Annotated in this window: 38 protein-coding genes and 1 pseudogene (1 of these 39 running past the window's edge); 20 read left to right on the top strand and 19 right to left on the bottom strand. The window is 65.2% G+C overall.

Features of this window, described 5'->3' with window-relative positions:
- Window positions 1-349, bottom strand: the 5' portion of a protein-coding gene (locus OGL93_RS17975; protein WP_263264279.1) for a DoxX family protein. Its footprint begins 56 nt before the window's first position; 349 of the gene's 405 nt are visible here — the first part of the coding sequence; the start codon lies at window positions 347-349; its stop codon lies off the left edge, out of view.
- A 301-nt stretch (window positions 350-650) separates the two neighbouring features.
- On the opposite strand from OGL93_RS17975, the gene OGL93_RS17970 reads away from it, so the two are divergent.
- Window positions 651-1253 carry an antibiotic biosynthesis monooxygenase gene (locus OGL93_RS17970; protein ID WP_263264172.1) on the top strand — a complete coding sequence of 201 codons (603 nt, stop codon included), beginning with the start codon at window positions 651-653 and terminating at the stop codon, window positions 1251-1253.
- Here OGL93_RS17970 and OGL93_RS17965 read toward each other — a convergent pair.
- The gene (locus OGL93_RS17965; RefSeq protein WP_263264171.1) at window positions 1240-2664 is read right to left on the bottom strand and encodes a PLP-dependent aminotransferase family protein; all 1425 of its coding nucleotides are present in this window, start codon (window positions 2662-2664) and stop codon (window positions 1240-1242) included. The two genes, OGL93_RS17970 and OGL93_RS17965, sit on opposite strands and share 14 nt — an antisense overlap.
- Window positions 2665-2789: 125 nt before the next feature.
- Between OGL93_RS17965 and OGL93_RS17960 the strand changes: the two genes are divergently transcribed.
- Window positions 2790-3221 carry a carboxymuconolactone decarboxylase family protein gene (locus tag OGL93_RS17960; protein WP_263264169.1) on the top strand — a complete coding sequence of 144 codons (432 nt, stop codon included), beginning with the start codon at window positions 2790-2792 and terminating at the stop codon, window positions 3219-3221.
- Between the two features lie 82 nt (window positions 3222-3303).
- Here OGL93_RS17960 and OGL93_RS17955 read toward each other — a convergent pair whose 3' ends face one another.
- A complete protein-coding gene (locus OGL93_RS17955; RefSeq protein ID WP_263264168.1) occupies window positions 3304-3834 on the bottom strand; it encodes an RNA polymerase factor sigma-70 in 531 nt (176 codons plus the stop codon).
- A gap of 235 nt (window positions 3835-4069) precedes the next feature.
- On the opposite strand from OGL93_RS17955, the gene OGL93_RS17950 reads away from it, so the two are divergent.
- A complete protein-coding gene (locus OGL93_RS17950; RefSeq protein WP_263264167.1) occupies window positions 4070-16987 on the top strand; it encodes a non-ribosomal peptide synthase/polyketide synthase in 12918 nt (4305 codons plus the stop codon).
- 795 nt (window positions 16988-17782) lie between these two features.
- On the opposite strand, the gene OGL93_RS17945 is transcribed toward OGL93_RS17950, so the two are convergent.
- From OGL93_RS17945 to OGL93_RS17935, 3 genes are read right to left on the bottom strand one after another with little or no spacing between them, the layout of a single operon-like run.
- Entirely contained in the window at window positions 17783-18556 is a 774-nt protein-coding gene (locus tag OGL93_RS17945; protein WP_263264166.1) for an ABC transporter substrate-binding protein, read from the bottom strand.
- Between the two features lie 60 nt (window positions 18557-18616).
- On the bottom strand, window positions 18617-19471 hold the full coding sequence (locus OGL93_RS17940) for a PfkB family carbohydrate kinase (RefSeq protein WP_263264165.1): 855 nt from the start codon (window positions 19469-19471) through the stop codon (window positions 18617-18619).
- Window positions 19472-19473: 2 nt separating this feature from the next.
- Window positions 19474-20487, bottom strand: coding sequence for an SIS domain-containing protein (locus tag OGL93_RS17935; protein ID WP_263264164.1), 1014 nt, complete (start codon window positions 20485-20487; stop codon window positions 19474-19476).
- Between the two features lie 253 nt (window positions 20488-20740).
- Here OGL93_RS17935 and OGL93_RS17930 point away from each other — a divergent pair, with 253 nt between their 5' ends.
- Window positions 20741-21559: a GntR family transcriptional regulator gene (locus OGL93_RS17930; protein ID WP_263264163.1), complete on the top strand. Its 819-nt coding sequence runs from the start codon at window positions 20741-20743 to the stop codon at window positions 21557-21559.
- On the opposite strand, the gene OGL93_RS17925 is transcribed toward OGL93_RS17930, so the two are convergent.
- Window positions 21542-22423 (bottom strand): bestrophin family ion channel, encoded by an 882-nt coding sequence (locus tag OGL93_RS17925; protein WP_263264162.1) that lies wholly within the window; start codon window positions 22421-22423, stop codon window positions 21542-21544. The genes OGL93_RS17930 and OGL93_RS17925 overlap by 18 nt on opposite strands.
- A 277-nt stretch (window positions 22424-22700) precedes the next feature.
- On the opposite strand from OGL93_RS17925, the gene OGL93_RS17920 reads away from it, so the two are divergent.
- Complete coding sequence (locus OGL93_RS17920) at window positions 22701-23594, top strand: NAD-dependent epimerase/dehydratase family protein (protein WP_263264161.1); 894 nt, start codon at window positions 22701-22703, stop codon at window positions 23592-23594.
- 71 nt (window positions 23595-23665) lie between these two features.
- Here the strand turns inward: OGL93_RS17920 and OGL93_RS17915 are convergent, their stop codons facing one another.
- Window positions 23666-24259 carry a TetR/AcrR family transcriptional regulator gene (locus OGL93_RS17915; RefSeq protein WP_263264160.1) on the bottom strand — a complete coding sequence of 198 codons (594 nt, stop codon included), beginning with the start codon at window positions 24257-24259 and terminating at the stop codon, window positions 23666-23668.
- A gap of 102 nt (window positions 24260-24361) precedes the next feature.
- Here OGL93_RS17915 and OGL93_RS17910 point away from each other — a divergent pair, with 102 nt between their 5' ends.
- Both OGL93_RS17910 and glpT read left to right on the top strand, forming a co-directional pair.
- Entirely contained in the window at window positions 24362-25240 is an 879-nt protein-coding gene (locus OGL93_RS17910) for a DMT family transporter (RefSeq protein ID WP_263264159.1), read from the top strand.
- A 126-nt stretch (window positions 25241-25366) separates the two neighbouring features.
- The gene (gene glpT / locus OGL93_RS17905; RefSeq protein WP_263264158.1) at window positions 25367-26716 is read left to right on the top strand and encodes a glycerol-3-phosphate transporter; all 1350 of its coding nucleotides are present in this window, start codon (window positions 25367-25369) and stop codon (window positions 26714-26716) included.
- A gap of 103 nt (window positions 26717-26819) precedes the next feature.
- Here glpT and OGL93_RS17900 read toward each other — a convergent pair whose 3' ends face one another.
- Window positions 26820-28250, bottom strand: coding sequence for a hypothetical protein (locus tag OGL93_RS17900; protein ID WP_263264157.1), 1431 nt, complete (start codon window positions 28248-28250; stop codon window positions 26820-26822).
- Between the two features lie 616 nt (window positions 28251-28866).
- Between OGL93_RS17900 and OGL93_RS17895 the strand changes: the two genes are divergently transcribed.
- Entirely contained in the window at window positions 28867-29223 is a 357-nt protein-coding gene (locus OGL93_RS17895; RefSeq protein WP_263264156.1) for a YajD family HNH nuclease, read from the top strand.
- A 36-nt stretch (window positions 29224-29259) separates the two neighbouring features.
- Here the strand turns inward: OGL93_RS17895 and OGL93_RS17890 are convergent, their stop codons facing one another.
- Window positions 29260-29787, bottom strand: a complete 528-nt coding sequence (locus tag OGL93_RS17890; RefSeq protein WP_263264154.1) for a hypothetical protein — start codon at window positions 29785-29787, stop codon at window positions 29260-29262.
- A 142-nt stretch (window positions 29788-29929) separates the two neighbouring features.
- Between OGL93_RS17890 and OGL93_RS17885 the strand changes: the two genes are divergently transcribed.
- Window positions 29930-30241 (top strand): hypothetical protein, encoded by a 312-nt coding sequence (locus tag OGL93_RS17885; protein WP_263264153.1) that lies wholly within the window; start codon window positions 29930-29932, stop codon window positions 30239-30241.
- A gap of 681 nt (window positions 30242-30922) precedes the next feature.
- Here the strand turns inward: OGL93_RS17885 and proP are convergent.
- From proP to OGL93_RS17870, 3 genes are all read right to left on the bottom strand, one after another.
- Window positions 30923-32425 carry a glycine betaine/L-proline transporter ProP gene (gene proP, locus OGL93_RS17880; RefSeq protein WP_263264152.1) on the bottom strand — a complete coding sequence of 501 codons (1503 nt, stop codon included), beginning with the start codon at window positions 32423-32425 and terminating at the stop codon, window positions 30923-30925.
- Between the two features lie 163 nt (window positions 32426-32588).
- A complete protein-coding gene (locus OGL93_RS17875) occupies window positions 32589-33203 on the bottom strand; it encodes a VOC family protein (RefSeq protein WP_263264151.1) in 615 nt (204 codons plus the stop codon).
- Window positions 33204-33220: 17 nt separating this feature from the next.
- Window positions 33221-33973: an SDR family oxidoreductase gene (locus tag OGL93_RS17870; RefSeq protein WP_263264150.1), complete on the bottom strand. Its 753-nt coding sequence runs from the start codon at window positions 33971-33973 to the stop codon at window positions 33221-33223.
- 109 nt (window positions 33974-34082) lie between these two features.
- Here OGL93_RS17870 and OGL93_RS17865 point away from each other — a divergent pair, with 109 nt between their 5' ends.
- The 3 genes from OGL93_RS17865 to OGL93_RS17855 all read left to right on the top strand — a co-directional run bounded on the left by OGL93_RS17865 (window position 34083) and on the right by OGL93_RS17855 (window position 36431).
- Entirely contained in the window at window positions 34083-35000 is a 918-nt protein-coding gene (locus OGL93_RS17865) for a LysR family transcriptional regulator (protein ID WP_263264149.1), read from the top strand.
- 132 nt (window positions 35001-35132) lie between these two features.
- A complete protein-coding gene (locus OGL93_RS17860; RefSeq protein ID WP_263264148.1) occupies window positions 35133-35531 on the top strand; it encodes a nuclear transport factor 2 family protein in 399 nt (132 codons plus the stop codon).
- 273 nt (window positions 35532-35804) lie between these two features.
- Window positions 35805-36431 (top strand): glutathione S-transferase, encoded by a 627-nt coding sequence (locus tag OGL93_RS17855; protein WP_263264147.1) that lies wholly within the window; start codon window positions 35805-35807, stop codon window positions 36429-36431.
- A 9-nt stretch (window positions 36432-36440) separates the two neighbouring features.
- Here the strand turns inward: OGL93_RS17855 and OGL93_RS17850 are convergent, their stop codons facing one another.
- A complete protein-coding gene (locus OGL93_RS17850; protein ID WP_263264146.1) occupies window positions 36441-38036 on the bottom strand; it encodes a bifunctional diguanylate cyclase/phosphodiesterase in 1596 nt (531 codons plus the stop codon).
- Between the two features lie 194 nt (window positions 38037-38230).
- Window positions 38231-38695 carry a DUF411 domain-containing protein gene (locus OGL93_RS17845; protein WP_263264145.1) on the bottom strand — a complete coding sequence of 155 codons (465 nt, stop codon included), beginning with the start codon at window positions 38693-38695 and terminating at the stop codon, window positions 38231-38233.
- Window positions 38696-39073: 378 nt separating this feature from the next.
- Between OGL93_RS17845 and OGL93_RS17840 the strand changes: the two are divergent.
- The 3 genes and pseudogenes from OGL93_RS17840 to OGL93_RS17830 form a co-directional block, all read left to right on the top strand.
- Window positions 39074-39382 (top strand): annotated as a pseudogene (locus OGL93_RS17840) (glutathione binding-like protein); the annotation flags it as partial.
- A 100-nt stretch (window positions 39383-39482) separates the two neighbouring features.
- Entirely contained in the window at window positions 39483-40121 is a 639-nt protein-coding gene (locus tag OGL93_RS17835; protein ID WP_263264144.1) for a glutathione S-transferase family protein, read from the top strand.
- A gap of 133 nt (window positions 40122-40254) precedes the next feature.
- On the top strand, window positions 40255-40593 hold the full coding sequence (locus OGL93_RS17830) for a hypothetical protein (RefSeq protein ID WP_263264143.1): 339 nt from the start codon (window positions 40255-40257) through the stop codon (window positions 40591-40593).
- A gap of 334 nt (window positions 40594-40927) precedes the next feature.
- Here OGL93_RS17830 and OGL93_RS17825 read toward each other — a convergent pair whose 3' ends face one another.
- A complete protein-coding gene (locus OGL93_RS17825) occupies window positions 40928-41458 on the bottom strand; it encodes a cytochrome b (RefSeq protein ID WP_263264142.1) in 531 nt (176 codons plus the stop codon).
- 268 nt (window positions 41459-41726) lie between these two features.
- Between OGL93_RS17825 and OGL93_RS17820 the strand changes: the two genes are divergently transcribed.
- Window positions 41727-42782: a hypothetical protein gene (locus tag OGL93_RS17820; protein WP_263264141.1), complete on the top strand. Its 1056-nt coding sequence runs from the start codon at window positions 41727-41729 to the stop codon at window positions 42780-42782.
- A 133-nt stretch (window positions 42783-42915) separates the two neighbouring features.
- On the opposite strand, the gene OGL93_RS17815 is transcribed toward OGL93_RS17820, so the two are convergent.
- The 3 genes from OGL93_RS17815 to OGL93_RS17805 form a co-directional block, all read right to left on the bottom strand.
- The gene (locus OGL93_RS17815; protein WP_263264140.1) at window positions 42916-44379 is read right to left on the bottom strand and encodes a hypothetical protein; all 1464 of its coding nucleotides are present in this window, start codon (window positions 44377-44379) and stop codon (window positions 42916-42918) included.
- Window positions 44380-44572: 193 nt separating this feature from the next.
- Window positions 44573-44890 (bottom strand): hypothetical protein, encoded by a 318-nt coding sequence (locus OGL93_RS17810; RefSeq protein ID WP_263264139.1) that lies wholly within the window; start codon window positions 44888-44890, stop codon window positions 44573-44575.
- A 63-nt stretch (window positions 44891-44953) separates the two neighbouring features.
- A complete protein-coding gene (locus OGL93_RS17805; RefSeq protein WP_263264138.1) occupies window positions 44954-45574 on the bottom strand; it encodes a hypothetical protein in 621 nt (206 codons plus the stop codon).
- A gap of 382 nt (window positions 45575-45956) precedes the next feature.
- On the opposite strand from OGL93_RS17805, the gene OGL93_RS17800 reads away from it, so the two are divergent.
- The 4 genes from OGL93_RS17800 to OGL93_RS17785 form a co-directional block, all read left to right on the top strand.
- Window positions 45957-47339, top strand: coding sequence for an aspartate aminotransferase family protein (locus tag OGL93_RS17800; protein WP_263264137.1), 1383 nt, complete (start codon window positions 45957-45959; stop codon window positions 47337-47339).
- Window positions 47340-47363: 24 nt separating this feature from the next.
- The gene (locus OGL93_RS17795; protein WP_263264136.1) at window positions 47364-47585 is read left to right on the top strand and encodes an MbtH family protein; all 222 of its coding nucleotides are present in this window, start codon (window positions 47364-47366) and stop codon (window positions 47583-47585) included.
- Complete coding sequence (locus OGL93_RS17790) at window positions 47586-48314, top strand: alpha/beta fold hydrolase (RefSeq protein WP_263264135.1); 729 nt, start codon at window positions 47586-47588, stop codon at window positions 48312-48314.
- A gap of 141 nt (window positions 48315-48455) precedes the next feature.
- The coding region (locus tag OGL93_RS17785) for a non-ribosomal peptide synthetase (protein ID WP_263264134.1) at window positions 48456-57671 on the top strand (9216 nt) is incomplete at its 3' end.

Here is a 57671-nt window from a genome sequence, read left to right as displayed (position 1 = left end):
CCGGCCCCGCCACCGCCAGGCCGCCGAACAGGATCAGCAGCAGCCAGGCGAACTGCCCCTCTTCGAGCGTCCACTCCGGATGCACGGCCACCAGCGCCACCAGCAGCACGCTCAGCAACGGCAGGCAGGCCAGCCGCGTGAACACCCCGGCGATGATCGCCAGTGGGCACAGCACTTCGGCGAACACCGCCAGGCCCAGGGTCAGCGGCGCGCCCAGGCCGAATGGATCTTCGATGCTCAACACCTCGCGCGACCAATGCAGCAGCTTGGGCAACCCATGCACGTGCAGCACCAACAGTGAACCGGCCACCCGCCAGAACAACAACGCCCAGGCCAGGTGGGGCGGCAGTGCAGGCGACGGGGCTGCGGAACGGGGCGCAAATCTCACGGCGATAGGTCCTTCAACGGCGGCGGTGGGCCTGCGTACTGTGCACTGCCTCGGCCAGGCGGTATTGGACCGTTGTGCTCAGCCTACGCCCCCCTGGCTGCTCGCGGGCTGGCTGTGGGGCCGGGAAAAGCCTGGGAGCGGCTTACGGGCCGGCCGCCCATGCAGGCAAGCGGTGCAGCGGCGCGAACGAGCACACCGGTGCAATCCTTGTGGGCTTGGCCCTCGCATACTGGCGCCCTATCTGCTTTAAGGAAGCGCACTCATGGCTGACCAACTGACCCCTCTGGCGAGCCCAGACACGGCCCAGGTTCCGGTGGAACCCAACGATGCAGTGACGCTGGTGATCCACCACAAGGTCCGCCGGGGCGAGCAGCAGCGCTACGAGGCGTGGCTCAAGCGCACGGTCAAGGCAGCGCGGGCGCAGCCGGGCCACTTGGGGGTGAATGTGATCCGGCCGGCGGCCGACAGCCAGGTGTTCACCTCGGTGCTGCGCTTTGCCAGCGTGCAGCAATTGCAAACCTGGATCGATTCGGCCGAACGCCATGCGCTGGTCGAAGAAGTGCTGCCCTTGCTCGACGGCGGCGACCACCCGCTGGTGCACAGCGATCCGGAATTCTGGTTCACCCCGGCCAACGGCGCGGGCAAGCAACCGCCCCGATGGAAACAGGCCGTGGTGAGCTATGCAGTGATCCTGCCGTTGTCGATCCTGGTGCCGATGCTGTGGCATCCGGTGTTCCTGCGCTACCCGGTGCTGGGCGGCATGCTGCCCAGCAACATGCTCATCACCGCGTGCATCGTGGTCTCGGTGATCCTGATCATGCCCAACGTCACCCGCTGGCTCGCCGGCTGGCTCACCGCAGACTAACGCCCGCCTGCTCGAATGCCAGCGCCAGCCGCTGCGCCAATTCGGCGGCCTGCTCGGTGCTGGCCACATTGGTAAAGCCCAGCAGCAATCCCTGCGTGGATGACGCTGCCTGATACCAACCGGATAACCCGTGCACTGCCAGCCCTAGTGCCCGGGCGGCCTTGGCGATGGCGTGGTCGTCGAGGCCGGGGCCGAGCCGAGCCAGCACATGCATGCCGCCCGCTTGGCTGTCCACCTGTAGCCGAGGCGCCAGCGCGGCATGCAGGGCCTCGACGAGCCAGGCGCGGCGCTGGGCGTACAGGCCGCGCATCCTCTTCAGGTGCCGGGCGAAATGCCCTTCGTCGATGAAGCTCGTCACCGTGGCCTGCCAGATCACCGGGCAATGGTTCTGCATGCTGTTGGCGGTGCTGGCGAAGCGCCCCACCAGTGCTTGCGGGACCACCAGGTACGCCAGGCGCAGGCCCGGGGCGAGCACTTTGCTGAAAGTGCCGGCATAAAGCACCCGGCCTTCAGTGTCCAGGCTCTTGAGTGCCGGCAGCGGCTTGCCGTGATACCGGTATTCGCTGTCGTAGTCGTCCTCGATGATCCAGCTCTGTTGCTGGTTGGCCCAGGCAAGCAAGGCCTGGCGGCGCGGCAGGGTCAAGGCCACCCCCAACGGGCTTTGATGGGTCGGGGTGACCACGGCCAGGCGTGCGTCGGGCGCGCGCCGCAGGCCTTCGGCGACGTCCAGCCCATGGGCATCCACCGGCACCGGGACCAGCCGCGCGCCCGCCTGTTGCAGAAACTCCCGAGCCATGAAGTAGCCGGGGTCCTCGAACCAGCATGGCGCGCCGGGTGCCAGCAGGGTACGGCAGATCAGCTCCAGGCCAGCGCGATAACCGGCGCAGATGAATACCTGCTCGGGCGTGCAGGCGATGCCCCGGGAGATGCCCAGGTAACTGGCCACGGCCATCCGTAGCGGCGCGTAGCCCAGCGGGGAAGGGTAGGCCAGCCCTGGCAAGCCGCTGCCGCGCAGCGCGCGGTTCGCCAGGCGGTTCCATAGTTTGCGCGGGAACGCATCGAGCGCCGGCAAGCCCATTTGCAGCGGGGGCGGTAATTCGCCGGTATGCAGCGCCGGGGCCGTGCCCGTTGGCGCGGGCAACACCTGGGCGGCGGGCATTGGCTTGAGCAGCGGCGACACCACGGTGCCCGCCGGCCCCCGGGTTTGCAGGTAACCCTCACTCACCAGCAGCTGATAGGCCGCGTCCACCGTGCCCCGGGCCAGGTTCAACTCCGCCGCGAGTGCTCGCACCGACGGCAGGCGATCCCCCGGTCGCAGGCGGCCATCGGCAATGCTCTGGCGCAGCCGCAGGTAGAGCTGGCGATACAGTGGGTGGGTAAGGGCAGGGTTGAGTTCAGAAGGCGACAGCATGGCCCACTCGGTTTGTTATCTTTTGGCTCTATAGGGTAGGCCATTCAGGGCCTACAGTGCGCGCAGTGTTTCGAAGTGGCCCCTGTCGGGCCGCTGAACCTGCCACGTTTCTCGGAGAGCCTTCCATGAGCCAGCTTCGCCTACCTTTTTCCAGCCTTTCGCCGGCCGCCTACCAAGGGCTGGTCAGCACCAGCAACGCATTGGCCGACAGCCCCCTTGGCAAGCCGTTGGTGGAGCTGGTCTACCTTCGGGTATCACAGATCAACGGCTGCGCCTTCTGCCTGGACATGCACGCCAAGGCCTTGCGCGGTGCGGGCGTGGCCCAGGCCAAGCTCGATTGCCTGGCGGGCTGGCGGGTAAGTGAGTTGTTCGATAACCGTGAACGCGCGGCGCTGGCCTGGGCCGAGGCGCTCACCGACGTTGCCCACCAGGGCGCGCCAGACGCGCTGTATGAACCCTTGAAAGGGCTGCTGGGCGATCAGGAGATTTCGGACCTGACCTTCGCCGTGGCCTTGATGAACGCGTTCAACCGGCTGGCGGTGGGAATGCGCTTGTAACGAGGAGCTGCCTACCGGTGTACCGCGGCCGGCGCCTGGGGTTCGCGGGCGGGCGCCTGCCTCCACAGTGGGCCGCGTGCCCTCAGGCCACCTCACCCACCACCTTGCGGCAGTGCAGCAGGGCGTCGCGCACCATGAAGTTGACCAGGGTGGGCGATACGCCCAGTTCCTTGGCGATGTCTTTCTGCGGTACGCCGTGCAAGCGGTACATCTCGAAGGCGTAGCGGGTGCGGGCGGGTAGCTCGGCCAGGGCCTCGTCGATGTCGGTCAGGGTGCTGTAGTCGAAGTAGGTGGCTTCCGGGGCGCCCAGGCCGGTGGCCACGTGTTCGCCTTCGGCCTCGGGGCTGGTGTAGCGCGATTCCACCGCACGCTTGCGGTAGTGGTCGATGGCCAGGTTACGCACGATCTGAAACAGGTACCCCAGCTGAGCCTTGAGCGACGAGGTGATTCGCGGTGCGCTTTGCAGTCGGAAAAATGCATCCTGGACTACATCTTCGGCGCGGGCGGGGCAGCCAATGATGCGGGTCGCGGCTTTGACCAATATCGTGCGCTGAGACACGAAGGTCTGTAGCAGCGGGGTATCACACGAACTGGTCGGCAGTAGATCTGACATGAGGCGGTCCTTGCGGCGAAAATCGCGGGCAGTGTGCGAAGCGAGGTGCAAATTATTTCCAAATGATAACGATTGTCAATAACAGAGTTTGCATTTGGCTATCGTTTGTAAGTTGACAGTTACCTGCACTGCGGCGGGCGGGGGTTAATTTTCATCGCACTGGCGCGTTTGTTGGGGTACCGACGCAGGCCTTGGCCGGCTGTTCTCACGGTACCGAACTCAAGCAGGAACCCCCATGACGGACGCCCCCGAACACTTCACTACCCTGGTCCAGGCCTTGCGCCACCGTGCCGAACAGGCGCCAGGCGGCCTTGCCCTGCGCTTTATCAGCGCCGAGGCGAACCAACCGGTTACCTATGGCGAGCTGGACCGCCGCGCTCGCGCTATTGCCGTGGCCTTGAGCGCAATCGCTCGGCCGGGGGATCGCGCGGCGCTGGTGTTCCATAGCGGCCCAGACTTCGTCGCGGCCTTCTTCGGTTGCCTGTACGCCGGGGTGATCGCCGTGCCGGCGTACCCGCCGACCTCCAGCAATGCCCAACACCAGCGCCGGCTGCTGTCGATCATCGAAGACGCCACCCCGGCCGTGCTGCTGGCCACCGCCGAGCTGGAAAGCGCGCTGCAGGCCTTGGGGCCGGTGCCTTGCCTGGCGGTGGATACGCTGGGCGGCGGCCTGGCCGAGCAGTGGCAGCCAACGGTGATCGATGGCCAAAGCATCGCCTTCTTGCAGTACACCTCCGGCTCCACCGCGCTGCCCAAGGGGGTGATGGTCAGCCATGGCAACCTGATCGCCAATGAAGTGCTGATCCGCCAGGGCTTCGGTATCGGCCCGGAGGACGTGATCGTCAGCTGGCTGCCGCTGTATCACGACATGGGGCTGATCGGCGGCCTGCTGCAGCCGATCTTCAGCGGCGTGCCCTGCGTGCTGATGTCGCCCAAGTATTTCCTCGAGCGGCCGCTGCGCTGGCTCGAAGCGATCAGCACCTATGGCGGCACCATCAGCGGCGGGCCGGACTTCGCCTTCCGCCTGTGCCGCGAGCGCATCCCGACCGCCGCGTTGGCGGGGCTGGACTTGTCTGGCTGGCGGGTGGCGTATTCGGGCTCCGAACCTATCCGCCAAGGCAGCCTCCAGGGCTTTGCCGAGCACCTGGCCCCGTGTGGGTTTGCCCCGGGAAGCTTTTTCGCCTGCTATGGCCTGGCCGAAGCCACGCTGTTTGTCACCGGCGGGCAACGCGGCCAGGGCATCGGCGCATTGGCGGTGGACCCCATGGCCTTGGCCGAGGGCCGCGTACAGGGCGGCGAGGGCGCTTGCCTGATGAGTTGCGGCCGAGCCCAGGCCGGGCATGGCGTGCGGATCGTGGACCCGCTCAGCCTGCGCGAGCTGCCGGCTGGCCAAGTGGGGGAGATCTGGGCCCATGGCCCCAGCATCGCCCAGGGTTACTGGCAAAACGCCGAAGCCAGCGCGGCTACCTTCGTGCAAGCCGACGGCCTGCGCTGGCTGCGCACCGGTGACCTGGGCGCGTTGCAGGACGGCGAGCTGTACGTGACCGGGCGGCTCAAAGACCTGCTCATCGTGCGCGGGCAGAACCTCTACCCGCAGGACCTGGAGCAGGCCATCGAGCGTGACGTGGACGGCGTGCGCGAAGGCCGCGTGGCAGTGTTCGCGGTGCCCGGCGACAACGAGGAGGCCATCGGCGTGGCCTGCGAAGTCGGCCGTGGCACCCAGAAACGCCTGCCCGCGGCGGCGTTGATCGAGCAGATCCGCCGCAGCGTCGCCCAAGCCTGCCAGCAAGCACCACAGGTGGTGGCGTTGCTCAACCCCGGCGCCTTGCCCAAGACCTCCAGCGGCAAATTGCAGCGCTCGGCCTGCTGGCCGCTGCTCAGCACCGGCGAGCTGGACGCCTATGCCCGCTATCCATCGCCGCACGCCGCGAGCGAAGCGCCATGCGCGGTCGACGATGGCGCCGTGGCGGCGATCTGGAGAGCCTGCCTGGGCGTTGCCCAGATCGCCCCCAGCGATGATTTCTTCCTGCTCGGCGGCAATTCCATCAGCGCCACCCAGGTAGTGGGCACCGTGCGCGCGCAGCTGGGCCGCGCGGTGGAGCTGCGCACCCTGTTCGAGGCGCCGGTGTTGGCCGATTTCTGCGCGGCGCTGGCCGCTTGCGCCCTGGTGCCCGCCGACGAGTTCGCCCCCACGCTGCCCAGCCGGCATCCGCAATCGGCGGCGCAGCGGCGGCTATGGCTCGCCTGGCAGTTGGACCCCGCCGGCGCGGCCTACAGCATTCCCGGCGGCCTGCGCCTGCGCGGCGAGCTGGACGAAGCGGCGGTGCAGGCGGCCCTCGGCCAGCTGGTGGCCCGCCATGAAGGCCTGCGTACGCGCTTCGGCGAAGACGAGGAGCAACCCTGGCAGCAGGTCGAAGCCAGCGCCGAGGTCGCCTGGCAGGTGCTCGACCTGCGCAGCCTGGCGCCGGCCGAGCGCGAGGACATCGCCCGCCACCGCCGCGACGCCGAGGCCCGCGAGCCGTTCGACCTGGTGCACGGGCCGCTGCTGCGCGCCAGCCTGGTACGCCTGGACGACACCGAGCATGAGCTCTGGCTGACCCTGCACCATATCGTTGCCGACGGCTGGTCGCTGAACCTGCTGCTCGACGAGTTCGCCCGCCTCTACGGGCAAGCCTGTGGTGGCCAGCCCGCTGCGCTCACCGCCTTGACCAGCAACGCCGCACAGTTGGCGCAGTGGCAGCAACGGCAGTTGGACGCCGGCGAGGGCGCCTGCCAGTTGGCGTGGTGGCGTGAGCAGCTGGGCGACGCGCCGCTGCCCCTGGCACTGGCTACCGACCGCGCCGCCGACGAACGCTCCGCGTCCCCGGCCGAACGCCTTAGCCTGCGGGTCAGCGACGCGCTGGCGCAGGGCTTGCGCGGCGCTGCCCAGGCCCAACAGGCCAGCCTGTTCATGTGGCTGCTGGCAACCTTCGAAGTACAGCTGTGCCGCCTGAGCGGCCAGCGCCAGGGCTGCATTGGCGTGCCCAGTGCCAACCGGTTGCGCGCCGAGGCCTTCGGCCTGGTGGGGTGTTTTATCAATACCCTGGCACTGCCGGTGCGCGTGGAGCCTGCCGAAGCCTTCAGCACGCTGCTGGCAAGGGTGCGGGAGTTGGCCCTGGGGGCCCAGGCCCGCCAGGCACTGCCGTACGATGAACTGGCCGCCAGCTATGGTGGCCGCGAGTTGTTCCAGGTGCTGTTCAACCACCAGCAACGTGACCTCAGCGTGCTCAACCGCCTGCCCGGGCTGCTCGCCGAGACCTTGCCGTGGCATAGCCGCCAGGCCAAGTTCGGCTTGCAACTGCAAACCGAAGAAGACCACCGCGGCCGCCTGGCACTGCATTTCGACTACGCCAGCGACCGCTTTGACCGCGCCACGGTGCAACGCCTGGCCGAGCAATACCTGCGCCTGCTGGAGCAAACGGTCGCCGCGCCGCAAACGCCAGTGGCCGCACTGGACCTGCTCGGCCAGCACGAGCGCCAGGAACTGCTGGCTTGGGGCGAAGAGCCGATGCCTGCCCCCCGCATGCTGCTGCCTGAGGCGCTGCACGCCGCGCTGGCCGCGCATCCGCGGCGGGTGGCGGTGCAATGGGACAACGCCCTCGACTACCACATGCTTGACCACCACAGCCTGCACGCCGCCGCTCGGCGCGTCGCTGCCGGGCTGATCGCCCAGGGTGCTGGCCCAGACGTGCCGGTGGCGATCTGCGCCGAACGCTCGCCGCAGCTGTCGGTCGGCCTGCTGGCCATCGTGCTGGCGGGCAGCGCCTGGGTGCCACTGGACCCGGACTACCCCGCCGAGCGCCTGGCCTACATGCTGGCCGATTGCGCCGCGCCGTTGTTGCTGTGCCAGGCCAGCCTGGCCGAGCGCCTGGCGGTGCCGCCCGGGGTCACCGTGCTGCCCCTGGACGATGCTCTCGAACCTGGCGCGGAGGTTGACCTGGCCTTGCCGGTGCTGCACCCGGACAACCTGGCGTATGTGATCTACACCTCGGGCTCCAGCGGCCGCCCGAAGGGGGTTGGCATCAGCCACGGCGCGCTCGCCGAGCGCCTGGCCTGGATGCAGGCGACCTATCGCCTCAATGAAAGCGACGTGCTGCTGCAAAAGGCGCCGATGGGCTTCGATGTGTCGGTGTGGGAGTGCTTCTGGCCGCTGATCAGCGGCGCCCGCTTGATTCTCGCCGCGCCCGGCGAGCAACGCGACCCCGAGGCGCTGATGCGCCGGGTACGCGACCACGGCGTGACCACGCTGCACTTTGTGCCGCCGCTGCTGCAAGTGTTCATCGACCAGCCCCAGGTGGCTGAATGCACCTCGCTGCGCCGGCTGTTCAGCGGCGGCGAAGCGCTGCCGGCGGCCCTGCGCGACCGGGTGCTGGCGCGCCTGCCAGCGGTGCGCTTGTACAACCGCTACGGCCCGAGCGAAACCGCGATCAACGTCACTCATTGGGCGTGCCTCGCCGAAGACGGCCCGCGGGTGCCGATTGGCCGGCCATTGGGCAACGTGACCTGCCGCGTGCTGGACGCGGACCTGAACCTGGCGCCAATAGGCGTGGCCGGCGAGCTGTGCCTGGCCGGCGCGGGCCTGGCACGGGGCTATCTGCGGCGCCCGGCCTTGACCGCCGAGCGCTTCATCCCAGACCCGCTCGGCGCTCCGGGCAGCCGCCAGTACCGCAGCGGCGACCGTGCCCGCTGGGACGACGGCGCGCTGGATTACCTCGGCCGCCTCGACAGCCAGGTGAAGCTGCGTGGTTTCCGGATCGAGCCAGAGGAAATCCGCGCCTGCCTGCTCGCCCAACCCGGCGTGGCCCAGGCCGCGGTGGTGCTGCGCGAGCACAGCGGCGGCCCTCAGCTGCTGGGCTACTACACCGCTGCCGCTGGAGGCGATGGTGTGGAAGCTGCCCACCTGCGCGCCGCCTTGGCCAGCGAACTGCCCGAATACATGGTGCCGGCGCAGCTCGTTCGGCTGCAACGGCTGCCCCTCGGCCCCAACGGCAAGCTCGACCTCGCCGCCTTGCCAGCGCCGGAGCAGCCGGCACGGCCCGGCACGCCACCACGCACACCGCTGCAGCAGCGGATCGCGGCGGTCTGGTGCGAAGTGCTGGGGCTTGCCCGGGTCCACCTCGAAGACGACTTCTTCGCCCTCGGCGGGCATTCGTTGTTGGCCACGCGAATCGTGTCCCGGGTGCGCCAAGCCTGCAATGTGGAGCTGGCGTTGCGGGTGCTGTTCGACCACCCCGTGCTGCTGGCATTTGCCGAGGCGGTGCAGGCCCTGCAGCTCGCCGGTGCCCGCGACGGTCAGGGGCCGATCCCGCAGGTCGACCGCCAGCTGCCGGTGCCGCTGTCGCCCTCGCAACAGCGCATGTGGTTCCTCTGGCAGATGGACCCCGCCAGCCCGGCCTACAACGTGGGTGGCATGGCGCGGCTGAGCGGTGTGCTCGACGTGGCCCGCTTCGAGGCGGCGCTGCAGGCGCTGTTGCAGCGCCACGAAACCTTGCGCACCACTTTCCCCAGCCCTGGCGGGGTGGCCGTGCAGCGGGTGAGCGCCAAGGCCGAGGTCCGCCTGGCCTGGCACGACCTGACCCGGCTGGCGCCCCAGGCGGCCCAGCAGGCGCTGGCGCAACTGGCCGATGAGCAGGCCCACTTGAGCTTCGACCTAGAGCGTGGCCCGCTGCTGCGCGCTTGCCTGGTGAAGACGGGCGGCCAGGAGCATTACCTGGTGCTCACGCTGCACCATATCGTTACCGAAGGCTGGGCCATGGACATCTTCGCCCGCGAGCTGGGCGAGCTGTACGAAGCCTTCCTGGACGAACGCGCTTCGCCGCTGCCGCCCTTGCCGGTGCAATACCTCGATTACAGTGAATGGCATCGCCGCTGGCTCGACGCCGGCGAGCGTCAGCGCCAGCTGGATTACTGGCAAACCCAGCTGCGCGGCGAGCAGCCGCTGCTGGAACTGCCCAGCGACCGACCACGCCCAGCGGTGCAGAGCCACCGTGGCGAGCTCTACCGCTTCGACCTGCCACCGGCGCTGGCCGAACGCACCCGCCACTTCAACGCGCGCCATGGCATGACGCTGTTCATGACCTGCACCGCCGCCCTGGCCGCCTTGCTCTACCGCTACAGCGGCCAGCAGGACCTGCGCATCGGCGCACCGGTGGCCAACCGCATTCGCCCCGAAAGCGAAGGGCTGATCGGCGCCTTCCTCAACACCCAGGTGCTGCGTTGTCAGCTGGATGGGCAGATGCGCGTGGGTGAGCTGCTAGCCCAGGTGCGGCAGACGGTGATCGAGGCGCAGACCCACCAGGACCTGCCCTTCGACCAGCTGGTGGAGGCACTGCAACCGCCGCGCAGCACCGCCTACAACCCGCTGTTCCAGGTGATGTGCAACGTGCAGCGCTGGGCGTTCCAGCAAACCCGCACCCTCGCCGGGATGACCGTGGAGTACCTGGCCAACGACGCCCGCGCCACCAAGTTCGACCTCAACCTTGAGGTGACCGACCTCGACGAGCGCCTGGGTTGCTGCCTGACCTATAGCCGCGACCTGTTCGACGCGCCGCGCATCCAGGCCATGGCCGAGCACTGGCAACGCCTGCTCGAAGCCCTGCAAGGGGACCCGCAACAGCGCCTGTGCGAACTGCCGCTGTTCAGCGAGGCTGAGTACCCTGAGCAGGTCGCGCGGCTGGCCGGCGCCACGCCGCTGCCGCCCACCACGCTAGACGCGCTGTTCAGCCGCCAGGTGCAGGCGACCCCCGATGCGCCGGCGCTGACCTTCGCCGGGCAGACCCTCAGCTACGCCCAGCTCGACGCCCGGGCCAACCGCCTGGCGCGGGGGCTGCTGGCGCGTGGGGTAGGGCCGGGCACCTATGTGGGGCTGGCGCTGCCGCGCTCGCTGGAGATGGTGGTAGGGCTGCTGGCCATTCTCAAGGCAGGCGCCGCCTATGTACCGCTGGACCCTGAATACCCCCTCGAGCGCCTGCGTTACCTGGTGGCCGACAGCGGCCTGCGCCTGTTGCTGGGCGAGGCGGCGTTGCTCGACACGCTCGGCCAGTTGCCGGCGGGCGTGGCGGGGTGGTCCCCGACCTCGACCGCGTTGGCCAGCCTTGGCGATGAACCCTTGGCACCGCGCAGCCACCCGCTGGCTCCCGCCTATGTGATCTACACCTCGGGCTCGACCGGCCAGCCCAAGGGCGTGGTGGTTGCCCATGGCGAGATCGCCGACCACTGCCAGGCGGTGATCGCGCGCTTTGGCATGCGCCCGAGCGACTGCGAGCTGCATTTCTATTCGATCAACTTCGACGCAGCGAGCGAGCGGCTGCTCACGCCACTGCTGTGCGGCGCCCGGGTGGTGCTGCGCGCCCAAGGGCAATGGGACCCGCAGAGCATCTGCGCGCTGATGGCTGCCGAACAGGTGACGGTGCTTGGCTTTACCCCAGGCTATGGTGCGCAACTGGCGCAGTGGCTGGGCGCCGAAGGGCGGCAGTTGCCGGTGCGGTTGTGCATCACCGGCGGCGAAGCCTTGACCGCCGAGCACCTGCAGCGCATTCGCAAGGGGTTCGTGCCGGCGCAGTTCTTCAACGCTTACGGGCCCACCGAAACCGTCGTGATGCCGCTGGCCGCGCTGGCGCCGGCTGAGCTGCCCACAGGCGCTACCACCGTACCGATCGGCACCCTGGTGGGCGCACGCGTGGCGTATGTGCTCGATGCCGACATGGCGCTGCTGCCCGAAGGCGCCGCGGGGGAGCTGTACCTGGGCGGCGCATGCCTGGCCCAGGGGTATCACGCGCGCCCGGCACTGACCGCCGAGCGCTTCGTGGCCGACCCCTTCACGCCGGGTGGCGGCCGCCTGTACCGCACCGGCGACCGCGTGCGCCTGCTCGCCGACGGCCAGGTGGAATACCTGGGCCGGGTGGACCAGCAGGTAAAAGTGCGCGGCTTCCGCATTGAACTGGGTGAAATCGAAGCCCGCCTGCGCGAGCACTCCGGCGTGGATGAGGCCGTGGTGCTGGCCGTGGACGGGCCATCGGGCAAGCAATTGGTGGGCTACCTCGGCAGCGCGATGGCGACCGAGCCGGCGCCTGCGGTGGACGCATGGCTGGCCGCGCTGAAGGGCCGCCTGGCCGCGCAATTGCCGGACTACATGGTGCCTGCGCAATGGACGCTGCTGGCAAGCCTGCCGCTGAACGCCAACGGCAAACTGGACCGCCGCGCGTTGCCGGCGCCGGTGGCGGCGGCCAGCGAGGGCCGTGCTCCTGCCACTGCCCTGGAAGCCGAGCTGGCCGAGGTGTGGGCCGCCGTGCTCAACGTGCCAAGCATCGGCGTGGACGATAACTTCTTCGAACGCGGCGGGGACTCGATCCTGTCGATCCAGATGGTCAGCCGCGCCCGCGAGCGCGGCCTGCATTTCACCCCACGGGACCTGTTCCAGCACCAGACCGTGCAGCGCCTGGCGCTGGTTACCCGCCGCCAAGCCCAGGCCCTGGCCGAGCAAGGCCCGGCCAATGGCGAAAGCCTGGCGACGCCCATCCAGCAATGGTTCTTCGAGCTTCCGCTCGCGCAGCCGGCGCACTGGAACCAGGCCGTGCTGCTGCACGGCCGCGAACGGTTGGCCGGCGAACGCCTGGGCGCCGCGCTGCAGGCGCTGGTGGCCCATCACGATGCCCTGCGCCTGCGCTTTGCCGCCGACGGCCAGGCGCACTATGCCCAGGCCTCCAACGCGGACCTGCTGTGGCAGTGCTCCGTGGACAGCGACGCCGCTCGCCTGGCGCTGTTCGAACAGGCGCAGCGCAGCCTGGACCTGGCCAACGGGCCTGTGCTGCGCGCGGTGCTGGTCGAAGGCCCCGGGCAGGCGCAGCAGCTGCTGTTGGTGATCCATCACCTGGTGGTCGATGGCGTGTCCTGGCGGATTCTGCTGCAAGACCTGCAGCAGCTTTACCGCGGCGCGCAACTGCCGCCGCGCACCAGCGCTGTCAGTGCCTGGGCAGCGCGCCTGCACGGCTATGCCAGCAGTGAGCCGCTGCGCGAAGAGCTCGGCTGGTGGCAGGCGCACCTGGGCGAGCCCACGCCGGGGCTGCCCTTCGATCACGCCGACGGCACCTCGCGCGAATGCGACGCCGCTCAATTGAGCCTGAGCCTTGGCGAGGCCTGCACGGAGCAGCTGCTCAAGCAGGCGCCGGCGACCTATCGCACCCAGGTCAACGACCTGCTGCTCACCGCGCTGGCGCGGGTGTTGTGCCGCTGGCAGGGGAGCGACGCGGTGCATGTGCAGCTCGAGGGCCACGGCCGCGAGCCATTGTTCGACGACCTGGACCTGACCCGCAGCGTGGGCTGGTTCACCGCCGCCTACCCGCTGCGGCTGGCGCCCACCGCCTCGGCAGCCGCGGGTGCCGCCGCAATGGGTGAGGCCATCCAGGCGATCAAGGCGCAACTGCGCGGCGTGCCGCACAAGGGCCTGGGCTACGGCGTGCTGCGCTACCTGGCCGAGCCGGGGCTGCGTGCGGCGACAGCGGCGCTGCCCGGTGCCGAGGTGAGCTTCAACTATCTTGGCCAGCTCGACCACACCTTGGGCGAGGACGCCTTGTTCGCGCCGATGGATGGCCCGCTCGGCGCGCTGCACGACCCACTGGCGCCACTGCCCAGTGCGTTGGGCATCGACTGCCAGGTGGCTGGCGGCTGCCTCGGCATGCGCTGGACCTACAGCCGCGAACGCTTCAATGCGGCCACCATCGAGCGGCTGGCTGCGGCGTATCGCCAGGAGCTGGAGCAACTGGTCGAGCACTGCCTGGGCAACGCTGGGCGCCTGGAGCCGGCAGACTTCCCCCTGGCGCGGCTGACCCAGGCGCAACTGGACGCCCTGCCGGTGCCTGCCGCCGCGATCGAAGACATCTACCCGCTCACGCCCATGCAAGAAGGGCTGCTGCTGCACACCCTGCTCGAACCCGGCACCGGGCTGTACTACATGCAGGACCGCTACCGCATCGACAGCGCCCTGGACCATCCACGTTTCGCCCAGGCGTGGTCCACGGTGGTGGCCCGGCACGAAGCGCTGCGCGCCTCCTTTGTGTGGAACGCTGGCGAGGCCATGCTGCAAGTGATCCATGCACCCACGCCGGTGGCGCTGGACCTGCTCGACTGGCGCCAACTCCCCGCCGAGGCCCAGGAGCGGGAGCTGCAAGCGCTGCTCAAGCGCGAGCGTGAGGAGGGCTTCGCGCTGTTGGAACGCCCGCCTTTCCACCTGCGGCTGATCCGCGTGGAAGACGCCCGTTACTGGTTCATGATGAGCAACCACCACATCCTCATCGATGCCTGGTGCCGTGGCTTGCTGATGAGCGACTTCCTCGAGCTGTACACCGCGCTGGGCGAGGGCCGGCCGGCCAGGCTGGCGCCAGCGCCGCGTTATCGCGACTACATCGCCTGGCTGCAGCGCCAGGACCCGGCGCAGTCCCATGCCTGGTGGCGCGGCAACCTGGCCGGCATCGAGCGGCCCACGGCGCTACCTTGCGACCGCCCGCTGGTGCGGGACCACGCCGGGGAGCAGGGCGGCATGATCGTAGGCGACCGGCAAGTGCGCCTGGCCACGGAACAGGGTGCCCGGCTGCGCGAACTGGCCCAGCGCCACGGCCTGACCGTGAACACCTTCGCCCAGGCGGCCTGGGCCCTGGTCCTGCACCGCTACAGCGGCGAGCGTGACCTGGTGTTCGGGGTGACCGTGGCGGGCCGCCCGGTGAACGAGCCGCAGATGCAGGCCACCGTGGGGCTGTTCATCAATAGTGTGCCGCTGCGGGTGACACTGCCCGCGGCCGATGCTCGCTGCACCGTCGCCGATTGGCTGCGCACCTTGCTCGACAGCAACCTGGCCCTGCGTGAGCACGAGCACCTGCCGCTGGTAGCGATCCAGGAGGCCAGCGAAGTGCCCAAGGGCCAGCCGCTGTTCGACAGCCTGTTCGTGTTCGAGAACGCCCCGGTGGACGTGGCCGTGCTGGACCGGGCCCAGCAGCTCAATGCCACCTCCGATTCCGGCCGCACCCACACCAACTTCCCGCTGACGGTGGTGTGCTACCCCGGTGATGACCTGGGGTTGCACCTGTCTTACGACCAACGCTACTTCGACGGCGCTACCATCGAGCGCCTGCTCGGGGAGTTCCGCCGCCTGCTGCTGGCGCTGGCCGATGGGGTGGCCGATGACCTGCATGCCCTGCCGCTGGACGGCGAGGCAGAGCGCGAGTTTCTCCTCCAGGGTTGCAACCAGAGCGCGCGCCATTATCCGCTGGAAGCGGGTTATGCCCGGCTGTTCGAAGCCCAGGTGGCGGCCCACCCGCACCGGGTTGCCGCGCAGTGCCTCGGCGAGCAACTGAGCTATGCACAACTCAACCGCCAGGCCAACCGCCTGGGCCACCGGTTGATCGCCGCTGGCGTGTTGCCTGACCAACCGGTGGCGCTGCTGGCCGAACGCGGCCTGGGGCTGCTGGGCATGATGGTGGGGGTGTTCAAGGCCGGCGCCGGCTACCTGCCGCTGGACCCGGCCCACCCCACGGGCCGCCTCACCCGCATCCTGGCCCTGAGCCGCACGCCGCTGCTGGTGTGCAGCGCGGCTTGCGTGGAGCAGGCCGAGGCACTGCTCGAGGCACTCGGCGGCCCTTCGCGCCCACGCGTGTTGGTGTGGGACGAGGTCCAGGCCGGCCCGGCGCCCGAGCACGACCCGCGGGTGTACAGCGGGCCGCGTCACCTGGCTTATGTGATCTACACCTCGGGCTCCACGGGCGAACCAAAAGGGGTGATGGTCGAGCAGGCAGGCATGCTCAACAACCAGTTGAGCAAGGTGCCGTACCTGGAACTCACCGCCGAGGACGGCATCGCCCAGACCGCCTCGCAGAGCTTCGATATCTCGGTGTGGCAGTTCCTTGCCGCGCCCCTGTTCGGCGCCCGCACGGTGATCGTGCCGGATGCCATTGCCCACGATCCGCGCTCGCTGCTCGAACAGGTACCGGCGCAGCGGATCACGGTGCTCGAAAGCGTGCCGGCGATGATCCAGGGCATGCTGGCCGACGACTGCCCGGCCCCGGCGGGGTTGCGTTGGTTGCTGCCCACCGGCGAGGCGATGCCACCGGCGCTGGCGCGGCAGTGGCTGCAGCGCCACCCTGGCATCGGCCTGGTGAACGCCTATGGCCCTGCCGAATGCGCGGATGACGTGGCCTTCCACCGGGTGACCGACGCCGATACCGCGGGCAGTTACCTGCCCATCGGTAGCCCCACCGACAACAATCGCCTGTACCTGATCGGCGGCCAGGGCCTGGTGCCGCTGGGCGCCGAAGGCGAGCTGTGCGTGGCCGGCGTTGGTGTGGGCCGCGGCTACGTGGGCGACCCCGTGCGCACCGCGCTGGCCTTCGTGCCGCACCCGTACGGCGCGCCGGGCGAGCGGTTGTACCGCACCGGCGACCTGGCACGCCGGCGCGGCGATGGTGTGCTCGAATACGTCGGCCGTCGCGACCATCAGGTGAAATTGCGCGGCTTGCGCATCGAGCTCGGGGAGATCGAGGCCCGGTTGCACGCCGAGCCATCGGTGCGCGACACCGCCGTCGCCGTGCAGCAGGGCGCCAACGGCCCGTACCTGTTGGGTTACCTGGTCGCTGCGGGAGCGACGACCGCCGAGGATCACGCCGGCTGGTTCGAGCAGCTGCGCCAGGCCCTGCGCCAGGCGCTGCCTGAGTACATGGTGCCAGTGCACTGGCTGGCGCTCGAACGATTGCCGCGCAATGCCAACGGCAAGCTCGACCGCAAGGCGCTGCCGGTGCCCGAGCAGGGCGCGACGCCGCTGCAGGCCTACGAGGCGCCACGCACGCCGCTGGAGCAGACCCTCGCGGACATCTGGGCGCAGGTGCTCAAGGTCGAGCGGGTTGGGGTGCGCGACAACTTCTTCGAGCTGGGCGGGCATTCGTTGCTGGCCACGCAGATCGCCTCGCGGGTGCAGCAGGCGCTGCAACGCAACGTGCCGCTGCGGGCGATGTTCGAATGCAGCACCGTCGCGGCCCTGGCCGAGTACCTGGAACGCGACGGCACGGCCGGCATCACCGCGCAGAAGGCCGAGCTGTTGGACGACCTGATGTCGAGGTTGGAGATGTTGTAAGTGGGGGGCTGTGGGCCCGGCAATCTTCCTTGCGTGTGCGGTTCGCCGGCTGGCGCCGGCTCCTACAGTGCGGAAGGTAGCCCGGGCTCCGAGGGTAACCTGTGGGACCGGGCCAAGCCCGGGAACCCTCCGATGAGCACCGGCCTTCGCCGGCTAGCACCTGTGCGTCGAGGATAACCTGTGGGACCGGGCCAAGCCCGGGAACCCTCCGATGAGCACCGGCCTTCGCCGGCTAGCACCTGTGCATCGAGGATAACCTGTGGGACCGGGCAAAGTCCGGGAACCTCCCGCGCACACCGACGTCCGCCGGCTACCACCTGTGCATCGAGGCTACCTGTGGGACCGGGCAAAGCCCGGGAACCCTCCCGCGCGCACCGGCGTCCGCCGGCTAACACCCGGGCATCGAGGGTAACCTGTGGGACCGGGCCAAGCCCGGGAACCCTCCGATGAGCACCGGCTTTCGCCGGCTGACACCCGGGCGTCGAGGATAACCTGTGGGACCGGGCCAAGCCCGGGAACCCGCCCGCACACACCGGCGTTCACCGGCTAGCACCCGTGCGTCGAGGCTACCTGTGGGACCGGGCCAAGCCCGGGAACCCTCCTAGGCACACCGACGTCCGCCGGCTGACACCCGTGCATCGAGGATAACCTGTGGGACCGGGCAAAGCCCGGGAACCCGCCCGCACACACCGGCCTTCGCCGGCTAGCACCTGTGCGTCGAGGATAACCTGTGGGACCGGGCAAAGCCCGGGAACCCGCCGATGAGCACCGGCGTTCGCCGACTGGCACAGGCGGTCAGTTGGCCGGCGCAATGTCGTAGTCGAAATATTTGCGGGCGATGCGCTCATAGGTGCCGTTCTGGTGGATTCGCCCAAGCGCCTGGTTGATCTCCTTCGCCAGGGCCGTGTCGCCTTTGCGCAGGCCAATGCCGGTACCGGGGCCGAAAACGTCCGGTGCCTTGACCACGCCGCCGGCATAGGCGAAGCCCTTGCCCATCGGTTGCTTGAGCAGGCCCTCGGAGGCGGCGGTGGCATCGTCGAAGGCAGCGTCCAGGCGCCCGTTGATCAGGTCGGAGTAAGTCAGGTCGCTGCTCTGATACGGCACTACCTGCACGCCGTTCGGTTCCCACATACGCCGGGCATACACCTCGAACACGCTGCCTTGCTGAACGCCGATGCGCTTGCCGCGCAAGGACTCGGCAGTCGGCTGCAGCGGGCTGCCCTCGCGGGCTACCAGGCGCGCCGGGGTGTCGAACAGGGTGTCGGAAAAGGCGATGACCCCCTTGCGCTCCTCGGTGATCGACAGCGAAGACAAAATGGCATCGAACTTCCTGCCCTTAAGGGCGGAAATCATGCCGTCGAAGGCGTTTTCCACCCAGACGCAGCGCCGCTGCAGCTCGGCGCACAGGCTTTCACCCAACTCGATGTCGAAACCCGTCAGCGACCCATCGGCGCGCTTGGCCTCGAACGGTGGGTAGGTCGGGTCAACCCCGAAGCGCAGTTCTCCGGTTGCGCCCCAGCTCAGCAGTGGGCACGTGACAAGCAGCAAACCGATCAGCGTTTTTTTCATCGACAAGGTATCCACCACACGTTGAAAGAACTGCCCGGGCTCGGCCCAAGGCTCCGCGCCTCAGCCCTGAGCGTTCAGGGCCTGTTTCAATTGCCGTGCACGTGCGGCCGTTATGGCGCGGCCATGGCCGAAGCCGCCGGGCCAGCCGCACACCTGGGCGGCATAGCCGGCGCCTTGGGCCAGGCACTCCGGCAGGCCATGCCCGTCTTGCCAGGCGAGCAGGAACGCCGCCACGAAGCCGTCGCCGGCGCCCATGCTGTCCACCAGCGTGCAGGGCAGGCTGGCCTGCTCATGTACCCCTTGGGCATCGACCGCGATCGCTCCCTCGGCACCACGGGTCAGCACCACTATGGTCGGCCCCCGGGCGCGCATCGCCTGGGCCAGTGCAAGGGCCTGCTCCCGGTTGAGCGCCGCCGCCGAGAAAAAGGCGATGTCCACATGAGCGATCAGCGCCTGCCAGTCGAACTCTTCCCAGTTGTCGGAAAAGTCGAAGGAGAGGCAACCGCTGGCGTTGCGGACAGCCTCCAGTTGCTGCTCCAGGCCGCTGTAGAGGCTGCTGTGCGCCAGTGGGAAGGTGGCGAGATAGGCAAGGTCCTCGGCCGACAGCCTCAGCTGCCGGCACACCCCCGGGTCGCTGCCGAGAAACACCCGTTCGCCGTCGATGCGGTCGACACAGGCCCAGCCATTGGGGCCGGGCAGGGTACGGCAGTGCCCGGCCGCGACGCCTTCCTCGGCCAGGCACGCCAACAGGCGCTGGCCGTGCTCGTCGCTGCCCACGCAGCCCAGGTAGGCGCTGGTGGCCCCCAGGCGCGCCGCGAACACCGCAACGTTCAGGGCATTGCCGCCTGGGTAGTCCAGCAGTTGGTCCAGGTACACGTCCAGGGTGTTGTCACCGACCGCGACAAGACGGGCCATGCTCAATACTCCGTTTTCCACATGTAGCGGCGCGTGGTCAGCGGTTGCTGATGCCAGACCGCCAGGTGGGCCGCGATACGTTCGGCGGCGATACCCACCACGTAGGGCGCCACCAGAGCGCGTATCTCTGGGGCGATGCCTTCCATGGGGAAGTCTTTGGCGTCATACACCATCACCCGCTCGGTATAGCGCTGGCAGAAACTCACTACGCGCTCCATCTGCCCCCTGCTGGGGTCTTCCCCCACGAACAACAGCAGCGGCGTGCTGGCATCGATCGCTTCGAAGGGGCCGTGGAAGAACTCCGCCGCTTCCACGGGCAGGCAGTGCAACCATTGGCTTTCCATCACTACGCACACGCCGAACACATAGGCGGTGGTGAACATTGGCCCGGAGGCAAGGAAGTACATCAGCCGGTCGTCTTTATACAGGCGCGCTTCTTCCATGGCGCGGCGGTCGTTGTTGATCGCCGCCTCCGCCAGCACCTGCGGCAGTGCCTTGAGCGAGCGGGTGAGTTTGCCCAGCAGCGGCCAGTCTTCACGGCTGGCGAGGATGCCGCCGATCAACGCCTGCAGCGCCATGAAGCAGCCGAAATAGGCTTCGTCCGTGCGCCCGAGCAGGAAGCAATGCTGCACCGCCTGGGCCAGAGGCAGGTCGGCGGTTTGGGTTACGCCCACCGTCAGGCAGGGCTTGCCCTGCAAGAAGCGCGCGGCGGCGATGGTCTCTTGGGTGGTTCCAGACTTGGACGCCAGCACCACAAGGGTGCGTTCGTCCAAGCGCGGTGGGTCGATGTCCATGAACTCGGCGGGGAAGTAACGGCGAACTTCCAGCGACGGGCTGTAGCGCTCAAGCCAGTACTGCAGGCCGAGCATGATGCGGTTAGGGGCGCCACAGCTGACGAAGTAGATGCGGTCGATGCGGTGAGCCAACGCCTGGCCATGGCTGGCGGCGTCATCGACGAGGTGAACGGACTGCTGCAGGGAAGCGATAAAGCCCTCCCGGTTGAACGCGATCGCCATAGGTGCTCCTGGGTGCGGGGTCGCGGAGGGGAGACATCGAGCCTCGGCCGCCTCCATGTAGACCAAAAGCTATACCACCAAATAGACCAATACAAGGCATTTGCGCCGTGGTCTAATAGCCAGGTTTGGCCGCTTGGCATAGGCTCGACACACGCAGGCATAGAGGAAAAACCCAAGCGCCCGGCCTGCTTGGGAATTTGCGCGGCCTGGCAGGCGCGCCGAAGCGGCAGAAAATAATTTGGGGATGTAGACCATGAGAAAAACCGGCTCAAGCGGCCCTGGCGTCGAATCGCTCGCACCGGCGCGCAAGCAGGTGGCCTGGCAGGCTGTCCAGGCGCTGCTGGAAATGCTCGAGCGGCCGGAGTTCGGGCCCAATGAGCGCATCCCGGCAGAAAGGGACCTGGCCGAGCATCTGGGGGTCAGCCGGATGACCCTGCGCAAGGCCCTGCAAACCCTGATCGACCGGGGCGTGCTGGAGCGCCGGGGCAACCGCGGCACCTTTGTCGCGGCGCCTGGCGTGGAGCGGCCGCTGAACACCCTGGCGCGCAAAGGCATCGCCGAAGTGGTGGAGCAGGCGGGCGCGCGGCCCGGCAGCCGGTTGCTGTACTTCGAGCAAACTCCGGCCAGTGCCGGCGTCGCGAAGCGCCTGGGGATAGGCGAGGGCGACACATTGCTGGCGATCCGCCGGCTCCGCACGGTCGACCAGAAGCCCTTTTGTGTGGAGACCAGTTATATCCCCGCCGCCCGGGTGCCGGAACTGGTGGCGGCGGACCTGATCGATGGCGCCTCGCTGTATGCGTTATTGGCCTCGCGCTATCAGATTGAAATAGACAGCGACGAGGGCGTGTTGAGCGTGGCCACCATGAGCGACCAGGAAGCGCGCCTGCTTGAAGTGGCCCCAGGCACGGCCGCGCTGGTGTATCGCGGGGTGATCTTCGATGCCCGCAAGCAGCCGGTGGAATACCTGGTGTCGATCAATCATCCCCAACGCGTGGTGTTCAAGCTGGCGGACAGCCGGGTGCAGGGCGAGAGTCCCGGTGCCAAGCGCCTAGGTTCAGGGCAACGCCCCTAGGGAATCGCGCTGCATCGATTGCAGGTTCTTCTCGATGGTTTCGCACAGGGCCTCCATCTGGATCTGGTGCTCGCTGGAGTGGAAAGGGCTTTGCAGGTCGGTGCCGATGCGCTCGATGGCCAGCAGCATGAAGCCCACGACCGTCGAGGCCAGCGGGGTGAACCAGCCGAGAGACTCCACCAGCCCCACCGGCACGATCAGGCAGAACAGCGAAATGAACAGGCGCGGGAAATACACGTAGGGGTAGGGCAGCGGCGTGTTAGCGATCCGCTCCATGCCGCCCTGGCTGTTCGAGAGCTCGACCAAGGTGGTCTCCAGCCGTGCCAGGCGGATGCTGTCCAGGCGCCCGGCGTTGTATTCCTGGGCCAGCAGGGCCGCGGAGCCGTTGAGGATGTCATTGGCGAAGTTGTTGGTGGAACCGCTGCGCGCGAACTCCTCCTGCGGGATGAACGCCCGCACTTCAGCCGGGCAAGGTTGGCCCCTGAGGTGCGCCGCCAGGCAGTTCACATAACCTACGTGGCGGCGGAGCAGGGTTGCCTTCATCGGGTTCACCTCGGTGCCGTTGTCCAGCAAGGTCAGCACCTGCCGGGCGAAGCTGCGCGAATTGTTGACCATCGCCCCCCATAGGGTTCGCGCTTCCCACCAGCGGTTATAGGCGCTGCTGTTGCGAAAGCTGATCAGCACGATCAGCGCCGAGCCCAAAAGGGTCAACGGCATCAGCGGCAGGTTGATCTTGCTGTCGAGGAACAGCATGAAGTCCACGGTGACGGCAATGTCCCAGAGCAGCAGCCAGAACAGGGCCCAGCCCACGTAGCCCATGGTTTTGATGACCAGGCGGTACTTCTTGACGATGGCAGCTTTCAAACGGGACCTCGTTGAGTGCAAGCGTTCGGACCTAACTCGGACGCTGTTACCGGGGTAAAGGTTCGCAGTGCTGCGGCCAATGATCCTGGGGCGTGAATCGTTTCAGGTGGCGTGCCGAGCCGGGCTTGGGGTGGGCGAGGGCCGGTGTGCAGCGACAGGTTTTCGTGAGGGATTATTCGTGACCTGTACGCAAAAGCCATTTGGGACCAGGCGCCTTTTTGGCAAGGAAACCAAGGTAGATACTCCCCTTCATCCTTTTCCATGCTGGAGTCAGCCCATGAATGTATTCATCACCGGCGCCGCAGGTTTTATCGGCGGGTCCATCGCAACGGGCCTCGTACAACGCGGCCATCACGTCACTGGCCTGGTGCGCACTGCCGACCAAGCCGAAGAAATCAAAGCGCTGGGCATCGTGCCGGTCATCGGCACCCTCGAAGACAGCCATCTGCTCACCACGCAAGCACGCGCCGCCGACGGCGTGATCAATGCCGCCAGCGCCGATCACCGTGGCGCCGTGGAGGCCTTGATCGAAGGGCTCAAGGGCTCGAACAAGCCGCTGCTGCATACCAGCGGTTCGAGCATCGTGGGGGATGCTTCCGGCGGCAAGGGCGGCGGCCAGGTGTTCTACGAGGGCCAGTTGCCCGAAGCCACGCCGGACAAAGCCGCGCGGGTGGCGATCGACGACCTGGTGATTGCCTCGGCCAGGCAGGGCGTGCGCTCGGCGGTCCTCTGTAACACGCTGATCTACGGCCACAGCCTGGGGGTGAACCGCGACAGCGTGCAGCTGCCGCGCCTGCTCAAGCAGGCGCGCAAGAGCGGCGTGGTTCGCCACGTTGGCCCCGGTGAAAACGTGTGGTCCAACGTGTTCATCGAAGACGTGGTCGCCCTGTATGCCCTGGCACTGGAGAAAACCCCGGCCGGCACCTTCTACTTCGTGGAAAGCGGTGAAGCCTCGTTCGCAGACATGACCCAGGCGATGGCCGAGGCCATGGGCCTGGGCAAGGCCCAGGACTGGCCGCTGAAGGACGCCGAAGCCGAGTGGGGCTACGAAATGGCCAACTATGGCCTGGGCTCGAACAGCCGGGTGCGCGGCACGAACGCCCGCGAACTGCTCGGCTGGGTGCCCCAGCGCACCTCGGTGATCGACTGGATTCGCCACGACATGCTTTGACCTGCGCCAGCCCTTGCGCGGCGAGGGCGGCGGGAACCGGGATCGGGGTTGGGAGGCTTTGCCAACCCCCTCTATGGGCGAACCCTCAGCGCCCCCATGGCGAAGCACCTGAATCGGTCAAACGCCTTGTCGTCGCCATCGACCTTCATGCGGATCAACATCCCCTCATACGCTTCGATCAAAAACGCCGCCGCGCCTTGTGCGTCGACGGCCGGGTCGACTTCGCCAACCCGCTGGGCCTCTTCGAGCACCGCTTGAATCTGGGCTTCCCAGCGTGCGAACACCGCCGACAGCCGCTGCCGGAAGCCTGGGCTTCGGGCCCGCGCGGTTTGCCCGAACACCCCATACAGGCACCCGCCCAGCGGCTCCTCGGCCAGGTGCATGCGCCGGGCTTGCTCGAAGTAATCCTCAAGCCGTTGCAGCGGGCTGGCCGCGGCATCGCGGAACAACAGCTCGCGCAAGCCGGTGTAATGCGCCTCGTAGGCCTCCAGTACCGCGGCGGCGAACGCCTCTTTGCTTTTGAAGAAGTAATAGAAGGACCCCTTCGGAACGCCGGCGGCGTCGAGGATCGCGTTTAGGCCGATGCCGTCGTACCCATTGATGATCATGGACTTCAGCCCTTCGGCGACCAGCTTGGCGCGGGTTGCGTGATTTTCTCGGCTCATAGGTAGTAGACCAGTTGACTAGCTGTTAATCCTAGGCCCGTCTTCGGCAAAAGCAACGGCCGGGCGGCCGGTCGCGCCGCCTGAGCGACGGGAGGTGTTGAGATGCACACATGGGTAAACCGCAAATACCTCGGGATCTTTTTCGCCTGCGCAAGCTACGCCATTTATTCGCTCCACTACGCCACGGTGACGTGGCTGGAGAGCGATTATCCGCTGTGGCAATTGGTGTTCATGCGCAGCGTGGTGATGGTGCTGATCACCTTGGCGCTGAGCCGACGAGGCACGGCGAAGGCTGCCCTTCGCAGCCCCCACATGTTGTCGCTGGTGTTGCGCGGCGTACTGCAATTCATCGCCATGGCGTGCTTCTTTCTCGCGGCCCGGGAGATGCCGCTGTCGGCGGTGATGACGCTTTATTGCACGGCGCCGCTGATCATCGTGGTGCTGTCGGTGTTTTTGCTGGGGGAGGTGGTGCGCGGGTATCGCTGGCTGGCGCTCATGGTCGGCGTGGCGGGCAGCGTGATCGCGGCAAACCCAGGCGGCGCGGTGAGCGCGGTGCCGGCACTGATCGCCTTCGCATCGGGGCTGTTCTGGGCACTGACGGTCGTGTTCACCCGCAAGCACGGCGCCCGCGACAGCGCCGCTGTGCAGCTGCTGGTCACCGGGGCTGTGTTCATCGTGCTCAGCGCTGCGCTGTTGACCTGGCAAATGCCTTCCACGCTACGCCATTGGGGCTTGATCGTGGCGCTGGGCGTGCAGGTTTACCTGGCCCAGTACTGCTTCTTCGAGGCGTGCCGGCTGGCGCCTGCGTCGCTGGTGGGCCCGCTGGAGTACACCAGCGTGGTGTGGTCAGGGGTCTTCGGCTATCTGCTGTTCTCGGATATCCCGACCTTGCCCATCGTCATCGGCGCCGTGCTGGTGGCGGCGAGCGGCATCGCGTTGGCAATGACCGCCTGCAACGATGCACGGGAATGCCCGGCTTGAGTGCGTGGGCCACCGTTGCCCGGCCTTCGTAAACCAACATCGCCAGCGTGCAAATTCGATATTGTTTTCTGTAATGAAAATGTAATATTCGCTTTCGCAAACCAATAATAAAGCTGGAGATACTCGATGTTCGCCTTCTTCCGCCCTGCCACCCACCGGGCGCCACTGCCCACCGACCGGATCGACAGTACCTACCGACGCCTGCGCTGGCAGATCTTCGCTGGCATTTTCTTTGGCTACGCCGGGTATTACTTGCTGCGCAAGAACTTCTCCCTGGCCATGCCTTACCTGATCGACGAAGGCTATACGCGCGGCGAGCTGGGGGTAGCCATTTCCGCCATCGCCATCGCTTACGGGTTCTCCAAGTTCCTGATGGGGCTGGTGAGCGACCGCTCCAACCCGCGTTACTTCCTGCCGTTCGGGCTGCTGCTGTCCGCGGCGGTGATGTTCGTGTTCGGTTTCGCACACTGGGCCACCTCCAGCGTGGCCATCATGTTCGTGTTGCTGTTCATCAATGGCTGGGCCCAAGGCATGGGCTGGCCGCCGAGCGGGCGGACCATGGTGCACTGGTGGTCCCAGAAGGAGCGCGGCAGCGTGGTTTCCACCTGGAACGTCGCGCATAACGTGGGTGGCGGCTTGATCGGCCCGCTGTTCCTGCTCGGTTTGGGCTGGACCAACGACTGGCACGCCGCGTTCTACGTGCCCGCCGCCGTGGCGGTGCTGGTGGCGGTGTTCGCCTTCGCGGCCATGCGCGACACCCCCCAATCCGTAGGGTTGCCGCCGGTGGAGGAGTACAAGAACGACTACCCGGAAGGCTACGACGCGAGCCACGAGCAAGAAATCAGCACCCGGCAGATCTTTGTGGACTACGTGCTGCGCAACAAGCTGCTGTGGTACATCGCCCTGGCCAACGTGTTCGTTTACCTGCTGCGCTATGGGGTGCTGGACTGGGCACCGACCTACCTCAAGGAAGCCAAGCACTTCACCGTCGACACCACCTCGTGGGCTTACTTCTTCTACGAATGGGCGGGCATTCCCGGCACGCTGCTGTGCGGCTGGATGTCGGACAAGATCTTCCGCGGCAACCGCGGCCTTACCGGTATCGTGTTCATGGCGCTGGTGACTGTCGCCACCCTGGTGTATTGGCTCAACCCGCCAGGCCACCCGACCATCGACATGGCCGCGCTGTTCGCCATTGGCTTCCTGATCTACGGCCCGGTGATGCTGGTGGGCTTGCAGGCACTGGAACTGGCGCCGAAGAAAGCCGCCGGCACCGCCGCCGGGTTCACCGGCCTGTTCGGTTACCTGGGAGGTTCGGTCGCTGCCAGCGCGGCGATGGGCGTCATCGTCGACCACTTCGGCTGGGACGGCGGGTTCATGCTGCTGGTGGCCTCCTGCGTGCTGGCCATCGTGTTCCTGCTGCCAACGCTGAAACACACCCGGGTTGCAGGCCATAGCCGCGAAGCGGTGGCCTGACCGCGCGCCATGCTGAACCTGCCGGCGCGCAGGCGCTAACTCGCGCGAGGGGGGCATCGATGGCCCCCTTCGATCGCGTCAGGGCCGGCAGCGCCCTGCGGCTTCAGCCTCCCAGCCCCAGGGTCGCTTTTACCCGAAGCCTTAACCCCTGCTTGGGATCGCTGACCTCGATCGTATAGGTGTCTGCGCCATCCTCGACACGCTCCAGCTGCAAGTCGCTTTTTTCGAGCGCGGGGTCCGACAGGTCGATTGCACTCGCCCCCACCCTTTTGAAATCAGACAGCCGCCTTTTTTCCAAGCGGATTTCATGGTCCCCTCCACTGTGGTGGTCCGTGTACAGGTACACGTGGGCGCCTTGGCACAGCGCCCGGGTTGTAACGTTTGCATCGGGATAGTAATTCGCCACGCCGATCTGGAAGGCGCCGGTAGTTTTGTCGTGGATGATCGCCGGGGGGAGATTGCGATCGCCCCAGCTCACGTTCCCGGGGCAGTTCGCCAAGCGGCCGGGCAGTGGGGCTGCAGCGGGCACCTGGAGCCGGCCAAGGATTTCGCCCCTCGCTTTGCTTGCACTTGCCGATGGGTCCTGGCGAGGCGTGCCTGTGGTAGGCAAGCCAAGGGCTTGGAGCACCATTAGCCTGGGTTGCTGCGTGCCTGTGGGGCGCGATGAAAACTCGGGGCAGGGCGCTTTCCGGCCCTGGCTCAGCCGCCATTGCTGTTCCACAATCTGCCGGCCCCCCGCGGCCAGTACGCGCAAGTGAGCGGACTGGCCGTCAGCGGTAAACGCGATTGTCGCCAAAGGCGCCCCGGTTGCAGGTATCGAGGCCAGCATATTCTCTTCGGCGCTGCGGATATAAAAATAGTCCCGCCCTTTATAACGTAATACCGGAACCCCCCAGTCGAGGAGATCGAACAAGCCCGAGGCGGCGTAGCCTGGCCGAGAGGTGGGCAAAAGCACCTGCGTGACCTCGACAGGGCCCGCTACTGAGGTCAGTGGCTGGACCACCTGCGCAAGTTCGGCCCGGCATACCTGGCCGTTTTTGACCGCAACCTTGGCCAGGCGCGTTTGCTCGGCACTGTTCGCGCCTTGGTGTTGATGCAGGGATACCGCGGCGGCGACAGTGCCGATCAGCCCGCACAGCACCAACCCGGCCAGCCCCAGCAGGCCGCCAGCTTCGGGAGGCGACAGCCGGCTGTCGCTGCTTCGCGCGGTACCTGCCGCCGCCAGCATCAAGCTCAGGGCCATGAACCACAGGAAGTAGCCCCAGCCATAACCGTATACATCGCTATCGCCGCCCAGCCCGGTGCCAAAGGTCAGCGCGTTGAGCGAAAGGACTAACGCCAGCACTGCGGACAAAACTCCGCCGCCACTGGTTTGCTTGCGCAGCAGGCTCAAAAAGAACAGGGGGTTTGCGTACCAGGCAAACTGCAATATCAGCGGCCCGAGCCAGCCCTTTGCCAACAACTGCGCGCCGTAAGTTACGTGTGAGTCGGCGTCGATGAACACTGGCAGCGTCAACGAGATGAACCAGAGCACGACGGCCATCCCGGCCAGGACGTCCGCAAGCTTGAACACCCCCGCTTGCGATGATGGCGAAGGTGCCGTGGGCGCGGATGCTTGCCCTTCGTGGCCCCTCTGCAAACCGCCGGGATCAGGGTGAACACTTGTTTTTGGGCTTCTGTTTGTACGCGTAGGCATCCGTTGCCGGAGAGTGCTGGCAATGAAAGGGATTGACGCGCCGAGGTAGAACGACAACACCGGCCACAGGCCGTATGCGGGGCGGTGCCGGAGATAACCCATGTACAAGGCCACAAACGCGGCCCCGGTGAATAACCAGTAGGCGTAAGTGGCAAAGTCTTCGGCGATAGGCGACTTACAGCGCGCCATCAGCCGTTTGACCCGCGTGAGTACTACCATCAATACGAAACCGATCCCCACCCCCGCGATGGCACGCGAAGGCAGCGATAACAACTCAAGCGAAGCGACGTCCATGCATAGGCCTTGGCAATATGTCCATTGAAAACCAGCCTGCGCACAGGCCCTGAGCAGGTATATCGGCAAGGCGGAACGAAACTTTCGTAGCGGCTGCACGCTGTAGCACAACCCCCGCCCAGGGCTATAAACTGCTGGCTTTACACACCTCAGGTGCAGCATGGCCACCGACACTTCCAAGCTCGATCGAATCCTCGCCGAAACCCAGCGCGAGCGCGAACGCGGCTATCGCGATAAAGCCCTCAAGATGTACCCCCACGTATGTGGCCGTTGCGCACGGGAGTTCTCAGGCAAGCGCCTGAGCGAACTTACCGTTCACCACCGCGACCACAACCACGACAACAACCCCCAGGACGGCTCCAACTGGGAGTTGTTGTGCCTGTATTGCCACGACAACGAGCATTCTCGCTACACCGACCAGCAATACTTCAGTGAAGGTTCGCTGAGCACGCCGTCGGTAGCCAAGGCCACGCATAACCCTTTCGCGGCGCTGGCGGGGCTGATGAAAAAAGAGTGAGGTATCAGGCTGCTTGAAGTGCCTAGGCGGGGCTGGCTAGTTAAGCCCGCATTCCTTGGTGATCGGTTCTACGACAAGCGTGTTGGGTGGGGTGCCGGTGCTCATGTCTATCACTTCCAGGGAGCAACCCCAATCAGGCGCTGACTGCTTGATTCGATAGACGCCCCCGGTGCGTGGAACAAAGCTGCTGATGTTCAAACAGCTCTTGGAAATTAAGGGCTGGTCATTGTTCTCGCGGATTTTTATACCTGTGCTGAGGGCGTGCACATACACACGCCTGTCCGGTTTGATAAAGAACCGATTCTTTTCGGAGTTGGTCGCCGAAATAGCGCCTAGAACGCCGGTTTCTTCGGTGTCCACGCAATGGCTGTCATAAAAGGCCCAATACCCTTGGCCGCCTCCGTTCATAAGGTTATTGGTGCCCCACTGAGCATTCAGGGTGGCATGCGGTGCGTCTGCCGCGGGCTGCTGATAGTGGCCGACGCAGCCGGCCAGTAATACCAGGCAAGGGGCTAGGATGGATTTGATCAATGTCACTCCGAAAACAGGCTGGAAAAAGCGCATCGGTGTATCGGCCGGTAGGGGCTGAACAATAGGGTTCAACCCCGGTTTGGATCGAGGTGAAGGGTTCGGATGATCAAGGCCTCAAGCGGAGCGAGCATGGGCCGATACCGTAGGCGGATTATCAACTTAACGGACTACCCTCATGATCCCCCGCACCCTTCGCCCCCTGTGCATGGCAATGGCCTGCATGGCCCAGGCCTCGTGCCTGTTCTGGCACCCTATTCCGCCTGGCGCCTACAGTGACGGCTATGCTGCGGGATGCGAGGCCAGCAAACAGAAACGCGGATACGTGGCGCGCGATGAAGACCCTCGCAGCCACCTGCAAGAGCGCTACAGCGAAGGCTGGACCCACGGTTACGCAAGCTGTGAAGTTGACAATGACTTCGAAGAACAAAGCCGAGCAGTACAAAAAACCTGCTCCAAGCACGACAAGAAGCGCGGGCGGTGCAAGTAGGTGGTCGTCTGGGCAGATGACCTTGCCGCCTAAACGCTGCTTCAGCCCTTCTGGGGCATGCGTAAACCTGGGTTATTGACTGAAGGCGAAGGTGGCGGCTGCCCCGGGCCCTCTGGGCGCCGAATGAGCTGCAGCAAGTGGGCAGGGTTCGTCGGGCTTACGTCGATGACGTCGATTCATCCCAGCCGAGCCGGAATCCCTTTCGATACAAATACAGCCCATGCACGCAAGCCACCACGGCTGCGATCGCCGGGGGCCATATAAATGAAAAAGACCTGCGCCCATAACATTCCAAAGGCCTGCGCCGGCAAATGAGCCACTGCCCCAGCCAACAGCCAAGCCCAGGTTCGTCTCCGCCGGATTTGCATCGCAAGAACAACCGCCACCTGGAGGGCAACGCCCAATAGCCGGTAACCGCCAGCACTATCAAATACCCGCCAACAACATCGAGGTTCAGCGGATGCGCCTGAATCCACCGCACCGGCAACGCATGAAGCAACAGCGCCAGAGACCGGCCGTGAGGAGCGTATAGGGGATGCCTACCACAATCATGCCGGTGATAACCAAGGCGCTGTGCAAGCGGGGCCGATAACTCAGGGGGTGGCTCCAGTTTGAGGGAGGCTGGATATCACTATCGGCCCTAGGCCCTGAACAGTCGCAGGGGCCCTCGCGGTGATCCGTTCAATCTATACGCGGATGCTGCTGTGCCAGTTCTTCCCGTTTGGTTTGCAATTCGGCGATCTTGGCGTCGATGTCCTCGATTTTTTGTTCGATCGTGTCATGGTGTTCTTGCAGCAGTTCCTTGGCTTCATCCAGGTCTGAAGCGGTGGGTGTGGCACCGCGCAGTGGCTTGTTCGCGGTTTCCTTCATCGTGAGCCCGGTAGCCAGGCCGATGATCGCCACTACCATCAGGTAGTACGCCGGCATGTAAAGGCTTTGGGTGGTTTCCACCAGCCATGCCGCAAGGGTTGGGGTGAGGCCGGCGATCAGCACCGAGATGTTGAAGGCGCTGGCCAGGGCGCTGTAACGGATATGGGTGGGGAACATCGCCGGCAAGGTGGACGCCATCACGCCGATAAAGAAGTTGAGCAACACTGCCAGGATCAGCAAGCCCGAAAAGATCAGGCCGATCTTGCCGCTGGTGATCAACATGAAGGCGGGGATGGCCAGGCAGAACAACCCGATGCTGCCGCAGATGATGAAAGGCCGCCGCCCGAAGGTGTCGCTCAGGCGCCCGAACACCGGCTGCACGAACAGCATGCCGACCATGATCGCGATAATGATCAGCACGCCGCGGTTTTCGCTGTAGTGCAGGTTGTGCGAGAGGTAGCTCGGCATGTAGGTGAGCAGCATGTAGTAGGTGACATTGGTCGCGACCACCACGCCTACGCAAGTCACCAGGCTGCGCCAGTGCTGGGTGGCAACTTCTTTGAACGATACCTTGGGGCCGTTCGCCAGGCCTTCGCGGTCCGCTTGCTCGAGCTTCTCCACGTGCTGTTGGAAGGCGGGCGTTTCCTCCAGCGAATTGCGCAAATACAGCCCAAGCAGGCCCAGCGGCAGCGCGAGGAAGAACGGCAGCCGCCAGCCCCATTCTTCGAAGCGGGTTTCGCCCACCACCGCCGAGATCGCAACCACCACGCCAGCCCCTACGACGAAACCTGCGATGGAGCCGAAGTCCAGCCAGCTCCCTAAAAAGCCGCGCTTACGGTCAGGAGCATACTCGGCCACGTAGATCGAAGCGCCGGTGTATTCCCCGCCCACGGAAAAGCCCTGGGCCATCTTGGCTAGCAACAACAGCACGGGCGCCCAGATACCGATGGCCGCGTAGGAGGGGATCAACCCAATGGCGAAGGTACTGAGCGACATGATCACGATGGTCGCCGCCAACACCTTCTGCCGCCCATAACGGTCGCCCATGGCGCCGAAGAACAAGCCACCCAACGGGCGGATAAGGAAGGGCACGGAGAAGGTCGCCAAGGCTGCGACGATCTGTACGCTCGGGTCGGCGCTGGGAAAGAACACTTTGCCCAGCACATAAGCGACGAACCCATACACGCCGAAGTCGAACCACTCCATGGCGTTGCCCAGCGCGGCGGCCGTGATCGCCTTGCGCATCTTCACGTCGTCGACAATGGTGATGTCCTGCAGCCCGATGGGTTTGATGCGCTGTTTACGTCGTTTCATGCAAGTTACCCAGTGCCTGGCCAAAGTTCGTATAAACCTGCCCTCAACTGAAGGGCAATGCGCATTCGCGCGGCCTGGATAGTGGCCGTTCGCTCATTTGCATCAGAGACACTGGGGTGCCAAATAATTCACTGCTCGCCTTGCGGCCCCGTCTGGGCAGCGCTCAGGCGGCTGGACCACGCTCATGGGTCGGCACTGAAACCAACTCGATTTGTGCGCCCCATGGCGTTTGAAAATAGAACCACCGAATACCGTCAGGGTTGGTGATCGGCTCATTGAGGATGGTGACCTTCCGGCTTTTGAGCAGGGTAAGGCTGCTATCGATGTCGTCGGTCTTCAATGCGACGTGAGTTGCACCGGCGTCGTCGCCATGGGGGTGTACGCGATCTATTTCGGCGCCGCGGTACTGGAACAGCTCAACTTTGGCACCGCCTGCCAGTTGCAACATCACAAACCGTTCGAGCTCGCTGGAAGCATGCCAGCGAAATTGCGCTTTCCATTGCTCCGGCAGGTTACCGGGCCTTGTATCCGAGATAACCCGCGCGCCCATGAGCTCGGAGAAAAACCGCGTAGCGGCGTCTATGTCCGGAACATTCATGCCCACGTGATCGATGACCGAGACGTGAAGCGACGGCTGGGTTGAATTCATCGCGGGTTCGCTCTTGTACGTGGTATCCGCGGCCTGGGCCGCGGCGCTGAGGGCCACACTGACGGCAAACAGCGCCAACGTTGAACGTTGCATCGAATATCCTCCGTAGATAGACAGGGCGGTGTTCATACCGCCCTTCAGGCAGATCAGACCTGGGCTTGGCCGCCGTCCACGAACAGTTCGATGCCGTTGACGAAGCTGGCGTCGTCCGAGGCCAGGAACAGCGCCGCGCTGGCAATTTCTTCCGCTTCACCAACCCGGCCCATGGGGATCAGCGATGCCAGGTAGTCCAGCAAGCCTTGCTGCTGCGCCGCATCCGGGCCGGCAAGGTCAACCAGGCCGGGGGTCCGGGTAGCGCCGGGGCTGATGGTATTGACCCGCACGTGGCGGTCTTTCAGGTCCAGGATCCAGTTGCGGGCGAACGAGCGCACGGCAGCCTTGGAGGCGGCATACACGCTGAAGGCTGCGGTTCCTGAGCTCCCGGCGGTGGAGCCGGTGAGGATCACCGAGGCATTCTTGGCCAGCAAGGGCAGGGCCTTTTGCACGGTGAAGAGCACGCCTTTGACATTGCGATCGAAGGTGTCGTCGTAGTGCTGCTCGGTGATTTCCCCCAAGGGCAGCATGGAGCCTCCGCCGGCGTTGGCGAAGAGCACATCGATGTGGCCGTGGGCGGCGCCGATCTGGCTATAGAGGGTGTCCAGCTGTTCGAGGCGGGTGGAGTCGACCTGCACGCCAGTGGCGTTGCCAACCGTTGCGACGGCGGCGTCCAGCTCGGCCTGCCGCCGGCCGGTGATGTACACGTGAGCACCTTCTTCGGCGAAGCGTTTGGCGGTGGCCAGGCCGATACCCGTAGTGCCGCCGGTGACCAGTGCGATTTTGCCTTCGAGTTTGCGAGCCATGATGTTTCTCCTGTTAGCCGTTCAAGTAAGTTGCGGTGTGGGAGAAGCATATCGACGGCATTGGTATTTCAAAATAGAATTGCCTGCAACCCATCGTTGCAGAAATGAAATGAGCAGACTTCCAGATTTTGAAGGCCTAGCCATGTTCGCCAAGGTCGCCGAGGAGGGGTCTTTCGCCGCCGCGGCTCGAGTGATGAGTGTTTCGGTACCCACGGTGTCACGGGCCGTCGCTCGGCTTGAAGAGCGGCTGGGCGGGCGCTTGTTCAACCGTACCTCCAGGCAACTGGCGCTTACCGAGTTCGGCGCGAGCCTCGCGGCCAAGGCCGCAGACATTTACCGGCAAGCGGAAGAGGTCGAGGGCCAAGCCCAGGAGCTCTCCATACAACCCCGAGGCCAGGTAAGGCTGGCGATCCCGATGTCGTTCGGTTTGCGCTGGGTCGCTCCATTGATGCCCCAACTCATGCGGCGGTACCCGGAGCTATCGGTGGACCTGCACCTGTCCGATGCGGCTGTCGACCTCATTGCCGAAGGCTTCGACGCGGCCCTGCGCATCGCTGTGCTGCCAGACTCCTCACTGGTCGCGCGCCGGCTTTGCGCGGTCACTCAGTATCTGGTCGCGTCGCCTGCCTACCTGAAAGCGCATGGCTACCCGGCCCATCCCCGCGACTTGGTCGGCAGGCCTTGCCTCAGTTACGCCTACCGCGCGCGCAGCCAGGTATGGCGGTTCACCCATGAAAGCGGTGTGGAGGAAGACGTAGTGCCGAGCGGTCCCTTGCGCGTGACCAACTCGGACGCCTTGGTGCCGGCTCTTCTCGAAGGGCTGGCGATCGCCGAACTTCCCGAATTTATCGCCAGCGAATACCTGGCTGATGGCCGCCTGGTGGTGTTGCTGCCCGAATGGAGCATGGCGCGTGGTGGGCTGTATTTCGTGACCCCCTCGGCCCGCACCCGCCCCGTGAAGATAAAGGCACTGTCGGATTTCTTCGCTGAGCACTTGGCCAACCCGACTTGGCGTTGGCCGAAATAGCCCGGCAGCGGGGGCGGCAAGGCTTACAGAAATGAAACGATGGCTTTCGTTAATTACGGTTTTCGCAGGTTAGGTTCTCCCTTAACGTGAGTGAGCAAACAGCGCTCATTCATGCCTTTGGAGAAAACCCTGATGAAAAACGCCGTCGAACTGTTCCAGCAGTACCTGGAGTCCATCCAATCGCCACGCGTTGCGGCCGCCCTTTTTGCCGAGGACGGCGCCTTGGAACTGCCTTATCTCGAATCCCTGGGTATCACTCATCGCGTTCAAGGCAACGACCAAATCGAAGCCTTTATCGGGGCCTTGCTAGCCAAGGTGCCGGGCTTCAAATTCCGCAATGTGCGATTCCTCATTGAAACCCCAGACCAGGCGTTTGCCGAATACAGCGTGGAAGCGGTCGTTGCTGCCACCGGCCGGGTGTACCGGCAGCTGTATGCCGGTCGCCTTGTGGCGAAGGACGGCAAGATCCAGTTGCTGCGTGAGTCTCTGGACACCGTCGCGGCCGCGCAGGCCTTCGCGCCAGCCGCCTAATGATGCGCTGCTGGGAGGTGGGGTGAGGCGATTCAGAGTGCCGTGGGGCGGCGAATGCACGGCCGGGGCACATGCAAAGCGCGAATGCATGGTCGCCCTCAAGTAGAAAGCTCCGCTTTGCGTTTCAGTGGTCCCGGTTATGGGGGGCACCGCTGCCAACCGCCAACAGGCGTTTCACGCCGAGGCATGAAGGCTGAGAAAATCCACGGCACCCCAACGCTGCAGTGCAGTCTTTTTCTAGACACTTCCCCTCGCGCCCGTTCGGAGCCCACCATGATCATTGTTCACCACCTCAACAACTCGCGCTCGCAGCGCATCCTCTGGCTGCTCGAAGAGCTAGGGTTGAACTACGAGATCAAGCGCTACCAGCGCGACCCGCAAACCAATCTTGCGCCACCCGAGCTCAAGGCGATCAACCCGCTGGGCAAATCCCCGGTGATCGAAGACGGCCCCCACGTGCTGATCGAGTCTGGCGCCATCGTCGACTACCTCATCCGCCGCCACGGCGACGGCCGCTTGCAGCCAGACCCCACCAGCGCCACCTACGACGAATACGTGCAATGGCTGCACTTCGCCGAAGGCTCGGCCATGCTGCCGCTGATGCTCAACCTCTACATCGGTCGCTTGAGCGGTGCCGGCGCGCCGCTTCAGCCCCGCATCGACTCGGAGCTGGCCAACTACCTCGGTTACCTGAACACCGCCCTCGGGCTCACGCCATTTTTGGTGGGCGAGGAATTGACCGGTGCGGATATCCAGATGAGCTTTATCGGCGAATTCGCCAAGGCACAGGGCAAGTTGCAGCCGTATCCGAACGTGGCGGCATGGGTGCAGCGGCTCCAGGCACGGCCGGCGTATCGCAAAGCGGTGGAGCGGGGTGGGGAGTATGCGTTCGCGAAGTGACAGCGCTGCTTATTCAAAAGCCACTACCCGCTTCAGCCGCGGCTGGCCCTGGAGGTTCAGCGCGGTATCGAAGCCGGTTTGCGGGCGGCCATAGAGGTAGCCCTGGGCGAAGTGGCAGCCGTTACTGGCCAGCCAGGACGGCAAATGCGGCAAGTGGACCTGCTCGATGCCTTCGGCGGTCACTTTCATCTTCAGGCTGCGCGCCATCCCCAGGATGGCTTCCACCATCGGCAGGTGATCGACGTTGCCGGCTTCAAAGAAGGACCGGTCGATCTTGATCTTGTCGATGGACAGCCGGGTCAAGTGATAGAGCCCGGAGTAGCCGATGCCGAAGTCGTCCAGCGCCACGGTGATCCCGTGGGCGTGCAGCCTGCTCAAGTTGCGTTGCGCCGCTTCAAGGTTGCCCACCAGCGCCTCTTCGGTAATCTCCACCTCGAAGCGGTCGAATGGGAACTGCTCCTGGCGAAGTTGCTCCAGCAGCCGATCAGGGAACAGCTCATCCGTGATCATCGCGGCACTGACGTTCAATGAAAGGTGCAGGTGCGCATCCCACTCCTTTGTCGCCAGGCAGGCTTGCCGCACGAGCGAGCGGGTCATGGCCGGGATCAAGCCCAGGCGTTCGAGCACGGGGATAAAATCCGACGGCATACCGGTACCACCGTCAGGTTTTACCCAGCGCGCGAGGATTTCAAAGCCGACCACGGCCTGTGAGGGCAGGGCGACGATGGGCTGGAAGAATGGAACGATCTCTTCGCGTTCGATGGCTTGCTTGAGCGCGAAGTCCAGGTCGAATTGCGCCCGGCGTTGCCGTTCGTACTCGATGTCATGGAAGTAGTAGGTCGAGCGCCCGCTGTTCTTCCCTCGGTACATGGCCGTATCGGCGTAATGCAGCAGGGCCGATGCATCCACGGCATCGACCCAGGAGCGAGAAATGCCGATCGTTGCGCCCAGGCTCGAAGGCTCCAACGTCTCCAACACCGGGCGGCTCAAACTCGCGATGATGCTTTCGGCGATGTTTCGCAGGGCGGCTTCTTCGCGGTAATCCATCAGCAACAGGCAGAACTCGTCGCCTCCCAAACGCGCAGCGATCCCCGAGTGTTCGAAGGCAATCTTGCTCAGCCGGCTGGCAACTTCGATGAGCACGCTGTCTCCGGCGCAGTGCCCGTACTTGTCGTTGATGGCTTTGAAGCGGTCAAGGTCGATCAACATGATCACCATGGGCTCAGCCTGTTTCAGGCCGGTGCGTAGCATCTCCATGAACACACGGCGGTTTATCAGGCCGCTGAGCGAATCGTATCTGGCCAAGGTCTCGGTCTTGGACTGTTCCCGCTGCATGCGCCGATAGCTCGATCGGGTGTTGTTGACCAAGCGTTTAAGCAGCACCGTGGGCAGGATCAACGAGAGCAGCGAGAAGCCGATGGAGGTCACCACAAAGCGCCAACGCTCACCGTTCTCGAAATTTCCGTCGTACGGCAGGCCAAGCCAATGCATCGACCAGGCTTCGAGCTTGAACTCCCACAGGATGGAAAGCCCGCCCATGGTCAGTAGGGTCAGCAGCAGCAACTGCACCAGGCGGTAGGGGTGCGAGCGGTGAAAGTCAGTCATGAGTGCCCTCGTGGGCCGGGATAGCCAGAGTGCTGTCAGAGAGCCATCACCGCGATTGGTTCCTGCCGCTGGTCGCGGAGCGGCGCTATTGGCGTGGCGCCGCCTAGTTAAGGGCCAGCACGCGGCCCTTGCCGTTAAGTCACAGGGGCGGCGGCTTCGCTCGACAGCGAGCGGGCAACCGTGCCAGGGCTCGGCTAGCGGGCCGGGTAGTCTGCTACCACTTGCGTTTCACCGCTGTGCGTCAGCCCAAGCACCTGGTACGCATTGGCGTGGCCCGGGACCTCCATGCCGGGCGAGCCCATGGGCATGCCGGGGGCGGCAACCCCAACCAAGTCGGTTCGCCGGGCCAGCTCGGTGATTTCCTGGGCAGGAACATGGCCCTCCACGAATTTTCCGTTAACAACGCCGGTATGGCAGGATGCCAATGCCCCCGGCACGCCAAGCCGCGCCTTGACCGCGCTCATGTTCTCTTCGACGTGGTCGTTTACCTGGAAACCATTGTCTTTCAGATAAGCGATCCATTTGGAGCAGCAGCCACAGTTGGCGTCTCGGTGAACATCGATGGTGGTGGCAGGGGCGGCGTGCGCTAGCAACGGCACCACAAAGGCAGCCAGCAGCAAAAAGCGGCCGCCGAACGTTCTAGGCCTGGAAGTGTTCATAAGTAAATCCTGTGATCGATTGGCTGGATTCAATGGTGCCCATGTTGAGCATGCTGGGGATTATCCTCGTTACCCAGTGGGCATAAAAGCCGTTCGCATGAGGGCGGGTTCAGCAACAGGCCAGCAGCAGGGTTATGGCCATGGCTGCGGCTATATCGGTTTAGCCCAAGGTAGCCTGCCGTCGCGCGCGCCTTTGCTTAAGCCATCACCCTGCGAGAAATGGACATCAACAACGCGTTCTACCAAGTTCGCAGTTCGCACCTGGGCGTATTGCAACGCATCGAGTTGAAGTCATATACCGATGAATGGCCGGGGTTACCTAGGGGTGGAGGAACGCCTTTGGGAACGAAAAATGTCACCGCCTCTGGGCCGTACAGGCTGCCGCTGATGCTCAACCTCTACATCGGGTGCCTCGATGGCGCCGACGCGCCGGTGCAGCCGCGTATGGGCGCGGACCTGGCCAACCTTCTCGGCTACCTGGGCCGCGCCCTGGGGCTGACGCCGTACCTGGTGGGCGAGGAACTGACCGGCGCGGATATCCAGATGAGCTTTATCGGCGAATTCGCTAAGGCGCAGGGCAAGTTGCAGCCATACCCGAACGTGGCGGCATGGGTGCAGCGGTTTCAGGCCAGGCCGGCGTACAAAAAAGGAGTGGAGCGGGGCGGGGCGTATGCATTTGCGAAGTAAGGGGTAAAGCCGCGCTGCCGCCTTTTTAAGTGGCCAGCGCATTTTCTGTGCGATGATCCGTGCCCTGTTCCAACTGTTACTTGACTACCGGTGCCTATCGATGACTTACAGCCTCTATTACGCGCCTGGCGCTGCAAGCATGGCGGTCCATTGGATGTTGATCGAGCTGGATATTCCGTTCGAAGCTCAATTGGTCGACATTAAAGCGGGCGCCCAACATACCGACGGATATCGCCGATTGAATCCCTCGGGCAGGGTTCCCACGCTCATTGTCGACGGTGTCGCTCGCGGCGAATCGGCTGCTTTGCTTATGTTACTGGCGGAGCGTCATCCCGCCGCGGGCCTTGCGCCAGCGCCCGGCTCCGCGGACCGTGCCGAGTGGCTGGAGCTTATGGTCTATCTTGCGAATACGCTTTTACCTGCAATGCGCGATTGGTTCTACGCAGATGTCGACGGTGATACCGCCGGGGCTGACGCCGTTAAAGCACTTGCCCGCAAGCGGATCGAGGCGGCCTGGGACAAGCTGGATAGGTGCCTCGCCGACGGCCGTCACTACCTGGTGGGCGGCAGCCTCAGCACGGTCGATTTTCTGGCCGTGATGCTAATGCGTTGGTCGCGCAACATGGCCCGCCCCGCGACGACCTGGCCACACCTTTCCCCTTATATTAACCGCCTGCGCGAACTGCCGTCGTTTATCGAACTGAATGCAAGGGAAGGCCTCACCGAATGGGTGAATTAAGCACCCCGCCTCAGCGCCAGTGTTTACCTGAGCCAGCACATTTTATGCGCGGCGGAGCACGGCTGGCTGAGCGCCGCCAACAAGGCATGCCTGCCAGCGTTTGCCACCACGCCCGCCCGTGGAAATGCTAACGATGGGGCCAAAAACCGAGGCCTTGATCGGCGTGCTTGAACAGCTCGCCGGCCTGCTTGAGCACGATGGCAACACGCATTGGGGCCACTGGGCGCGTGTCGCGCGTGCCCGGCTACTTGACTCTGATTACGCAGGCATCACCTCAGTGTTGTCGGCCTATGGCGGCATGGGCTCGCTCAACGATGTCGTGCTCGGCTCCAGCTTTGAGGATGGCGTTTTTTCCTGGAAGCCAGGCTATGTCGATTTAAACGAAACATTCGACAGGTTACGTCGCGATGCGGCTGAACTCGCGCGGGCGATAGTCGAGGATTTACGCGCCTTCGAGAGAATAAACGCCTAGGGCAACAGCGTGCGATGCGGGCTAGCTGTACCTCTAAAACGCTGATTGAAAAATAGATGGGTAAAGGTTGCGTCGGGCAGTTTCAAGTTGGCGAATAAATCAAATGTGCCCTTGAATTCTCCGGTCACTTTAAAGCAACCGCGCAATGCGGACCGTCCATTGCACGGGTACGGCAAAACGTTTATCGGGCGCGCGCCAAGGTGGTTCACTGCGCATCAAGCGCATGGGTCAAGTCTCAATGTGGGAGGTTCTTCGAGCGCGACCATGAGCACCCCACTTGGCCACTGGCGGGCGAAGTGCCTAACCTCCTTCGTCTTCGCAGGCTCTATAGCCTTTAAGGAAGGCGCTGGGGCGGCAGCATCCGCTCCAGCATGCCATCGCGGCGCACCGCCACATGCCACACGGTCGCCGCGACGTGCAGCGCGATCAGCCCATAGACCGCGAACTGGCACCACACATGCACGTTGTCGGCGAGCATTCCCAAGCGTTCATCACGGGGAAAGCCGGGCAGGGCGAGCACCCTGAAAAACGGCACATCCTGGCCATTGCCGGCCATGAGGTAGCCCGTGACCGGCATCACCAGCAGCACGGCGTACAGCAGGCCATGGTTGAGCCTAGCCAGCGCCGCGGTCACCCGCCCGGTGCCAGGCGGGTAGGCCGGCGCGCGATGGCGCCAGCGCCAGGTCAGGCGCATCAGCACCATCAACAACACGCTGATGCCCATGGATTCGTGCGCCATGTACCAGAACACCCGCACCGGCCCCGGCGGGAAGTTTTCCGCCACCCATACGAACGGCAGCAGCAGGCACAGCGCCGCGGCGGTCAGCCAGTGGAGGGCTTGGGCCAGGCCGGTGTATCGGTTCATTGGAGGGCGCCTCGCGCTTATGGGGAGCAGGGCTGGAGAATAGTCTATGGGGGTGGGCGGTTTTATGGTTGGGCAGATATCGACCCAGCCAGCTCCATGGCGTGGGGCCTTTCGGTGGAGTGAACAACGCCGGCTTTAGCTTTTAAAAGGCTTAAGGCCGCGCGTTGAAAACCGTTTACTCTCCAATGAACACTGTCTGTTTGCCGTACGGGCCTAAAGTACTCCTTGGCGCTAGAACGTCTCAGCCCTTTATTCATGTGAGAACCCTATGAGCACATCCACCTTCGTTTCAGATCAATCCAAACCGGTTATCAACGGCACGTCTGGCCCAGACATCCTACGCGGCACCGAGGCCGGCGAGATTATCAACGGCGGGCTGGGCGATGATCGCATCTATGCCAACGGTGGTGACGACACTCTTATCGGAAGCCTTGGTCGTGATGTGCTCGACGGCGGCTCGGGTACCAATACCTTCCTTTACACCCACTTGACCCAGAGCTACTACGCTGGCAATGCAACGGATCATGCCGACCTCATCCGCAATTTCGAAACCGGCGACAATTTGATCGACGTCTCTGCCTTGGGTTTTTACGGCTTGGGGAACGGCCACGCCGATACGCTGCTGATCGCGGTCAACGATGCGGGCACTCGGACCTATGTTAAATCCTATTCGTATGACGAAGGCGGGGACCGCTTCGAAATCGCCTTCGATGGCGATGTTAGCCAATACCTCACCGCAGACCGCTTTATCTTCACCCCTACCCACATCAAGGGCAGCGCCGGCGCAGACTTTATCAATGGCACCGAAGCAGACGAAATCCTTGAAGGCGTAGGCGGCGACGATCACATCTTCGGCAGAGGCGGCGACGACACTATTATCGGCGGAGCCGGCCGCGATACTTTGGAAGGCGGTCAGGGCGCCAATACTTTCGTGTTTACCGCAGTCAACGACAGTTATCGGGATTCCAGCATCGATTACGCAGACATCATTCGGGATTTCAACAAGTCCGGGGGCAACCAGGTCGATGTTTCCGCTTTGGGTTTCACCGGCTTGGGCGATGGCCATGGCAACACCCTGACAGTCGCGGTCAACGATGCCGGCACTCGCACCTACCTTAAATCCTACGAAGCCAACGAAGACGGAAACCGCTTCGAGGTGGCTTTCGATGGGGATATCACTCAGTACCTCACCGAAGGCCGGATCGTCTTCGCTGGCACCCACGCAGACACCGTTAGCATCGCGGTTGATCAGGTTCAGCCCAGCGAAACGGTAAATATCGAGCCGCTTGGTGTGTTGCCGGAGTCAACGTCGGGCGTGGCTTGAATCCCATAGTAGAAGCAAGCTTCGGCTCCCTTGATTTGTGCTCGGCCAGCAGATGACCGGCAGCAATGGGCCGATAGCCACCTCTGTGCGCCGGCTGCTTTCAACTGACGAAAGCAGCCTCTCACCTAGGCAACTATTGAAGATCACTCGGCGCAACGCCTACTAATTCAATCGGCGCATCAGAAGAGTGCTCAGCGGTGGAATGGGTGCTCGCAACAACGAGGTTGTCTGCGGAGAATGTCCTGGTGTAGCCGCCTTCCATGCCTATTTCGAAGCGTTGGCCATCGGCGTTCAGGTCGTAGTCCTTGAGGTAGGTACGGTGGAGGTCTGTGTCGTAGATCAGCTTCAAGGTCCCATCGTGGCCGTTGCCAAGGCCGGTATAGCCGAGGGCTGCCACGTCGATCTTGTCCTGGGTCACATCGAAGTCCGTGATCAGGTCAACAGTGCCATAGCCATGAACGCTGTCGCTGCTGTTTAGATAGCGGAAGGTATCTACTCCAGTCCTGCCCGTCAGCGCATCGCCGGCACCGCCGCCGATCAGAATACCGCCGTCACTTCCCGCATAGAGGGTATCAAAGGTCGGCGTTCCGGTCAGCGTTTGGTCAGCTTTGTCAGAGTAGTTATCACCCGCGAAGATAAAACCATCGGCATCCTGGAAAGCGAGGTTACCGTGGCGGTTGTCCTGGTCAATATACACTTTGAAGCGGTTGCGTTGGGCATCGGCTTCGAACGACTGCGCCACAAAATGCCCTACGGTTTTGTCATAGGTATAATTCAGCGTGCCATCGTAGCCGTCGCCCAGACCAGTAAAGCCCAGCGCGGAAACGTCCAACACGTCCCCACGGAACAGGTTGAAATTGCTGATAAGGTCAACGATGGACACACCCGAGGCGTCGTTTACGAAACTATCACTAAGCTGCTGATAGAGGAAAGTGTCGTAGCCGCTATTGCCGATCAGGTGATCAGAACCCGCGCCACCATCCAGTACGTTGGTGAATTTTCCGCCAGTCAGTGTATCGTCGCCGTCCAGGCCATTGAGCACATAGTGCTTGGTGCTGAAACTGTAATCCAGGGTATCGTTGCCGGCTGTGCCGTCGTGGCGCAGTGCAAAGTTATACGTGCTCAGCTGGCCTTGAAAATCGCCCGCCAGACGTACCTCGAAAAAATTGCCGCTGGCGTCTTTGTCCAACGAACGCAGGTAGGTAATGTCCGTTGCAGCGTCATAGCTGACGGCCAAGTCGCCATTGTGACCGTTACCGATACGCTCCAAGCCAAGGGCGGTCAGGTCCAATCTATCGTATGGGCTGAAACCGGTTATTAGGTCAGAGTGAGAGCCCTCGGCATTGGCATAACTGTCGGTGAGCGACGTGAACACGAATGTCACTCCAGTTCCATAGGCTGCACCGCCATTGAGGGTATCGACTCCAGCGCCGCCTACCAATATGTTGTCGTTGCCTTCCTGGCCATCCAGGGTGTCGTTCCCGGCACCACCAAACAAATGATCCCGCGTATAGGAACCAGTAATTATGTCGTCGCCCGACGTTCCTTTGTAGGTAGTAAAAGAGCCTTGAGTGTGCACGATGACTTGCTCATCCATGGGTACCCGCGGAGCGGTTTTAGAACCTGTGGGCATGGTATTGATCCTAATCAGGTTGATCGCTGGAGTTAGGGCGGCAATTCACGCGGTAGGAATCGCTCCACAGCAGGAAGCGCACGCTCGCTATGACTGCCACGCCCCAAACAGCGGTCTGGGCCGGGTAGTTCGACCAATAGTGGCCGTTTCTAACTTTCTACTGTCGCGGTAGCGGAGCCTGGCGAAAAGGAATTCGCAAGGTTTCCGCGATCCGCGCCAACACCTTTGTACAGCCCTCGGATATTGCGAGTGGAGGCTCGTTAACCATGTAAATCAGGTGTTCAAAAGCCACCCCGGCCTCGTTGTGATCCAGATAGTCCAGGACGATTTCATGTCCATTACTCAAACCTGCCTGCGCCAATGCATGTTCTTCTGGGATAATTCCGGCTTGCTCGAATGCGGTCGACATCAACGCTGATATCTCACGGAGAGCCTCTACAAAATCGCCCCTCAACTCGTGGTGTCGATCTTCCATTTCAGTCACTGCTTACCTAGGTTCAGCCATCAGCCTCAGCGGCCATTTAGTCATTTCTGCCCGTTACCGGTTCAAAGCGTTCTGCGTGATGTGCCAATCAGGCGCCCGCAAATGAGATGCAAACTCTTGGAATCGATCAAACAGCGTAAACCCAACATAGTCAGATTTACGCTGGTATAGCCACCGATAATAGCAGTCCCAATAGCTGATCATGCGGTCTCGCGTGGCCTGAAAATACTTTGGGTTATCCCTGATGAAGGTGCCGTAGAGCATAGGGTCGAGCAGCGGGAAATGGGAGTCGCACGTGTCGAGGATCTCTATCACGTACTCACCAGTCAGTTGGAAAACGAACGGAACAACCCAGGGTTCGGAGACAGGGAGGAGACGCTCAAGTTGGCGCTGACGGACATAGCCATCGTAGTGCCTAGTCAATAAGCACGAGTACATAATGCGTTGCGTTCCGCTCAGCGATTTATCATCCTGCTCGTTGCCCTCGTGGTGAATTCGGTAAGGAATGACCAAATTATTTTGATCTATCTTGACCTCTATACCTTGGTGAGTAGAAAACTTGGCATCGCCCATGACCCAGCTCAGGCCATGGGCCTCCACTTCCGGGCCGGGTGGAAAGGCTTTAGCGATTGATCTCATTGTGGCTGAAGCTTCAAGCGTGACATCGCTGTCCATGGCGCAGAGTCCTTTTCTGATTATTCAGCGTCGACGATAAATAGTTCATTAGGATAACAACCTCAACCGCATTCACCTCGTTCCGGGCCTCCTCTATTGCATCGCGCGCAAGGCCGAGTGCTTCCAACGCCGGCTCAAACGCTGCTAATGAGTGCCCCGGCGCTTGATAAACCCGATCAACGGGAGGGTGATGAATCTGCGAAAGCGGAGGAAGGTGACGGCTGAGATCGGGTTCCCCGCCATTCCATCCAGCGCCCTGGCCAATGGCCTACGCAGCCCAACGCCATCTCCCAATCGAACCTAAATCCCCAACCCCCCCACACGTTTGCCCTATAACCAATCCTGCCGGCCTATCCCCGGCACTCCATTGAGGGCTCTTACGATGTCCGCCGCCGACACCCTGGCTGCCGTTACCCCGGCACCCACGCTCTACACCTTCGAGCAAACCCCATTGCTGGCCCGCCAGGCCCGGCAGGAGTCCAACGCCCGCAGTTACCCGCGGCGCTTGCCGCTGGCGCTCAAGCGTGCCCGTGGCATCGAGGTGGAGGATGTGGAAGGGCGGACGTTTATCGACTGCCTGGCCGGCGCGGGCACCCTTGCCCTGGGCCATAACCATCCGGTGGTGATCGATGCCATTCGCCAGGTGCTGGACAGCGAATTGCCGCTGCACACGCTGGACCTGACCACGCCGGTGAAGGACCGCTTCGTGCAGGACCTGTTCGGCGTGCTGCCGCCAGCCTTTGCGGCCCAGGCGCGGATTCAGTTCTGTGGCCCCACCGGCACGGACGCGGTGGAAGCGGCGCTCAAACTGGTGCGCACGGCCACCGGGCGCAGCACGGTGTTGTCGTTCCAGGGCGGCTATCACGGCATGAGCCAGGGCGCGCTGAGCCTGATGGGCAGCCTGGGGCCCAAGCAACCGCTGGGCAGCCTGCTCAGCCACGGCGTGCAGTTTTTGCCGTACCCCCATGATTACCGTTGCCCGTTCGGGCAAGGCGGCGCAGCGGCGGTGCGCACCCACCTGCATTACCTAGAAAATCTGCTCAGCGACCCCGAAGGCGGCGTACTGCCCCCGGCGGCGGTGATCGTTGAGGTGGTGCAAGGCGAGGGCGGGGTGATCCCCGCGGACCTGGACTGGCTGCGCGGCTTGCGCCGCATCACCCAGGCCGCTGGCGTGGCGCTGATCGTTGATGAGATTCAGAGCGGTTTCGCCCGCACGGGGCGCATGTTCGCCTTCGAGCACGCAGGTATCGAGCCGGACGTGATCGTGTTGTCCAAGGCCATCGGCGGCAGCCTGCCGCTGGCGGTGGTGGTGTACAACGAGGCGCTGGATACCTGGCGCCCGGGCGCACACGCCGGCACCTTCCGTGGCAACCAGATGGCCATGGCCGCCGGTTCCGCAGTGCTGCGCTACCTGCAAGACCACAACATGGCGGCCCACGCGGCGGCCATGGGCGAGCGCCTGGGCGGGCACCTGCGCGCCCTGCAGAGCGACTTCCCGCGCCTGGGCGACGTGCGTGGGCGCGGGCTGATGCTGGGGGTCGAGATTGTCGACCCGGCCGGCGCCGCCGATGCCCAGGGCCACCCACCGGCGGATGGTGCGCTGGCCTCGCGCATTCAGCGTGAGTGCCTCAAGCGCGGGCTGATCTTGGAACTGGGCGGCCGCCATGGCGCGGTGGTGCGCTTCCTGCCGCCGCTGATCATTACCCCGGCGCAGGTGGATACCGTCGCCGAACGTTTCGCCGCCGCCGTGCGCGCGGCTATTTAACCCAACTCACTTGAGGACCAAGCAATGACTTCTGTTTTCGACCGTGACGATATCGAGTTCGTGGTGGTGGCCAACCATGAGGAGCAATACTCCATCTGGCCCGCCTACAAGGCCATCCCCGAGGGCTGGCGTGACGCCGGTAAGCGTGGGCTGAAGGCCGAGTGCCTGGCGTGGATCGAAGAGGTGTGGACGGACATGCGCCCCTTGAGCCTGCGCCAGCACATGGCTGCGCAGGCGGCGCGCTGAGTGGCCGCGCCTTTGCGCCTGTTCTGCCTGCCGTATTCGGGCGCCAGCGCCATGGCCTATGCGCGCTGGCGCCGGGAGTTGCCCGCGCACATCGAGCTGTGCCCGGTGGAGCTGCCGGGGCGCGGTAGCCGGCTGGGCGAGCCGCTGCAAACGGACTTTCCCGCGCTGGCCGCGCAACTGGCCGCCGAACTGCTGCCCCGGGCGCGCAGTGGGCCTTATGTGTTGCTGGGGCATAGCCTGGGCGCGCTGCTGGCCTGTGAGCTGGCCCATCGCCTGGCGGCGGCCGGTGCGCCGCCGAGCGGGCTGATCGCCTCGGGCACCGCCGCGCCCACCGCGCGCGACGCGTACGACAAAGACCTAGGCCGCCCCCGCACAGACGCAGAACTGATCGTCGAGCTGCGCCAGCGCGGCGGCACGCCGGAAGAAGTGCTGGCCAACGCCGAGTTGATGAGCCTGACGCTGCCGGTGCTGCGAGCGGATTTTCTCTTGTGTGGCACCCATGTGCCGCGCACGCAAACGGCCTTGACCTGCCCGCTATGGGCCTGGGGCGGGCGCAATGACCTGGCCACGGCCGAGCAGTTGCAGGCCTGGGCCGAGCAAACCCGCGGCCCCTTCGAGCTGAGCTGGTTCGAGGGTGGGCATTTCTTTATCCATAGCGAGCAGGCCGCCGTGCTGGCGCGGCTGGCCGCTACGTTGCACGGCCGGGCCCACCTCCAGGCAAACGTCTGACCGGCTGATTTGGCGAGCTGCGGCGCCGTTGTACAGGCGCCTGGCGCGCCTAATCGAGAGTAATTTCCATTTGGCTTCATCCGTTCTTTTCACATGACCGGGCGCCCCCTGCGCCCTGCCCACGTGCACGGAAGAAGATCGATGAACGCCGAACAATCCCTCGCCCTGGCCCGCCGCTTTATTGAACTGCCGCTGGAAAAGCGCCGGCTGTTCCTCGCCTCGCTGCGCCAGGAAGGGGTGGATTTCGCGGTGTTCCCGATCCCCGCCGATGTGCCCGTGGCCGACCGGGATGCGTTGTCTTACGCGCAGCGGCGCATGTGGTTTTTGTGGAAGCTGGCGCCGGACAGCGCCGCCTATAACCTGCCCGGCGCCGTGCGCCTGGACGGACCCCTGGATGCGCATGCCTTGGCCCAGGCGTTCGCGCGGCTGATCGAGCGCCACCAAACCCTACGCACCGTGTTCCCCGGCGGCGAAGACGAGCAACCGCGGCAAGCGCCCGCGGCCACCACGCCCGAGCTTGCGTTCGAGAGCCTGGAGGCGGTGCCCGAGGCTGACCGCGAGGCACTGTTGCGCGAACGGGCCGAAGCCGAGGCGCTGCTGCCGTTCGACCTGAGCCAGGGGCCATTGCTGCGCCTGCGCCTGTTGCGCCTGGGCGCCGAGCGCCATGCATTGTTGCTGACCTTGCACCACATCGTGTCTGACGGCTGGTCGATGAACGTGCTGATCGACGAGCTAATCCAGTGCTACGCCGCCTGCGTGCAAGGGCGTGAACCGGCGCTGCTGCCGCTGCCGGTGCAATACGCCGACTATGCCCTGTGGCAGCGCCGCTGGCTGGAGGCCGGCGAGCAGGCGCGGCAGCTGGACTACTGGCGCGCCCAATTGGGCGAGCAGCACCCGGTGCTGGCCCTGCCCACGGATTACCCACGCCCGCCGCTGCCGAGCTACCGCGGGCGGCGCCACGAGCTGGTGGTGGGCGAGGCGCTGGCCGAGCGCTTGCGCAGCCAGGCCCGTGCCGGCGAACACACGCTGTTCATGTGGCTGCTGGCCGGGTTCAAGGTGTTGCTGCACCGTTATAGCGGCGAGCGCGACCTGCGCGTGGGCTCGCCGGTCGCCAACCGTCATCGGCCAGAGGTAGAGGGGCTGATCGGGCTGTTCGTGAACACCCAGGTGCTGCGCTCCGAGATCGACCCCGGCATGACCGTGCGCGAGCTGCTGGCCGGCTTGCGCCACACGGTGCTCGGCGCCCAAGGCCACCAGGACCTGCCCTTCGAGCAATTGGTGGAGGGCCTGAAGGTCGAGCGCAGCGTGAGCCATAGCCCGCTGTTCCAGGTGATGTACAACCACCAGCCACAGGTGGCGGACCTGGCCGCGCAGCCCGCCGTGGCCGGTGTGCGCTTCGCCGCCCTCGAGGGCCATGCCCGCACCACCCAGTTCGACCTCAGCCTGGACACCTACGAGCAGGGCGGCCAACTGCGCGCCGCGCTCACCTACGCCACGGACCTGTTCGCCGCCGCGACCGTCGAGCGCATGGGCGAGCACTGGCTGGCGCTGTTGCAGGCCATGGTGGAAGCGCCGGACACGCCGATTGGCGAACTGCCGATGCTCGCGGCCGGTGAGCGCTCGCAACTGGTGGAAGGCTTTAATGCCACTGCGGTTAACTATCCGCTGGAGCAGCCCGTTCACCGCTTGATCGAAGCCCAGGCACTCAGAACACCAGACGCCCCGGCACTGGTCTTCGCGGACCAGCACTTGAGCTATGCCGAACTCAACCGCCGCGCCAACCAGCTCGCCCAGGCCTTGCAGGCGCGCGGGGTAGGCCCGGACGTGATCGTGGGCGTGGCGCTGGAGCGCTCGGTGGCGCTGGTGGTCGCCTTGCTGGCGATCCTCAAGGCCGGCGGCGCCTACCTGCCCTTGGACCCGGAGTACCCGGCCGAGCGCCTGGCCTACATGCTCGAAGACAGCGGCGTGGCGCTGGTGCTGAGCCACTCGGCCATCGCGCTGCCGGCGGTCGAGCGGATCGACCTGGATGGCTTCGATACGTCGGCCTATCGCGATCAGAACCTTGATGTGGAACTGACCGGCGAGCACCTCGCTTATCTGATCTACACCTCTGGCTCTACTGGCAAACCGAAAGGCGCCGGCAACCGCCACTCAGCGCTGACCAACCGACTGTGCTGGATGCAGCAGGCATATCAACTCACCGCCAGTGACAGCGTGCTGCAAAAAACCCCGTTTAGCTTCGATGTGTCGGTCTGGGAGTTCTTCTGGCCGTTGATGACCGGCGCTCGGCTGGTGGTTGCGGCGCCCGGCGCGCACCGGGACCCGGCGCAGCTGATCGAGGTGATCCAGGCACAGCAGATCACCACGCTGCACTTCGTGCCGTCGATGCTGCAGGTGTTTATGCAGAGCGAACACGTGGCTCAATGCACTTCGCTGAGCCGCATCGTCTGCTCCGGTGAGGCATTACAAGCGGATGCCCAGCAGCAGGTGTTCGCCAAGCTGCCGAAGGCCAGCCTCTACAACCTCTATGGCCCCACCGAAGCGGCCATCGACGTCACCCATTGGACTTGTGTCGCCGAAGGCCGTGACAGCGTGCCCATCGGCCAACCCATCGCCAACCTGGCGTGTTACGTGCTGGATGCGCACCTTGAACCGGTGCCGGTTGGCGTGCTGGGCGAGCTGTACCTGGGCGGCGCAGGCCTGGCGCGGGGTTACCACCGCCGGCCCGCCCTGACCTCCGAGCGCTTCGTCGCCAGCCCATTCAAGGCCGGGCAGCGGCTGTACCGCACGGGGGACCTGGCCCGCTACCGCACCGATGGGGTGATCGAGTACGCCGGCCGGGTGGACCACCAGATCAAGCTGCGCGGCCTGCGCATCGAGCTGGGCGAGATCGAAGCGCGGCTGCTCGAACACCCAGCGGTGCGCGAAGCCGCTGTGCTGGCCGTGGATGGCAAGCAACTGGTCGGCTACGTGGTGCTCAAAGAAGCCACTGAAGGCTGGCAAGCCGACCTGGTCGCACACCTTAGTAAGCATCTGCCCGAGTACATGGTCCCCGCGCAATGGCTGGCCCTGGCCGCCATGCCCCTGAGCCCCAACGGCAAGCTGGAGCGCCGGGCCCTGCCACGCCCTGCCGCGCAAACCGAGCAAGCCCACTACCAAGCCCCGCACAACGAAGCCGAACAAGCCCTGGCCGGTATCTGGCAAGCCCTGCTGGGGGTAGAGCAGGTAGGGCTGGGTGATAACTTCTTCGCCCTCGGCGGGGATTCGATCATCTCCATCCAGCTGGTGAGCCGCGCCCGCCAAGCGGGCTGGCAGCTCAGCCCACGGGACGTGTTCCAGTACCAGAGCCTGGGCGTGCTGGCGCAGGCTGCTCGCCCGGTCGCACAGCGCTTGATCGAGCAAGCGCCGGGGCAGGGCGCCGCGCCGCTTGCGCCGGTGCAGCGGATGTTCTTCGAGCAGGCCGTCCCTAACCCTCACCACTGGAACCAGGCGCTGTTGCTCGAGGCGCGTGCGCCAATCGACGCCGGGCGGTTGCGCACGGCCTTGGGCGCGGTGCTGGCGCACCATGACGGGCTGCGCTTGCGCTTCGAGCAGGCCGCCGACGGCCAATGGCAGCAGGCGTATCAGGCGCAGGCGGCGGACCCGCTCTGGCAGCGGGAAGCCGCAAACGCCACCGCGTTGCAGGCCGTGTGCAATGAGGCTCAGCGCAGCCTGAACCTGGCTCACGGCCCGTTGCTGCGGGCCGTGCTGGTGAACATGGCGGACGGCAGCCAACGCCTGCTGCTGGCGATCCATCACCTGGTGGTGGACGGGGTGAGCTGGCGCATCCTTCTCGAAGACCTGGCCCAGGCCTACAGCCAACCCGATCAGCGCCTGCCCGCACGCACCAGCAGCTACGGCGCCTGGAGCGAGCGCCTGGCCGCCGCGGCCGCCGAGCGCGTTGGGGAGCTGGCCTGGTGGCAGGCGAACCTGGCCGGCGCCTCGGCCGAGCTGCCGTTCGACCACGCCGCCGGCGGCCAGCAGAACCGCCATGGGCACACCATCACCTGGACGCTGCCCGCCGAGCGCACCCGCCAGCTGTTGCAACTGGCGCCCGCCGCCTACCGCACCCAGGTAAACGACTTATTGCTCACCGCGTTGGCGCGCAGCCTGTGCCGCTGGAGCGGGCAGCCGAGTGCCCTGGTGGAGCTCGAAGGGCACGGCCGTGAGGCGCTGTTCGACAGCATCGACCTCAGCCGCACCGTGGGGTGGTTCACCAGCCTGTTTCCGCTGCGGCTGATCCCCACCGCAGACCTGCCCGGTTCGCTCAAGGCCATCAAGGAACAGCTGCGCGCCGTGCCGGACAAAGGCGTGGGCTACGGCCTGCTGCGCTACCTCGCAGGCCCGGCCAGTGCCGAGGCCTTGGCTGGCTTGCCGCGGCCTCAGGTCACCTTCAACTACCTGGGGCAGTTCGATGCCCAGTTCGATAGCAACGTCTGGCTGCGCCCGGCCAGCGAAAGCCCAGGCCAGGCCCAGGATGACCAGGCGCCGCTGGCCAACGCCCTAAGCGTGGAAGGCCGGGTATACGGGGGCGAACTGCAGCTGGGCTTTACCTTCAGCCGCGAGCGCTTCAACGCGGCCACCGTGCAGGGCCTGGTCAATGACTTTGCCGCCGAGCTTGAAGGCGTGATCGACCATTGCTGCACGCCAGGCATCGCCGGGCTGACGCGCTCGGACGTACCCCTGGCGCGGCTCTCCCAGCCGGCCTTGGACGCCCTGGCGCTGCCTTGGGCGCAGGTGCTGGACCTGTACCCGCTGTCACCGATGCAGCAGGGCATGCTCTTCCATTGCCTGGAGGCGCCCGGCGAACAGGCCTATGTAAGCCAGCTGCGCGCGGACGTCAGCGGGCTGAACGTGGAGCGTTTCCATCATGCCTGGAGGCAGGCCGTGGCCCGCCATGACCTCCTGCGCACGGGCTTTTTGGCTGGGGCAGCGTTGGCCGAGCCACTGCAAGTGGTGTATCGGCAAGCGACGCTCGCGTTCAGCGAGCACGCCTGGCAAGGCGCCGATGGCTTGCCCCAGCGCCTGCACACCCTGGCCGAACGCGAACATGCGCAAGGCTTCGACCTGGCCTGCCCGCCGCTGGCGCGGGTGGTGCTGGTGCGCGTCGGCGCCGACCGCCATCACCTGATCTACACCAGCCATCACCTGCTGATGGACGGCTGGAGTAATGCGCAACTGCTCGCCGAGATCATCGCCGAAGCTGGTGGCGAAGCGGTCAGCGCGCCCATCGGCCGTTATCGCGACCATATTCAATGGCTGCAAGGCCGCGATAGCACCGCCGACGAGACCTTCTGGCGCGGCCAGCTGAGCACCCTGAATGGCCCGACCCGGCTCGCCGAGGCGCTGCCCACCACACCAGGGGACCAAGGCTATGGGCAATGGCAGCTGACCTTGAGCGCCGGCCAGGCGCAGGCGTTGGACCGCCTCGCCAAGGCCCACGCGGTGACCCTGAGCAGTGTGATGCAGGCCGCCTGGCTGTTGCTGTTGCAGCGCTATTGCGGGCAAGGCGCGGTCGCCTGCGGGGTGACACTGGCGGGCAGGCCCGCGGACGTGCCGGGAATCGAGCGCCATATCGGCCTGTTTATCAATACCTTGCCGCTGATTACTAATCCACAACCTCATATTGCCGTCAGCCACTGGTTGGCCCAGGTGCATGCCCAAGGCCTGGCGTTGCGCGAGCACGAACACACCCCGCTGTATGACGTGCAGCGCTGGGCCGGCGCCGCTGGCAGCGGCCTGTTCGACACCCTGCTGGTGGTCGAGAACTTCCCGGTGAGTGAAGGGCTGCGCCGCGGCGAGCAGGCCGGCGTGCGCTTCGAGGCGGTGGTGAGCGAGGAGCGCACCAACTACCCGCTGACTGTGGCGGTGATGGCGGGTACCAGCCTGGCACTGACCTTCGACTACGACCGCCAGGCATTTGCCGACAGTGGCATCGAACGCCTGGGCGGCCACTTACTGCAACTGCTGGAGGGCTTTAGCGCCAACCCGGCCCAAGCGCTGGGCAACCTGGCGCTGCTCGCGCCCGGCGAACAGCCCAGCACCGTGCCAGCCGCCGAACCCTATGACGCGACAACGCCGTGCCTGGTCGCCCGGTTCGAGGCGCAAGCGGCGGCACATCCCGCCGCCACGGCGCTGGTGCAGGCTGATCACCAGCTCAGTTACGCCGACCTCAACGCCCGCGCCAACCGCCTGGCCCATCGGCTGATCGCCGCTGGCGTAGGCCCGGAAACCCGGATAGGCGTGGCCATGGAGCGCTCGCCCGTGCTGGTGGTTACCGTGCTGGCCATCCTCAAGGCGGGCGCCGCCTATGTGCCGCTGGACCCACACTACCCCCGTGAGCGCCTGCAGGCGATGGTCGAGGACAGCGGCCCGAGCCTGCTGCTGGTGCAGCCGGGGATCAACCTCGAACACCTGGGCATGCCCGGGGTACAGGTGTTGCAAGTGGGTGACGACCTAACGGGCGGCCCCGCCGAGCTTGCCTTGAACCCGCCGGCGCGGGCGCATGCGCACAACCTGGCCTACCTGATGTTCACCTCCGGCTCCAGCGGCCGACCCAAGGGCGTGGCCATCGAACGCGGGGTGCTGGCGCGGCACGTGGCGGTGGCCGCCGAACTGCTTGAGCTGCACAGCGAGGACCGGGTGCTGCAATTCGGCACGTTCAGCTTCGATACCTTCGTGGAGCAGCTCTACCCGGCGCTCTGCGTTGGCGCGGCGGTGATCCTGCGCGGCGCCGAGCTGTGGGACAGCGCCGCCTTCCGCGCTCAGGTGCTGGAACAGCGCATCAGCGTGGCAGACCTGCCCACCGCCTACTGGCACCAGCTTGCCCGGGACTATCAGGCGGCCGGTACCACCGACCTGGGCCCGCTGCGGCGCATTCACCTGGGTGGCGAGCCCATGCCTGCCGAGGGCGTGCGCGCCTGGCGCGAGGCTGGGCTGGGGCGTGTCCGCCTGGTCAACCTCTATGGCCCCACGGAGGCTACGGTGTCGGCCACGGCTTTCGACTGCGCGGCCTACCTGCAAGGGCGCGAGCCCGTGCCCCGGCAGATCCCCATCGGCCGGGCGCTGGGTGGGCGCAGCCTGTATGTGGTGGACGCCAACCTCAACCCGGTGCCCGAGGGCGTGGCCGGTGAGCTGCTGATCGGCGGCGAGCTGTTGGCCCGGGGCTACTTCGGCCTTGCGCCGCTGACAGCGCAGCGTTTTATCGCCGACCCCTTCAAGGGTGGCGGTGCGCGCCTGTATCGCAGCGGCGACCTGGTGCGCCTCCGCGCCGACGGCGGGCTGGATTACCTGGGCCGCGCGGACCAGCAGGTCAAGGTACGTGGCTTCCGGGTCGAGCTGGCAGAAATCGAAGCGCGGCTGCTGGAGCAGCCTGGCGTGGCCGAGGCGGTGGTGCTGGCCGACAACGACCGGCTCATCGCTTATGTGGTGGGGCAAGCGCCAACCCCCGGGCAAGGCTTGGCGCAATGGCTGCGCCCCGCGTTGGCCGCGCAGCTGCCGGCCTTCATGCTGCCTGGCCACTGGGTGGCATTGGCGCAGTTGCCGCTGAGCCCCAGCGGCAAACTGGACCGTAATGCCCTGCCGCTGCCCGACCCAAGCCTGGCCCAGGCGCTCTACCAAGCCCCGCGCACGCCGCGCGAGCAGGCGGTGGCGGCGATCTGGGCCGAGGTGCTGGGCGTGGCCCAGGTAGGCCTTGCCGATCACTTCTTCGAACTGGGCGGGCATTCCCTGTTGGCCACGCAACTGGTGTCGCGGTTGCGCCAGCGGCTGGGGCTGGAAGTGCCGTTGCGCGCGGTGTTCGAGCAACCGGTGCTGGAGCCGTTCGCCGCCGCCCTGGCCGATGCCGACGGCAGCAGCGCGCCGCCACTCGTGGCCCGGCCTCGGGGCAATACCGCGCCGCTGTCCTATGCCCAGGAACGCCTGTGGTTCCTCTGGCAACTGGCGCCGGAGAGCACGGCCTACCACCTGCCAAGCGTGCTGCGGCTGCGCGGCGCGCTGGACCGGGGTGCCTTGCAGCGCAGCTTCAGCGCCTTGGTGGCGCGCCACGAAAGCCTGCGCACCTGCTTTGAATCGGTCGATGGCCAGCCGCGCCAGCGCATTCTCCAGCCCAGCCCGGTCACGCTGGTGGCGCAGCCCGCGCCAGCCGATGAAGCCGCGCTACAGGCGCGAATCGCCGAGTGCATCGCCAGGCCATTCGACCTTGCGCAAGGGCCGCTGCTGCGCATCGAATTGCTGCAAACAGGCGTCGACGAGCACCTGCTGGTGCTGGTGCAGCACCATATCGTGTCCGACGCCTGGTCCATGCAGGTGATGGTGCGCGAATGGCTGGCGCTGTATGCCGCCGAGCGCGACGGCACCACCGCCGGCCTGCCCACCGTGGCGCTGCACTATGCGGACTACGCCCATTGGCAACGTGAATGGCTGGCCTCGGCCGAGCACGCGCGGCAGCTGGCGTACTGGCAAGGGCAGTTGGGTGACGAACACCCGGTGTTGGCGCTGCCTACCGACTACCCGCGGCGCGCCCCACGCAGCGACCAGGGCGCGCGCTTGTCGTTGGCCCCCGAGCCCACGCTGTTGCCGGCGTTGCAGGCCCTGGCGCGAGAAGAATCGAGCACGGCCTTCATGCTGTTGCTGGCGAGTTTCCACGCGCTGCTGCACCGCTACAGCGGCCAGGCGGACATCCGCGTGGGCGTGCCGGTGGCCGGGCGCAACCAGCTGCAAACCGAAGGGTTGATTGGCTTTTTCGTCAACACCCAGGTGCTCAAGGCGGACCTGCCCGCCGGCCTCAGCGGCCGCCAGTTGCTGCGCCAGGTGCGTGAACGGGCGCTGCAAGCCCAAGCCCATCAGGACCTGCCCTTCGAACACCTGGTCGAAGCGCTCAAGGTGGAGCGCAGCCTGAGCCATAGTCCGCTGTTCCAAGTGCTGTTCAACCACCAGGCACACAGCGCAGGCCATGCCTGGCAGGCGCAAGGCCTGGAGGTGAGCGTGGTAGAAGCGCCTACCCAGGCCACGCAATTCGACCTTGGCCTGGAAACGGCCGAGGACGGCGGCCAACTGCGCGCCGCGCTCACCTACGCCACGGACCTGTTCGCCGCCGCGACCGTCGAGCGCATGGGCGAGCACTGGCTGGCGCTGTTGCACGCGATGGTGGAAGCGCCGGACACGCCGATTGGCGAACTGCCGATGCTCGCGGCCGGCGAGCGCTCGCACCTGGTGGAGGGATTCAACGCCACCGCCGTTAGCTATCCGTTGGAGCAGCCCGTTCACCGCTTGATCGAAGCTCAGGCACTCAGAACACCAGACGCCCCGGCACTGGTC

The sequence above is a fragment of the Pseudomonas sp. RIT-PI-S genome (assembly GCF_025642975.1).
Lineage (GTDB): Bacteria > Pseudomonadota > Gammaproteobacteria > Pseudomonadales > Pseudomonadaceae > Aquipseudomonas.
Note: the sequence above shows the minus strand (reverse complement) of the source record. Positions and strands in the feature narration are given on the sequence as shown.

What these genes read in the sequence shown, in the direction of transcription:
- OGL93_RS17970 (WP_263264172.1), top strand. Translation starts at nt 651, where the DNA reads ATGGCTGACCAACTGACCCCTCTGGCGAGCCCAGACACGGCCCAGGTT.
- OGL93_RS17965 (WP_263264171.1), bottom strand. Translation starts at nt 2,664, where the DNA reads ATGCTGTCGCCTTCTGAACTCAACCCTGCCCTTACCCACCCACTGTAT.
- OGL93_RS17960 (WP_263264169.1), top strand. Translation starts at nt 2,790, where the DNA reads ATGAGCCAGCTTCGCCTACCTTTTTCCAGCCTTTCGCCGGCCGCCTAC.
- OGL93_RS17955 (WP_263264168.1), bottom strand. Translation starts at nt 3,834, where the DNA reads ATGTCAGATCTACTGCCGACCAGTTCGTGTGATACCCCGCTGCTACAG.
- OGL93_RS17950 (WP_263264167.1), top strand. Translation starts at nt 4,070, where the DNA reads ATGACGGACGCCCCCGAACACTTCACTACCCTGGTCCAGGCCTTGCGC.
- OGL93_RS17945 (WP_263264166.1), bottom strand. Translation starts at nt 18,556, where the DNA reads ATGAAAAAAACGCTGATCGGTTTGCTGCTTGTCACGTGCCCACTGCTG.
- OGL93_RS17940 (WP_263264165.1), bottom strand. Translation starts at nt 19,471, where the DNA reads ATGGCCCGTCTTGTCGCGGTCGGTGACAACACCCTGGACGTGTACCTG.
- OGL93_RS17935 (WP_263264164.1), bottom strand. Translation starts at nt 20,487, where the DNA reads ATGGCGATCGCGTTCAACCGGGAGGGCTTTATCGCTTCCCTGCAGCAG.
- OGL93_RS17930 (WP_263264163.1), top strand. Translation starts at nt 20,741, where the DNA reads ATGAGAAAAACCGGCTCAAGCGGCCCTGGCGTCGAATCGCTCGCACCG.
- OGL93_RS17920 (WP_263264161.1), top strand. Translation starts at nt 22,701, where the DNA reads ATGAATGTATTCATCACCGGCGCCGCAGGTTTTATCGGCGGGTCCATC.
- OGL93_RS17915 (WP_263264160.1), bottom strand. Translation starts at nt 24,259, where the DNA reads ATGAGCCGAGAAAATCACGCAACCCGCGCCAAGCTGGTCGCCGAAGGG.
- OGL93_RS17910 (WP_263264159.1), top strand. Translation starts at nt 24,362, where the DNA reads ATGCACACATGGGTAAACCGCAAATACCTCGGGATCTTTTTCGCCTGC.
- glpT (WP_263264158.1), top strand. Translation starts at nt 25,367, where the DNA reads ATGTTCGCCTTCTTCCGCCCTGCCACCCACCGGGCGCCACTGCCCACC.
- OGL93_RS17895 (WP_263264156.1), top strand. Translation starts at nt 28,867, where the DNA reads ATGGCCACCGACACTTCCAAGCTCGATCGAATCCTCGCCGAAACCCAG.
- OGL93_RS17890 (WP_263264154.1), bottom strand. Translation starts at nt 29,787, where the DNA reads ATGCGCTTTTTCCAGCCTGTTTTCGGAGTGACATTGATCAAATCCATC.
- OGL93_RS17885 (WP_263264153.1), top strand. Translation starts at nt 29,930, where the DNA reads ATGATCCCCCGCACCCTTCGCCCCCTGTGCATGGCAATGGCCTGCATG.
- proP (WP_263264152.1), bottom strand. Translation starts at nt 32,425, where the DNA reads ATGAAACGACGTAAACAGCGCATCAAACCCATCGGGCTGCAGGACATC.
- OGL93_RS17875 (WP_263264151.1), bottom strand. Translation starts at nt 33,203, where the DNA reads ATGAACACCGCCCTGTCTATCTACGGAGGATATTCGATGCAACGTTCA.
- OGL93_RS17870 (WP_263264150.1), bottom strand. Translation starts at nt 33,973, where the DNA reads ATGGCTCGCAAACTCGAAGGCAAAATCGCACTGGTCACCGGCGGCACT.
- OGL93_RS17865 (WP_263264149.1), top strand. Translation starts at nt 34,083, where the DNA reads ATGAGCAGACTTCCAGATTTTGAAGGCCTAGCCATGTTCGCCAAGGTC.
- OGL93_RS17860 (WP_263264148.1), top strand. Translation starts at nt 35,133, where the DNA reads ATGAAAAACGCCGTCGAACTGTTCCAGCAGTACCTGGAGTCCATCCAA.
- OGL93_RS17855 (WP_263264147.1), top strand. Translation starts at nt 35,805, where the DNA reads ATGATCATTGTTCACCACCTCAACAACTCGCGCTCGCAGCGCATCCTC.
- OGL93_RS17850 (WP_263264146.1), bottom strand. Translation starts at nt 38,036, where the DNA reads ATGACTGACTTTCACCGCTCGCACCCCTACCGCCTGGTGCAGTTGCTG.
- OGL93_RS17845 (WP_263264145.1), bottom strand. Translation starts at nt 38,695, where the DNA reads ATGAACACTTCCAGGCCTAGAACGTTCGGCGGCCGCTTTTTGCTGCTG.
- OGL93_RS17835 (WP_263264144.1), top strand. Translation starts at nt 39,483, where the DNA reads ATGACTTACAGCCTCTATTACGCGCCTGGCGCTGCAAGCATGGCGGTC.
- OGL93_RS17830 (WP_263264143.1), top strand. Translation starts at nt 40,255, where the DNA reads ATGGGGCCAAAAACCGAGGCCTTGATCGGCGTGCTTGAACAGCTCGCC.
- OGL93_RS17825 (WP_263264142.1), bottom strand. Translation starts at nt 41,458, where the DNA reads ATGAACCGATACACCGGCCTGGCCCAAGCCCTCCACTGGCTGACCGCC.
- OGL93_RS17820 (WP_263264141.1), top strand. Translation starts at nt 41,727, where the DNA reads ATGAGCACATCCACCTTCGTTTCAGATCAATCCAAACCGGTTATCAAC.
- OGL93_RS17815 (WP_263264140.1), bottom strand. Translation starts at nt 44,379, where the DNA reads ATGGATGAGCAAGTCATCGTGCACACTCAAGGCTCTTTTACTACCTAC.
- OGL93_RS17810 (WP_263264139.1), bottom strand. Translation starts at nt 44,890, where the DNA reads ATGGAAGATCGACACCACGAGTTGAGGGGCGATTTTGTAGAGGCTCTC.
- OGL93_RS17805 (WP_263264138.1), bottom strand. Translation starts at nt 45,574, where the DNA reads ATGGACAGCGATGTCACGCTTGAAGCTTCAGCCACAATGAGATCAATC.
- OGL93_RS17800 (WP_263264137.1), top strand. Translation starts at nt 45,957, where the DNA reads ATGTCCGCCGCCGACACCCTGGCTGCCGTTACCCCGGCACCCACGCTC.
- OGL93_RS17795 (WP_263264136.1), top strand. Translation starts at nt 47,364, where the DNA reads ATGACTTCTGTTTTCGACCGTGACGATATCGAGTTCGTGGTGGTGGCC.